Annotated in this window: 49 protein-coding genes and 12 pseudogenes (2 of these 61 only partly in view); 29 read left to right on the top strand and 32 right to left on the bottom strand. The window is 68.3% G+C overall.

Annotated features, from left to right (window positions below; all coding sequences use genetic code 11):
• Positions 1 to 103: pseudogene (locus tag AC5DRG_RS50650) on the bottom strand (transposase) (its annotated part extends 149 nt beyond the left edge of the window); the annotation flags it as partial.
• A 138-nt stretch (positions 104 to 241) separates the two neighbouring features.
• Here AC5DRG_RS50650 and AC5DRG_RS50645 point away from each other — a divergent pair.
• From AC5DRG_RS50645 to AC5DRG_RS50625, 5 genes are all read left to right on the top strand, one after another.
• Positions 242 to 415, top strand: a complete 174-nt coding sequence (locus AC5DRG_RS50645) for a hypothetical protein (RefSeq protein ID WP_491807159.1) — start codon at positions 242 to 244, stop codon at positions 413 to 415.
• Between the two features lie 341 nt (positions 416 to 756).
• Entirely contained in the window at positions 757 to 2,214 is a 1,458-nt protein-coding gene (locus AC5DRG_RS50640) for a hypothetical protein (protein ID WP_491807157.1), read from the top strand.
• Positions 2,215 to 2,562: 348 nt separating this feature from the next.
• Complete coding sequence (locus AC5DRG_RS50635) at positions 2,563 to 3,045, top strand: MarR family winged helix-turn-helix transcriptional regulator (protein WP_491807155.1); 483 nt, start codon at positions 2,563 to 2,565, stop codon at positions 3,043 to 3,045.
• Positions 3,042 to 3,815 (top strand): SDR family oxidoreductase, encoded by a 774-nt coding sequence (locus AC5DRG_RS50630; RefSeq protein ID WP_491807153.1) that lies wholly within the window; start codon positions 3,042 to 3,044, stop codon positions 3,813 to 3,815. Before AC5DRG_RS50635 ends, AC5DRG_RS50630 begins: the two co-directional genes overlap by 4 nt.
• Before the next feature lie 9 nt (positions 3,816 to 3,824).
• The gene (locus AC5DRG_RS50625) at positions 3,825 to 5,084 is read left to right on the top strand and encodes an FAD-binding oxidoreductase (protein WP_491807152.1); all 1,260 of its coding nucleotides are present in this window, start codon (positions 3,825 to 3,827) and stop codon (positions 5,082 to 5,084) included.
• Positions 5,085 to 5,315: 231 nt separating this feature from the next.
• Here the strand turns inward: AC5DRG_RS50625 and AC5DRG_RS50620 are convergent.
• From AC5DRG_RS50620 to AC5DRG_RS50600, 5 genes and pseudogenes are all read right to left on the bottom strand, one after another.
• Positions 5,316 to 5,515, bottom strand: a pseudogene (locus AC5DRG_RS50620) (IS5/IS1182 family transposase); the annotation flags it as partial.
• A gap of 107 nt (positions 5,516 to 5,622) precedes the next feature.
• Positions 5,623 to 6,624, bottom strand: a complete 1,002-nt coding sequence (locus AC5DRG_RS50615) for a helix-turn-helix transcriptional regulator (RefSeq protein WP_491807150.1) — start codon at positions 6,622 to 6,624, stop codon at positions 5,623 to 5,625.
• A 58-nt stretch (positions 6,625 to 6,682) separates the two neighbouring features.
• Positions 6,683 to 10,351, bottom strand: coding sequence for a S8 family peptidase (locus AC5DRG_RS50610; protein ID WP_491807148.1), 3,669 nt, complete (start codon positions 10,349 to 10,351; stop codon positions 6,683 to 6,685).
• A gap of 731 nt (positions 10,352 to 11,082) precedes the next feature.
• Positions 11,083 to 12,032 (bottom strand): annotated as a pseudogene (locus AC5DRG_RS50605) (IS481 family transposase).
• A 282-nt stretch (positions 12,033 to 12,314) separates the two neighbouring features.
• Positions 12,315 to 13,040: an SDR family oxidoreductase gene (locus tag AC5DRG_RS50600; RefSeq protein WP_491807146.1), complete on the bottom strand. Its 726-nt coding sequence runs from the start codon at positions 13,038 to 13,040 to the stop codon at positions 12,315 to 12,317.
• An 87-nt stretch (positions 13,041 to 13,127) separates the two neighbouring features.
• On the opposite strand from AC5DRG_RS50600, the gene AC5DRG_RS50595 reads away from it, so the two are divergent.
• The gene (locus AC5DRG_RS50595; protein WP_491807144.1) at positions 13,128 to 14,006 is read left to right on the top strand and encodes a LysR family transcriptional regulator; all 879 of its coding nucleotides are present in this window, start codon (positions 13,128 to 13,130) and stop codon (positions 14,004 to 14,006) included.
• A gap of 273 nt (positions 14,007 to 14,279) precedes the next feature.
• Positions 14,280 to 14,978: pseudogene (locus AC5DRG_RS50590) on the top strand (UDP-N-acetylglucosamine--N-acetylmuramyl-(pentapeptide) pyrophosphoryl-undecaprenol N-acetylglucosamine transferase); the annotation flags it as partial.
• 4 nt (positions 14,979 to 14,982) lie between these two features.
• Here the strand turns inward: AC5DRG_RS50590 and AC5DRG_RS50585 are convergent.
• The 6 genes and pseudogenes from AC5DRG_RS50585 to AC5DRG_RS50560 form a co-directional block, all read right to left on the bottom strand.
• Positions 14,983 to 15,261: pseudogene (locus tag AC5DRG_RS50585) on the bottom strand (arsenate reductase/protein-tyrosine-phosphatase family protein); the annotation flags it as partial.
• A 20-nt stretch (positions 15,262 to 15,281) separates the two neighbouring features.
• Positions 15,282 to 16,400 carry a DegT/DnrJ/EryC1/StrS family aminotransferase gene (locus AC5DRG_RS50580; protein ID WP_491807142.1) on the bottom strand — a complete coding sequence of 373 codons (1,119 nt, stop codon included), beginning with the start codon at positions 16,398 to 16,400 and terminating at the stop codon, positions 15,282 to 15,284.
• Positions 16,397 to 17,356: an ATP-grasp domain-containing protein gene (locus AC5DRG_RS50575; protein ID WP_491807140.1), complete on the bottom strand. Its 960-nt coding sequence runs from the start codon at positions 17,354 to 17,356 to the stop codon at positions 16,397 to 16,399. The genes AC5DRG_RS50580 and AC5DRG_RS50575 overlap by 4 nt, the downstream gene beginning before the upstream one ends.
• Before the next feature lie 5 nt (positions 17,357 to 17,361).
• On the bottom strand, positions 17,362 to 18,375 hold the full coding sequence (gene rfbB / locus AC5DRG_RS50570) for a dTDP-glucose 4,6-dehydratase (protein ID WP_491807138.1): 1,014 nt from the start codon (positions 18,373 to 18,375) through the stop codon (positions 17,362 to 17,364).
• A 220-nt stretch (positions 18,376 to 18,595) separates the two neighbouring features.
• Positions 18,596 to 19,039, bottom strand: a complete 444-nt coding sequence (locus tag AC5DRG_RS50565) for a DUF6415 family natural product biosynthesis protein (RefSeq protein WP_491807136.1) — start codon at positions 19,037 to 19,039, stop codon at positions 18,596 to 18,598.
• Positions 19,036 to 19,329, bottom strand: a complete 294-nt coding sequence (locus AC5DRG_RS50560) for a hypothetical protein (RefSeq protein WP_491807134.1) — start codon at positions 19,327 to 19,329, stop codon at positions 19,036 to 19,038. The genes AC5DRG_RS50565 and AC5DRG_RS50560 overlap by 4 nt, the downstream gene beginning before the upstream one ends.
• Before the next feature lie 495 nt (positions 19,330 to 19,824).
• On the opposite strand from AC5DRG_RS50560, the gene AC5DRG_RS50555 reads away from it, so the two are divergent.
• The 8 genes from AC5DRG_RS50555 to AC5DRG_RS50520 all read left to right on the top strand — a co-directional run bounded on the left by AC5DRG_RS50555 (position 19,825) and on the right by AC5DRG_RS50520 (position 25,172).
• Positions 19,825 to 20,808, top strand: a complete 984-nt coding sequence (locus AC5DRG_RS50555) for an NsdA family TPR-like regulatory protein (RefSeq protein WP_491807133.1) — start codon at positions 19,825 to 19,827, stop codon at positions 20,806 to 20,808.
• Positions 20,809 to 20,853: 45 nt separating this feature from the next.
• Positions 20,854 to 21,330: a hypothetical protein gene (locus AC5DRG_RS50550; RefSeq protein ID WP_491807131.1), complete on the top strand. Its 477-nt coding sequence runs from the start codon at positions 20,854 to 20,856 to the stop codon at positions 21,328 to 21,330.
• Between the two features lie 379 nt (positions 21,331 to 21,709).
• Positions 21,710 to 22,135 carry a glycosyltransferase family protein gene (locus tag AC5DRG_RS50545; protein ID WP_491807129.1) on the top strand — a complete coding sequence of 142 codons (426 nt, stop codon included), beginning with the start codon at positions 21,710 to 21,712 and terminating at the stop codon, positions 22,133 to 22,135.
• 30 nt (positions 22,136 to 22,165) lie between these two features.
• Positions 22,166 to 22,675 (top strand): P-loop NTPase family protein, encoded by a 510-nt coding sequence (locus AC5DRG_RS50540; protein ID WP_491807127.1) that lies wholly within the window; start codon positions 22,166 to 22,168, stop codon positions 22,673 to 22,675.
• Positions 22,676 to 22,814: 139 nt separating this feature from the next.
• A complete protein-coding gene (locus AC5DRG_RS50535; protein ID WP_491807125.1) occupies positions 22,815 to 23,537 on the top strand; it encodes a phosphotransferase in 723 nt (240 codons plus the stop codon).
• Positions 23,489 to 24,091, top strand: coding sequence for an NAD-dependent epimerase/dehydratase family protein (locus tag AC5DRG_RS50530; RefSeq protein ID WP_491807123.1), 603 nt, complete (start codon positions 23,489 to 23,491; stop codon positions 24,089 to 24,091). The genes AC5DRG_RS50535 and AC5DRG_RS50530 overlap by 49 nt, the downstream gene beginning before the upstream one ends.
• On the top strand, positions 24,085 to 24,447 hold the full coding sequence (locus AC5DRG_RS50525) for a GDP-mannose 4,6-dehydratase (RefSeq protein ID WP_491807121.1): 363 nt from the start codon (positions 24,085 to 24,087) through the stop codon (positions 24,445 to 24,447). Before AC5DRG_RS50530 ends, AC5DRG_RS50525 begins: the two co-directional genes overlap by 7 nt.
• Complete coding sequence (locus tag AC5DRG_RS50520; protein ID WP_491807119.1) at positions 24,447 to 25,172, top strand: 3-deoxy-manno-octulosonate cytidylyltransferase; 726 nt, start codon at positions 24,447 to 24,449, stop codon at positions 25,170 to 25,172. The genes AC5DRG_RS50525 and AC5DRG_RS50520 overlap by 1 nt, the downstream gene beginning before the upstream one ends.
• A gap of 617 nt (positions 25,173 to 25,789) precedes the next feature.
• Here AC5DRG_RS50520 and AC5DRG_RS50515 read toward each other — a convergent pair.
• Together AC5DRG_RS50515 and AC5DRG_RS50510 are read right to left on the bottom strand one after the other, a co-directional pair.
• Positions 25,790 to 26,170, bottom strand: a complete 381-nt coding sequence (locus tag AC5DRG_RS50515) for a toxin Doc (protein WP_491807117.1) — start codon at positions 26,168 to 26,170, stop codon at positions 25,790 to 25,792.
• A 2-nt stretch (positions 26,171 to 26,172) separates the two neighbouring features.
• Positions 26,173 to 26,415 (bottom strand): antitoxin MazE7, encoded by a 243-nt coding sequence (locus AC5DRG_RS50510; RefSeq protein WP_491807115.1) that lies wholly within the window; start codon positions 26,413 to 26,415, stop codon positions 26,173 to 26,175.
• A gap of 136 nt (positions 26,416 to 26,551) precedes the next feature.
• On the opposite strand from AC5DRG_RS50510, the pseudogene AC5DRG_RS50505 reads away from it, so the two are divergent.
• Positions 26,552 to 27,335: pseudogene (locus tag AC5DRG_RS50505) on the top strand (IS5 family transposase).
• A gap of 94 nt (positions 27,336 to 27,429) precedes the next feature.
• Here AC5DRG_RS50505 and AC5DRG_RS50500 read toward each other — a convergent pair.
• Positions 27,430 to 28,281 (bottom strand): SDR family oxidoreductase, encoded by an 852-nt coding sequence (locus tag AC5DRG_RS50500; protein WP_491807113.1) that lies wholly within the window; start codon positions 28,279 to 28,281, stop codon positions 27,430 to 27,432.
• 101 nt (positions 28,282 to 28,382) lie between these two features.
• On the opposite strand from AC5DRG_RS50500, the gene AC5DRG_RS50495 reads away from it, so the two are divergent.
• The gene (locus AC5DRG_RS50495) at positions 28,383 to 28,958 is read left to right on the top strand and encodes a TetR/AcrR family transcriptional regulator (RefSeq protein ID WP_491807111.1); all 576 of its coding nucleotides are present in this window, start codon (positions 28,383 to 28,385) and stop codon (positions 28,956 to 28,958) included.
• 402 nt (positions 28,959 to 29,360) lie between these two features.
• Here AC5DRG_RS50495 and AC5DRG_RS50490 read toward each other — a convergent pair whose 3' ends face one another.
• From AC5DRG_RS50490 to AC5DRG_RS50470, 5 genes are all read right to left on the bottom strand, one after another.
• On the bottom strand, positions 29,361 to 29,972 hold the full coding sequence (locus AC5DRG_RS50490; protein ID WP_491807109.1) for a TetR/AcrR family transcriptional regulator: 612 nt from the start codon (positions 29,970 to 29,972) through the stop codon (positions 29,361 to 29,363).
• Positions 29,972 to 30,190: a hypothetical protein gene (locus AC5DRG_RS50485; protein WP_491807107.1), complete on the bottom strand. Its 219-nt coding sequence runs from the start codon at positions 30,188 to 30,190 to the stop codon at positions 29,972 to 29,974. Before AC5DRG_RS50485 ends, AC5DRG_RS50490 begins: the two co-directional genes overlap by 1 nt.
• A gap of 162 nt (positions 30,191 to 30,352) precedes the next feature.
• A complete protein-coding gene (locus AC5DRG_RS50480) occupies positions 30,353 to 31,192 on the bottom strand; it encodes a helix-turn-helix transcriptional regulator (RefSeq protein WP_491807105.1) in 840 nt (279 codons plus the stop codon).
• Positions 31,193 to 31,901: 709 nt separating this feature from the next.
• On the bottom strand, positions 31,902 to 32,276 hold the full coding sequence (locus AC5DRG_RS50475) for a nuclear transport factor 2 family protein (protein WP_491807103.1): 375 nt from the start codon (positions 32,274 to 32,276) through the stop codon (positions 31,902 to 31,904).
• Positions 32,277 to 32,817: 541 nt separating this feature from the next.
• A complete protein-coding gene (locus tag AC5DRG_RS50470; RefSeq protein ID WP_491807101.1) occupies positions 32,818 to 33,786 on the bottom strand; it encodes an AraC-like ligand-binding domain-containing protein in 969 nt (322 codons plus the stop codon).
• 861 nt (positions 33,787 to 34,647) lie between these two features.
• On the opposite strand from AC5DRG_RS50470, the gene AC5DRG_RS50465 reads away from it, so the two are divergent.
• Genes AC5DRG_RS50465 through AC5DRG_RS50455 form a run of 3 tightly spaced genes read left to right on the top strand, consistent with a single transcriptional unit; the run spans position 34,648 to position 38,219 of the window.
• Positions 34,648 to 36,852, top strand: a complete 2,205-nt coding sequence (locus AC5DRG_RS50465; RefSeq protein WP_491807099.1) for a glycoside hydrolase domain-containing protein — start codon at positions 34,648 to 34,650, stop codon at positions 36,850 to 36,852.
• 36 nt (positions 36,853 to 36,888) lie between these two features.
• Entirely contained in the window at positions 36,889 to 37,617 is a 729-nt protein-coding gene (locus tag AC5DRG_RS50460; RefSeq protein ID WP_491807097.1) for a hypothetical protein, read from the top strand.
• Between the two features lie 35 nt (positions 37,618 to 37,652).
• The gene (locus AC5DRG_RS50455; RefSeq protein ID WP_491807095.1) at positions 37,653 to 38,219 is read left to right on the top strand and encodes a peptidoglycan-binding domain-containing protein; all 567 of its coding nucleotides are present in this window, start codon (positions 37,653 to 37,655) and stop codon (positions 38,217 to 38,219) included.
• Positions 38,220 to 38,343: 124 nt separating this feature from the next.
• On the opposite strand, the gene AC5DRG_RS50450 is transcribed toward AC5DRG_RS50455, so the two are convergent.
• The 4 genes and pseudogenes from AC5DRG_RS50450 to AC5DRG_RS50435 all read right to left on the bottom strand — a co-directional run bounded on the left by AC5DRG_RS50450 (position 38,344) and on the right by AC5DRG_RS50435 (position 41,353).
• Positions 38,344 to 38,772, bottom strand: a complete 429-nt coding sequence (locus AC5DRG_RS50450; protein ID WP_491807093.1) for a hypothetical protein — start codon at positions 38,770 to 38,772, stop codon at positions 38,344 to 38,346.
• Positions 38,773 to 39,012: 240 nt separating this feature from the next.
• Positions 39,013 to 39,852, bottom strand: a pseudogene (locus tag AC5DRG_RS50445) (transposase family protein).
• 52 nt (positions 39,853 to 39,904) lie between these two features.
• Positions 39,905 to 40,351 carry a hypothetical protein gene (locus tag AC5DRG_RS50440; protein ID WP_491807091.1) on the bottom strand — a complete coding sequence of 149 codons (447 nt, stop codon included), beginning with the start codon at positions 40,349 to 40,351 and terminating at the stop codon, positions 39,905 to 39,907.
• Between the two features lie 252 nt (positions 40,352 to 40,603).
• On the bottom strand, positions 40,604 to 41,353 hold the full coding sequence (locus AC5DRG_RS50435) for an SDR family oxidoreductase (RefSeq protein ID WP_491807089.1): 750 nt from the start codon (positions 41,351 to 41,353) through the stop codon (positions 40,604 to 40,606).
• A 250-nt stretch (positions 41,354 to 41,603) separates the two neighbouring features.
• Between AC5DRG_RS50435 and AC5DRG_RS50430 the strand changes: the two are divergent.
• Together AC5DRG_RS50430 and AC5DRG_RS50425 are read left to right on the top strand one after the other, a co-directional pair.
• Positions 41,604 to 42,000 (top strand): annotated as a pseudogene (locus AC5DRG_RS50430) (NAD(P)/FAD-dependent oxidoreductase); the annotation flags it as partial.
• 276 nt (positions 42,001 to 42,276) lie between these two features.
• A pseudogene (locus AC5DRG_RS50425) lies at positions 42,277 to 42,624 on the top strand (AlbA family DNA-binding domain-containing protein); the annotation flags it as partial.
• Positions 42,625 to 42,681: 57 nt separating this feature from the next.
• Here AC5DRG_RS50425 and AC5DRG_RS50420 read toward each other — a convergent pair.
• Positions 42,682 to 43,122: a VOC family protein gene (locus tag AC5DRG_RS50420; RefSeq protein ID WP_097287586.1), complete on the bottom strand. Its 441-nt coding sequence runs from the start codon at positions 43,120 to 43,122 to the stop codon at positions 42,682 to 42,684.
• A gap of 92 nt (positions 43,123 to 43,214) precedes the next feature.
• Between AC5DRG_RS50420 and AC5DRG_RS50415 the strand changes: the two are divergent.
• A pseudogene (locus AC5DRG_RS50415) lies at positions 43,215 to 43,849 on the top strand (transposase).
• A gap of 79 nt (positions 43,850 to 43,928) precedes the next feature.
• On the opposite strand, the gene AC5DRG_RS50410 reads toward AC5DRG_RS50415, so the two are convergent.
• The 5 genes from AC5DRG_RS50410 to AC5DRG_RS50390 form a co-directional block, all read right to left on the bottom strand.
• Positions 43,929 to 44,891 carry a serine/threonine dehydratase gene (locus tag AC5DRG_RS50410; protein WP_491807087.1) on the bottom strand — a complete coding sequence of 321 codons (963 nt, stop codon included), beginning with the start codon at positions 44,889 to 44,891 and terminating at the stop codon, positions 43,929 to 43,931.
• Positions 44,892 to 44,968: 77 nt separating this feature from the next.
• Complete coding sequence (locus AC5DRG_RS50405; RefSeq protein ID WP_491807085.1) at positions 44,969 to 45,994, bottom strand: carbon-nitrogen hydrolase family protein; 1,026 nt, start codon at positions 45,992 to 45,994, stop codon at positions 44,969 to 44,971.
• A gap of 175 nt (positions 45,995 to 46,169) precedes the next feature.
• Positions 46,170 to 46,925: an SDR family oxidoreductase gene (locus tag AC5DRG_RS50400; protein ID WP_491807083.1), complete on the bottom strand. Its 756-nt coding sequence runs from the start codon at positions 46,923 to 46,925 to the stop codon at positions 46,170 to 46,172.
• 201 nt (positions 46,926 to 47,126) lie between these two features.
• Positions 47,127 to 47,303, bottom strand: a complete 177-nt coding sequence (locus AC5DRG_RS50395) for an alpha/beta hydrolase fold domain-containing protein (RefSeq protein WP_491807081.1) — start codon at positions 47,301 to 47,303, stop codon at positions 47,127 to 47,129.
• Positions 47,304 to 47,513: 210 nt separating this feature from the next.
• Entirely contained in the window at positions 47,514 to 48,305 is a 792-nt protein-coding gene (locus AC5DRG_RS50390; protein ID WP_491807079.1) for an SDR family NAD(P)-dependent oxidoreductase, read from the bottom strand.
• An 87-nt stretch (positions 48,306 to 48,392) separates the two neighbouring features.
• Here AC5DRG_RS50390 and AC5DRG_RS50385 point away from each other — a divergent pair, with 87 nt between their 5' ends.
• Together AC5DRG_RS50385 and AC5DRG_RS50380 are read left to right on the top strand one after the other, a co-directional pair.
• Positions 48,393 to 49,244, top strand: coding sequence for a helix-turn-helix transcriptional regulator (locus AC5DRG_RS50385; protein WP_491807078.1), 852 nt, complete (start codon positions 48,393 to 48,395; stop codon positions 49,242 to 49,244).
• 350 nt (positions 49,245 to 49,594) lie between these two features.
• Positions 49,595 to 50,434 (top strand): annotated as a pseudogene (locus AC5DRG_RS50380) (IS5 family transposase).
• Positions 50,435 to 50,485: 51 nt separating this feature from the next.
• Here AC5DRG_RS50380 and AC5DRG_RS50375 read toward each other — a convergent pair.
• The gene (locus tag AC5DRG_RS50375; protein ID WP_491807077.1) at positions 50,486 to 51,331 is read right to left on the bottom strand and encodes a DUF6544 family protein; all 846 of its coding nucleotides are present in this window, start codon (positions 51,329 to 51,331) and stop codon (positions 50,486 to 50,488) included.
• Between the two features lie 736 nt (positions 51,332 to 52,067).
• Here AC5DRG_RS50375 and AC5DRG_RS50370 point away from each other — a divergent pair.
• On the top strand, positions 52,068 to 52,421 hold the full coding sequence (locus AC5DRG_RS50370; RefSeq protein ID WP_491807076.1) for a hypothetical protein: 354 nt from the start codon (positions 52,068 to 52,070) through the stop codon (positions 52,419 to 52,421).
• Between the two features lie 67 nt (positions 52,422 to 52,488).
• Here AC5DRG_RS50370 and AC5DRG_RS50365 read toward each other — a convergent pair whose 3' ends face one another.
• Positions 52,489 to 53,040 carry an RICIN domain-containing protein gene (locus AC5DRG_RS50365; RefSeq protein ID WP_491807075.1) on the bottom strand — a complete coding sequence of 184 codons (552 nt, stop codon included), beginning with the start codon at positions 53,038 to 53,040 and terminating at the stop codon, positions 52,489 to 52,491.
• A 252-nt stretch (positions 53,041 to 53,292) separates the two neighbouring features.
• Here AC5DRG_RS50365 and AC5DRG_RS50360 point away from each other — a divergent pair, with 252 nt between their 5' ends.
• The 3 genes and pseudogenes from AC5DRG_RS50360 to AC5DRG_RS50350 form a co-directional block, all read left to right on the top strand.
• Positions 53,293 to 53,757, top strand: coding sequence for a CHAP domain-containing protein (locus AC5DRG_RS50360; protein ID WP_491807074.1), 465 nt, complete (start codon positions 53,293 to 53,295; stop codon positions 53,755 to 53,757).
• Positions 53,754 to 54,383, top strand: a complete 630-nt coding sequence (locus tag AC5DRG_RS50355) for a transposase (RefSeq protein WP_491807073.1) — start codon at positions 53,754 to 53,756, stop codon at positions 54,381 to 54,383. Before AC5DRG_RS50360 ends, AC5DRG_RS50355 begins: the two co-directional genes overlap by 4 nt.
• 291 nt (positions 54,384 to 54,674) lie before the next feature.
• Positions 54,675 to 55,218 (top strand): annotated as a pseudogene (locus tag AC5DRG_RS50350) (reverse transcriptase/maturase family protein); it runs 1,269 nt beyond the window's last position.

The following is a 55,218-nucleotide window of genomic DNA, read 5'->3' as shown; positions in this document are numbered from 1 at the left end:
GGCGGCGGCGGAGCATCAGCCAGCCGTACGTCCGCTCGACTGCCCAGCGTTTCGGGATCGGGGTGAACCGCCTGGTCCCGGAGGTGCGGGTGGTGATTTCCATTCGGGGGGTATGTGCCGGGGTGGCAGAACGGCACTCGCGTGCTGCACCGAGGCCATCAGCATCGCGCTGCGGCACACCCCTGTCGGGAAGGTGAACGGTCCACTGCTGGAGAGGGTGCGAGCCGTACACCGAGCGTCGATGGCCGACTATCTCGTCGCCCACCATCGCGAACTCGTCGCCTCTGCAGACGAGTTGGCCGATCCCTTCCGCGAGCACACTCTCCAGGAGCAGTTCGACCAGGTGGGCCGACAGCTACTGCTCACTCTCGGCCTTGAGCTGACCCACCACCGCACAGATCGGCGCCCGGGATGATCCTGGGCCACGCTGAGAGGCGTGCGAGGTGAACGCTTTCGCGATCGCCACGCCGAGCGGGACTCTGGAGATCACAGGCGCGATCCTGCCAGCACCCTGACACCCCACCAGCAGCGAAAACACCCTGGCCTGACATGCCGTCACTGACACCAATCCACTGGCACCAAACCGGCACATCGCACCGGTCTGTTAAGAGGGGAACCTATGACCGCGCGTGGCCGCGCACCACATCTGCAACACAGAATTTCGCATTGCACAACACAGCCGTTCCCGGGGCGAGGAGGACGGATCCGGCAGGGGCCGAGCGGCCGGCCACCGGTGGCCGCTGCCATAGTGCCCGCATGCTTCGACGGTCATGGCTCACCCGACGTCCCGCCGCCGTGACGGGGGCTCTCGCCGCCGTCCTCGCCACGTCCTCGGCGCCCGCGACAGCCGACGGCTCCGGGCAGGTCGCGTTGCGGTTCGAAACCCCGGCGGCCTTCCGCATGTACAACGCCGACGAGGGCAGTTCGGCAGCGAACAGCGACTTCGTCGTGCCTGTCGCCGTCGTGCGCGGCGACGGCGGTGATGCCCGCGACGTCAAGGTCGTGGTGGACACCTCGGGCCTGGCGGGCGTCGCCCGGGCGGGGAAGGGCGGCTACGGCAACTGCACCGGTGCGGGACCGGTGTTCACCTGCGAGTACGGCGATGTGCAAAACGGCGACGGGGAGGCCAACGCGCCCTTCACCTTCCACGGCGTGGACGGCGTGGACCCCGGCGACAGCGGGACGGTGACGTACACGGCCACCGCCGACAACGCGGCCCCGGTCACCGGCACCACCCGTATGACCGTGGGCGGTCCCACGCTGCACACGCCGGAGGAGGAGGGGTCGGTCAAGGATGTGGAGCCGGGGAAGTCCGTGCCGCTGACCCCCAGGTTCGCCAACCACAGCCGGTTCACCGCCGAGCGGGGCGTCGCCCTGCACATCACTTCCCGGGACGGACTGGTGGTGACCTCGCGCCCTCGCAACTGCTCCTTCGACACCGCCTACACCTCGGCGTGGTGCGTGTTCCCCACCAGGGCCGCGCCGGGCACCGCATACCGCACCGGTTCGCCGATCCAGTACACGGCCGGCGCCGGGAAGCTGACGGGCACGCTGTCCTACAGCTGGTCCTCCGAGCCCGAGCGGCCCGACGGCCTCACCGTCCGCGGCACGGGCGCCCCGCTGGCGCTGACCAGGACGGCTGGCCGCGGACTCACGAACGGCAGCACCGACATCCACGTCCGGACGACCGTGCAGGCCGACTACACGCCGGTCACGGCGACCGTTCGGGGCCGGGTCGGCGACACCGTGAAGGTACGGCTCGGGGTGCGCGACCACGGGCCGGGCCGGCCGCTCGACTCCGAGACGCTGGGCGGCTTCGAGGTGGTGATGCCGGAGGGGACCACGGTCACGTCCATCCCCTACACCTTCGAGGACTCGGGCGGAGAGTGGGCGTGCGAGCGGCCGAAGAAGCCAGGCGGGGCGTTGGTGTGCGACATCGGTTACGACGGCTTCTCCGAGGTGCGGCACGAGGGGGGTACGACGGTCATCGACTTCCACGTCCGCATCGACCGGCGGATCCCCGGTGCGCGAGGCACCATCCGCACGCACAACCCGTACGACCGCACGCCCGGGAACGACACCGCCGTCATCCTGCTCGACGCCTCGCCGGCCCTGCCCTACCGGCCGTACCGGGACCCCGTCGTGTGGTTCGCGGTGGCGGTGGCAAGCGTGGTCGGGGTGGCTCTGTACCGGCGCAGGCGGCGCGTGTCCTGACGTGCGGGCGCCTGGAGTGCTCGGCCGGTCGGCGGCTACCTCGCCGTCAGTGCTGTGACCAGATCGTCCAGTACGTCGAAGAGGTCGCGGCCAGGGCCTGTTGGGAACGCGCTGGTCACAGCCACTCATTGAGGACTGCGATCAGCACTGTCGCCTCGTAGCGGACGGCGAGCTTGATGCCCCTGTGAAGTTTCCCCGTGATCTTGGACACTCGATCGTCATGCCGCGAGGGCGTGTTGATACCGCTGCCCGGTCTCGGTCGGGGTGCCTTCCGCCGGCTGGGGGGGGCGAGTCTGGTCGGTCACACCACCTTGCTGACACGTCAGCAATCCGTCTAAGGTTGCTGACATGTCAGATAGGACGACCGCCCAGCAGCGGCGGGTATGGCAGAACTTCCTCGTGCTGAACGAGTCGGTCCGCCGTGAGACGGCGCGCGACCTGTGGGAGACCTCCCAGCTCTCCGAGGCGGACTTCACCGTGCTCGCCCGACTCGCGGCCGCCCCGGACGCCTTGATGCGGTCCACCGAACTGGCCCGGGCGCTCGACTGGGAGACCAGCCGCATGTCGCACCATGTGCGCCGCATGGAGCAGCGAGGTCTGGTCCAACGCTGTCGCGGCACCGACGCGGACGGCCGCGCCGCATTGGTCTCCTTGACCGACGACGGCCTCGCGGCCTACCGGCGCTCGCTCGGTCCGCACTGGCGATCGGTCAAGCGCTGGTTCCTCGACGGCGTCGAGCCCGAGCAGCTCGGCCAGATCGACACGATCCTCCAAACGCTTCTGAACCACCTGCAGCACACACAGGACAACGCCGCGAAGGAGACATCATGACCAGCACGCTTGAGCTCCCGAGCTGGGCACAGCCGGCCACCGACCTGACCGGCAAGACCGTGCTCGTCATCGGCGGGGCGGGCGGCGTCGGTGAGGGGGTCACACACGCCATGCTCCGCGCGGGCGCGACCGTGATCGCCACGGCCCGCACCGAGTCGAAACTCGAGGACCTGGCCACCCGCACGGCACACGCGAACCTCACCACGCACAAGCTCGACCTGACCGGGCACGATCCGGCCCAGACGGTCGCTGCCATCGTGGAGCGGCACGGCCGCCTCGACGGGATCGTCATCTCCACCGCGGACTGGAGCCGTGGCGGCGGCAAGCGGATCATCGACCTCACCGATGCCGAATGGGAGGCGGTGATCGAGCAGAACCAGACCTCCCTCTTCCGTGCCTACCGGCTGCTGGTTCCGGCTCTCACGCCGAGCGGAACGATCATCCACATCAACGGCTTCAGCGCGGAAATCCCGTATCCGCCCCACGGAGTCGGCGCTCTGACCGCGGCGGCCAGCAAGTCGATGACCCGCACCGTCGCCGAGGAGCTGCGCAGGGAGGGACTGCGGGTGTACGAGCTCATCCTCGGCGTCATCCGCACGCGGCCGCGCCAGCTCGCCGGCATCGACAACGAGGGCTGGATCCCGGCCGCCGACGTCGGTACGCACACGGCCGAGCTGGTCGCAGGCAACAGCCCCCTCGCCGACTCGGCGCTGCAGTACTTCGTCACGCGCGATGCGGGTCCGAGCCGCACCGTGCCCGACATGGCGTGAGAGGGCGACATGCTCGACATCATCCGGCCCGACGATCCGCGTTATCCCGACGTCAGACACGTCTACACCGCGACCGGCTCGCCCGCGGCAGTGATCAGACCGCGCTCGGCCGCCGAAGTGGCCGAAGCGCTGCACTGGGCCCGGGAGGCTGGCAGTGCGCTCTCGATCCGCAGCGGCGGGCACGGCATCAGCAGCGCCTCCACCAACGATGGCGGCACTGTCATCGATCTGGGTGAGCTCAGTTCGATCGACCGGATCGCCCCCGGAGGTGACCTGGTCCGCATAGGACCGGGCGCCCGCTGGGGCGATGTGGCCCGGGCACTGCATCCTTGGGGTCTGTCCATCAGCTCAGGCGATTCTGGAGACGTGGGCGTCGGCGGGCTGGCGACGGCCGCCGGCATCGGGCTCATGGGCCGCGCGCACGGCTTGACGATCGACCGCCTCGTCGCGGTCCGGATCGTCACCGCCGACGGCACGATCCGGACCGTGAACGCCGAAGAGGACCCCGACCTGTTCTGGGCAGTGCGCGGTGCCGGCGCGAACATGGGCATCGTCACCTCGATGGACTTCCGCGCCGCGCCGGTACCGGTGGTCGCACACGCCACTGTCCAATACCACGTCAACCACATCGCATCGTTCTTGCGGTCCTGGGGCGAGACCGTCTTGACCGCGCCCCGTGAGATCGGCGCGTTCCTGTACCTGTCCGGCAGGGGTGGCGCCCTGGCGACCGTCGTCTTCGCCGGGGATGACACACAGGCGGCCGAGCGGGCGCTCACCCCCTTCTTTCGGGTCGGCTCCGTCCTCGGCCAGCGGGCGGTGCTGGAGCCCTATGCGGCCGTGGTGGCCCGGACCGGTGCACCACACCGTGGCCAGCAGGGCGCCTACCTCCGCAACGGTTTCGCCGTCCATCTGGACGGCCCGCTCAGTGACCGGCTCGAGGCACTGCTCGGTTCGGTGTTCGGGACGATGGTGCAGATCCGGTCGGTCGGCGGCGCGGTCAACGACGTTCCCGCCGAGGCCACCGCCTTCGCGCACCGGCATCAGAATTTCTCCATCGCCGCGGTTGCCCCTGGCCCCTCCGCGGCCTTCGACACCGCGTGGGAAGCCGTTCGCCCGTCACTGGACGGTCTCTATCTCAGCTTCGAGACAGCGTTCTCGCCGCAGCTGCTGACCGACGCGTTCCCACCGCAGACGCTGCACCGCCTGCGCGAGATCAAACGCAAGGCCGACCCGGACAACCTGTTCAACCAAAACTTCCCGGTCGCGTGAAAGGCAGGAGCCCGCGTGAACACCTCATAGCTCTCCGCACGGGAGCCGGCCCTGCCTGACCTCGGCAACACCAGGCGAAGCAGCAGCACTTGCGTGGCCGCGCTCCCGATACCCCTCCCCCGTGGATGAGCATGCGTGGCGCCACACCCGCCGCGGGGACAAGGGGGCCTCCCCGAGCACTCCGAAGCAATGCTCACCCTCGCGGCAATCACGCTCATGTAAGACCGTGTCCTATGTGGTGAGGTGGACGAGGCGCTTGTAGCAGCAGATAGCCGCGGCTGTCGGCGAGCCCGAGAAATTAGGTAGTTGCGGGGATGACGTTCGTAGCGGGGGATGAGTCTGCGGTAGCCGGACAGCCACGACATCGTCTTCTCAATCACTCACCTGCGACGGCCCAATCGTTCACTGGACTCGATGCCTTTGCGGGGGATTCCTGTGGCCGGGGCGTGCCAATGCACCCTTCGGCCACGCAGTTCATGGAGTGGGGGCCGCGCTCCCGGCCAGGGCGCGGCCCGTCGCCTCAAAGGGTCCGCAACGGCTACACCCAGCCGCGTTGAGAAGCCCGCATCCCCAGCTGGAACCGGCTCGCCGCCCCCAGCCGCTCCTGCAGCTCGCTCACTCGCCGCCGCAGGGTCCGCAGACTCACCCCCAGATGGCGAGCCACCGCCTCGTCCTTCATTCCGGCCGCCAGCAGCCGGGTCAACGTCCTCTCGCTCTCGGAGAGTTCACTGTCGTCCGCCGCCTGGCCCAGCGGAGTCGCCTGCTGCCAGGCCATCTCGAAGAGCTTCTGCAGGGCCTCGGTCACCGCCGAGTGCCAGATCACGACGGCGCAGTAGCCGCCGGCCACGGAGGCGGTCAGCGGCAGCAGCGCCCGGCATCCGTCGACCACCAGCAGCTTGAGCGGCACGGAAGGCAATACCCGGGCCTGCTCGCCGAGTTCGACCATCCTCAAGGCGCGGGACAGGACCTTCGGATCCTCCAGGCCGGTCGACGCGTAGATCCCACGAGAGACGATCCCGCGGTTGAGCAGATCGGCCTGGAGATCCACCTGCGGACCGGCCGGGGCGAGATACGGCGGTGTGTCGAAAAGGCACACCTCGTGCTCTGCGCGCGCGTACATCTCCTCCAGGCGTGCCGCGATGGCGCCCTCGCCGGACGCCACCTCGATCAGCCGGGTCGGCTCCTCGCGCAGCAGCCCCGCCTCGTACGCGGTCGCCATCTCCTCGGCGGTGGCGGCCAGCAGTTCGGACTCCGTCTCGCGCCGCCGGATCAGCGCGCGGATCGCCACCCGGGGGTCGACCGCCCGTAATCCGCCCATGGAGTCCGGTGGTTGCAGGAGCCCGAGCGTGAGAAGCCGGTTGCAGGCCTCGCGGACCCGGGCCGGGGAGGCACCGGTCAGCAGCGCCCAGCCGGCCGCGCCGGCGTCGGGCTGGTTGAGGATGGCCTGGTACAACAGCTCGTCGAACGCGGAGACCCCCACCGCGGCCCAGGGGCTCGCGGCAGGGGTCTCCCTTGCCGTGTCGTATGCCGTGTTCACCATGGCCCGGCACGGTAGACGATCTTTGTTAAGAATTTTCGCAATGTTTGACGGAGGTCGTCTACTTCAGGCCGAACGCCCGTACGACCGTCTGGTCGACCGTGTTGCCGTCCCGGTCGGCGGCCCGTACGCGCAGCGACACGAACCCGGCGCCCTTCTTCGGGTGCTTGAGCTCCGCCTTGCCGTTCTTGACCTTCACTTCCTTCCAGGAGGTGCCGTCGTCGTACGAGACCCAGGCCTTCAGGGAACTGGCGGTGACGCCGCCCGACTGGTTCCGGACGGAGAGGCCGAGCTTCGACGTGTGCCTGGCCTCAGCGCTGTTGAGGAGGTTGAGCCCGGCCACGTCGTAGTCGACCGAGAGCAGCCCGAGTGCCGTCTGCTGGTCCGTGTGCGCCGAGGCGAAGGACCATTCGGTGTGGGTGCCGGTGGAGTACGCCGCCCAGTCGGCCGTGCGCTGTGTGTCGACCACGAGGCGGTACGAGGACTTCGCCGCCGGGACGGTGAAGGCGCCGTAGCCGCCGAGCGCGGTGTCGCCGACCAGCTGGCCGTCCGCGTACAGCTTGCCCTTCGCGGTGTCCAGGACGTTGTCCACCAATCCGTAGTGGCCCGGTGAGGAATCGCTCAACTCCGGGATCCGGAAGGAGAGTTTGTCGCCGGTGCGCTGGGAGAGGCCGTACTGCTGGGCGGTCGCCGGGCGGACGACCTGGCCCAGCCAGTCCTCGTCGGGCTGCTTGCCCGCCTTGTCGAAGGTTCGCACGAGACCCCACTGAGGCTGGGTCGCCTTCCAGTTGGGATAGACGGCGTGCCAGATCCGGGTGTCGGAGACGTTGTAGTACTCGGTGCGCTCCGTGCCGAGCTGTACGTTGGTGCTGGTCGCGATGTCGGCCCCCTGCCAGGGGCGGAACCGGTACACGGCGTCCTTGCCGACATCACCTGCCCGGGCCCCGAGGTAGCGAACCGTCTGCTTCACCGTGGTGGAGCTGTTGAGGTTGTACGTCTGGTTGGCCGAGACGGCCCCCACCTGCGGGAACATCACGTTGTACACGTACGGACTGACCGGAGTGCCGGTCAGCTTCAGCTTGACCTTCTTCCCGCTCTTCAGCAGGGCGCCGAGCTTCGCTCCGTCCTCGCCGGTGGCGAGCATCAGCGGGATGGTCATGCTCTGCACGGAGCCGAGCCAGTACCCGGGCGTCTCCTGGTAGGCGAGGACGTAACCGGCCCCGGCCGCGGTCGCGTTGGTCAGTGCCTCGTCCGCCCTCTTGCCGGCGCCCACGCGGACGACCGCCACCTTGCCCTTGACGTCGAGTCCCTCGAAGTCGGCCGCGGTTCCGGCGCCCGCGTCCACCGCCCGCACCGTGTGATCACCGCTGACCTTCACGGGGAGGCCGCTGTACGTCTGCGCGTAGTCGAGAGGCAGCGCGTACTTCTCCGGGCCGGTGACGCTCGCCGTCAGCTCCTTGGCGTACAGACGGAACTTCGAGGAGAACTCGAACACGCCCTGGGTGACCTTCTCGGTGGGCGCCACATAGACGTGGTCGGTCCACCAGCCCTGGCTGTAGGCCACCCCCAGGCCAGTGCCCGGGCCTTCCCGGTGCCAGGTGGTGGTGAAGCCCCGGAACTCGGAGTCCTCCTTGGTCTTCGGCTTAATCTCGACCGCCTTGCGGGCGTCGAGGACGACCTCGGTGTCCTTGTCGACCTCGATCTCCGGATCACCGACGATCGAGGTGTCGACCTCCAGTCCGGCCGCGTCCCGCGTGGAGATCCAGGACGCCATGGAATACGTACCGGCCGGCACCTTGAAGGTGTAGCCCTTACCGATGAACCCGTAGGTGTCCGCGTACGCGCCGTTCAGCTCCTGCAGCATGAAGAGCGACGCGGACGTGGACGGCTCGCCGTCGCGGCCCAGCAGCGACACCGTCAGGTCGTAGGTCTTCGGCAGCTTCTCGAAGCCGACGGCGGTGGTGACGAGAACGCCGTCGGCACTCGCGGTGATGTGGCCCGTGTACCGGCCCGTCGCCTCCTTGGCCGGGTCGACCGTGACCGCGACGGTGGCGGTGCCCTTCGCCGGGACGGTGACCGTGTCCGCGTTCAGTGCGGCGTCGTGAAGTGACGAGGACACCTTCAACTCCACCGCTTTGTCCGTGGTGTTGGTGTACGTGATGTCCTTGGTGGCGACCTCGGTGTCGGCCTCCTCGTACTTGCCGAAGCTCAGTGCGGGGGTCGCGAAGACGCCCTGGTTCACTGCCCGTACGGCGTCGACGCGGCCGTCGCCCTGCTGGAAGACGTCGGCGTCCGGCATGGTCTTCGCCGTGGTCGCCAGCGCCTGCTTGATCTGCTGGCCCGTCCAGTCGGGGTGGGCCTGGGCGACCAGCGCCGCGGCGCCCGCGACATGCGGGGTGGCCATCGACGTACCGCTGGCCGTCGAGTAGTAGTCGTCGACCGGAGTACTGCCGGCCATGGTGGTGCCGGCGGCGCGGGCCGCGGTGATGGCCACACCCGGCGCGGTGATCTCCGGCTTGACCGCGGAGTCGCCGAGGCGCGGACCGCGGCTGGAGAACGAGGCCAGTTTGTCGGACTTGTCGACGGCGCCGACCGTCAGCGCCGAATCGGCGATGCCCGGGGTGCCCACGGTCTGCTCGGCCGGACCGGAGTTGCCCGCCGCGATCACGAAGAGGGTGCCGGTGGACGCGGACAGCTCGTCGACGGTCTCGCTCAGGATGTCGGAGGGGCCGGTCGCCGTACCGCCCAACGACATGGAGACGATCTTCGCCCCGGAGTGGGCCGCCCAGTCCATGCCCGCGATGATCCACGAGGTCTGGCCGTTGCCGGTGTTGTCGAGCACCTTGCCGACGAACAGATCAGCGCCCGGCGCGACGCCCTTGCGCTTGCCGTCCGAGGCCGCGCCGGAGCCGACGATCGTGGACGCCACATGGGTGCCGTGACCGTGACCGTCCTGCACCGTCTCACCCGGCACGAAGCTCTGCGTCTCGGCGAGCTTCCCCGCCAGATCCGGGTGCCCGGTGTCCACGCCGGTGTCCAGGACCGCGACGTCGACGCCCTTGCCGTCGTAGCCCGACTTCCATACCTCGGGCGCGCCGATCTGCGGCACGCTGACGTCGAGGGACGCCTTCACCTTGCCGTCGAGCCAGATCTTGTCGATGCCCTCGCCGAGCTGCTTCGCGGCCTTCGTGGTGGGTGCGGTGCCGAGCGCGGGAGCGATGTCGGCCCAGAACGAGGTCGACTTCTTCGCGCTCAGCGCTGCCCCGTCGATCGCGGGCAGCTTGAGCCTCCGGCGTGCGCCCTCGGGGGTCGCGCTGCCGCTCTTGTACGTCGCGATCACCGGCGTGGTGCCGGTCTTCGAGTCCGCGTACCCCTGCTTCACCAGCTGGGTGACGTTGAACAGGGCCGGGTCGAGACGGCCCGCCTTCACCAGCGGGATCGCGTCCGTCGGCAGGACACTGACCTCGCCGTCGCGCTCGCTGGACAGGAAGGTGGCCGCCTCACGGCCCTTGCCGCGCTCGACCTCGACGGCGGATTTGCCGTCGGGCCCGGTGGTGACCGAAACCGTGTCGCCGGTGATGAGGGTGACGGTCTGGGTGTCGGTGTGTGGTGCCTGCGTGTTGCCCGGTTGGATGGTCGGGGACACGGGACCTGCCGTCGCGGGCGTGACCGCCCCGGCGAGCAGACCGGCCGCTCCTGCCACGGCCCAAAGGGCGTGGATTCTTCGCATGTGTGGACGTCCTCCCCTGAACGCTGAAACGCCTCCGCCCTCGTGGAGCGGAAGCCAGTGCTCAGAGTGCGTGCAGCGCGCAAAGCGACTCAAGGGATTGCTGTGGCCAGGGAGTGCCAATGCCTTTCTCGGCCAGGAGGGTTGACGGGCGGATAGGGCGTCGGCGGGGCTCGTCCTGTGACGGTGACGGGGTGCGTCGCCGCATCCTCAGTCGCAGCCGGATCACGGCGCGTTGATGGGGCCCGTGGGGCAGATTGGGCGCGGGGGCTGCCGACAACGATTCTTGCTTCCACAGTGCTGGTATGGGCAAAGACGGGGTGCCCGACTGAAGCTGGCCATGCCCGCGGAGTGCGACACCGGGCCGCGGTCGTGCCTCAGGGTGCGGTGGTCCGCTGATGCCGGTGGCAAAGTCGACGGCGATGTTCTGCTCGTCGGTATGCCGTTCGCGGCACTGGCGGCAGCTGCGGCGAGCGAGGGCGAGGACCGAGGCGGTCCAAGCGGCCCGGACGGCTGATTGCCCGGAGTGCGGGGCGAGTTGGACGGTCGGCTTGGACCGCCCTGCCTCGGCTCGGTACTGCTCTCCCCACTGCCGCAAACGGTCCTGGCACCGCCAGCACACGGGACAACGCGAGGGGGGAGACCGCACGTTCCGCCTCGGCAGGGTGAGCGTGTGGTGTGTTGGTGCGAACACTTCCTGTCGTCAGAGGGCGTCAGTTGTCGAGTGGTCCCGCCTAGATGTATTGCCCTGTGAGGTTGGGGACGCGGCTGGCGGGTGGGAGCCCTTTGAGGGCGGTGTGTCTCCGGTGATGGTTGTAGGTATGGAGCCACATAGGGAACGCGTCGCGGCGTTCCTGCTCGCTGAGGTAGGGCTTGGCGTAGGCCCATTCGTCGAGGAGGGTGCGGTTGAAGCGTTCGACCTTCCCGTTGGTCTGTGGGCGGTAGGGGCGGGTGCGTTTGTGGGTGATCCCTGCGTCAGCCAGTTGGCCCAGGTATGCGAGCGGTAGCAAGAGCCGTTGTCGGTCAGGACGCGCTGGACGGTGATCCCGGCCTGGCTGAAGAAGTTCTGCGCCCGGGTCCAGAACGCGGCGGCGGTCTCCTTCTCCTCGTCCGCGAGGATCTCGCTGTAGGCCAGGCGGGAATGATCGTCGACAGCGTTGTGGAGGTAGCTGTAGCCCCCGCCGATCCGGTTCTTGCGACCGGCCTGGCGGCCCAGCACGTGATGGCCGCCCCCGTTGGGGATGTTGCCGAGCTTCTTGATGTCGACATGTATCAAGTCGCCTGGTGCGGCGTGCTCATAGCGTCGGATGACGCGGCCCGTGGCGCGGTCCAGATGCGCGAGCCGGGCGATGCGGTATCGGCTGAGTACGCGGTGCACGGTGGCGGGATTGAGGCCGAGCAGGTACGCGATGCGGGCGGGGCCCCAGCGGCGCAGGACGCGGACTTTGATGATGCGCCGCTCGGTGCGCGTCGGTGTCTGACGCGGGCTGAGGTGCGGGCGGCTGGAGCGATCCGTCATCCCAGCAGGTCCCTGCTCGCGGTACCGGTCGGCCCACCGTTTCGCTGTGGTGGGCGAGACTTGGAAGCGTTCTGCCGCGCGGCGCAGGGGCCATTGATCGTCGACGACGCACTGTGCCAGGCACAGGCGGCCGGTTTCGGTCAGGGGTGCGTTGCGGTGGACCATGCGGGTCTTTCTGGCTCAGGGGATGACGATGGCCGGGTGCACGAGTGATATCTCGTGCACCCGGCCGTTGGATGGGCGCCGTCAAGTGGTGAGGTTCGGCGGCGGGTTGTGAAAACGTGGGTGGGCTCGCGCGCAACGCGTGCGCTATTCGCGGGTCGCCAGCTCTCTCAGGCGGGGCTCACCGATCATGCTGAGCATGTCGGTGTCGTGTGGGGTCCACCCCAGTTCCTGGCGGGTGCGTGGCGCGCCTGTTGCCACCTCGGCGCTCTCGCACGCGCAGAGTCACCAGGCGACGGCTCCCTTGTCGTCGAAGAAGCCGCCTCGGGGGCCGTCGGCGGGCAGGGTGGCGAGGCGAAGGGCGATCGCGGCGCCCTGCTCGGGTGTTCGTTCCCCGGCGAATCCGGTGAAGTCGGTTGCGACGTACCCGGGGCATGCCACGTTCACGATGATGTTCGTGTCAGCGAATCGGCGGGCGTACTGTGCTGTGACGCTGTTGAGCATCGACTTGGAGGGTGCGTAGGCGGCCATGACCGGGCCGGTGTGCAGCGTCAACGAGCCCATGTTGCTGGACATGTTGACGATCCGGGGCGAGGCGGCACGGCTGAGCAGCGGGAGCATCGCGTTCGTCACCCGTACAACCCCGAACACGTTCGTTTCCAGGACCGTACGCAGGACGTCGAGGTCGAGGGTCGTGGGGTCCTGCGCCCCGTCCTCGAACCGGCCGGAGATTCCTGCATTGTTGACGAGGACGTCGAGTCGCCCGGCCTCCTTCTCGATACTCACCGCCGCTGCGGCGACACTGTCGTCGGAGGTGACATCGAGGGCGACTCCGAACGTATCTATGCCTGCGGCACGCAACCGCTCCACGGCCTCCTCGCGTCGGGCGTCGTCACGCGCCCCCACGGCGACGGTGAAGCCAAGGGATCCGAGACCCTGAGCGATGGTGAAGCCGATTCCCTTGTTCGCGCCGGTGACCAGCGCTGTCTTGGTGTTGTTCACGCTGCCCATGCTCAGCGCGCGGCGTCCGTTTCGTCCAATATCGATCAAGTACGCTGTGATACTCGGCGGGTATCACAAGGTGGATAGGGTATGTGCATGGACGACCTGGAGACCCGTGAGCTGCGGTACTTCGTTGCGGTCGCCGAGGAGCTGCACTTCGGGCGCGCGGCCCAGCGGCTCGGGATCGCGCAGCCACCGCTGTCGCGCGCCATCCGGCAGCTGGAACGTCGGCTCGGCGTCCAGCTTCTGGACCGGGACCGACGCGGGGTGGCCCTCACCGGCGCCGGCGGTGTGTTGCTGCGCGAAGCCCGGGTGTCCCTCGATGCGATCGCGGCTGCCGCGCGCCGGACCCGGCGGGCAGCGGATCTCCAGCAGCCCCTGGTACTGGTGACGAAAGCCGGCGCATCACACGAGCTGCTGCAACGGCTCCTCGCCTCGTCGGCAGCCGACACCGATACGGCGCCGGTCGAAGTCGTCCTGTGCGAGGTCGGTGAGCAGGCACGGTTCCTGCGTAGCGGGCGCGCGGATGTGGCCCTCATGCACCGGCCGGTCGACGACCTGGCCGGGTTCGATACCGAAGACCTCTGCACCGAAGGCCAAGTCGCCCTCCTCCCGTCGGGACACCCGCTCGCCGCACGTCCCCAGCTCACCCTCGCGGACGTCGGCAACGTGCCGGACCTTCCCATCGCCCGATGGCCCCGGCTCGACGGCTCCTACCCCGACGGCCCCGGGCCAGAGGTGCACACCCAGTCACAGCTCGCTCAGCTCGTCGCGCTCGGCAAGACCCTGCTCGTCATCCCTGCCTCCAGCCGCGCCTGGCAGTGGCCCGACCATGTGGCGGTGCCCGTCGTCGACGCCCCGGACATCACGACCGTGCTCGCATGGCCAGCCGGCCACCACTCATCGGCGCTCGCCGCACTGGGCCGAGCCGCGGCCGGGCTTCGCAACACGCCACCAGCTGCGCCCACGCGCTGAACGCCGACCCGCTCGCCTGATGCGACTGTTCGCCATCGCCGAGAAGCTGTCATGCGGACGGCACCCCCGCCCTCGCTCAGGATGTCAACGGGGGCCCAACCAGAGCTATATCGTCACCAACCTCTGTGGACAGAACACCTAGGGCAATGAACAGGCCGGGGTGCCGCCTAGGGGTCCAGCCATAGCGGCTCCCACGACCCGGGCCAGGACGGCGAGCGCCTGTTGTTGCTGTCCGAACGGCGATGCCGCAGGCGGTCGCGCTAGTCTCCTCGGGTGGTCGACTTCCTCCCTGGCAGCGCCGGCAACCCCTCGGCACCCTTCCGCCTGATCGTCACAGGCGGTGGGACTGGCGGACATACGTATCCGGCCCTCACAGCGGTGCGGACTCTGCAGGTACGTCTGGCCACTACGGGCAGCGGACTTGAGGTGCTCTGGGTGGGCACAGCAAGCGGTCTGGAAGCCCGAGTCGCCGCCGCTGAGGGCATCCCGTTCGCCGAGGTGGCCACAGGCAAGATCCGTCGTTCGAAGAATCCGCTGAAGCTGGTCTCGCCAGCCAACGTGAGGGACATGACGAACGTGCCGCGCGGTGTCGGCCAGGCACGGAAGATCGTCGCTGATTTCCGGCCGGACGTGGTGCTCGCCACGGGCGGATATGTGGCTGTGCCGGTCGGGCTGGCGGCGAAGATGTGCCGGCGCCCCCTGGTCGTGCACGAGCAGACCGTGCGTCTCGGCCTGGCCAACAAGGCCCTCGCGCGAGCGGCGGCCGTCTTCGCCGTGTCCTCGGAGTCCACGCTCCCGCTGTTGCCTGAGGCGGCTCGGGCCAGCGCCGTGGTGACCGGTAACCCGGTGCGGCCTGAGGTGCTCGCGGGGCAGGCCGACAAGGCGGTCCACGCCCTGTCGTTGACGGACTTCGACCGCTCGTTGCCGACGGGTCGGGTACGTCGCGGTCGCCCAGGTAGAGCGCGAGTCGACCGGCCGCGTCCTTGTCGGACAGCTCGTGCAGGGCCGCCAGGTTCGAGGCGTCCATGGCCAGGATGGTGTCGGCCCAGTGCATCAGGTCGTGGTCGACATGGCGGGCGCGGTGCCTGCTGAGGTCGTAGCCGTGCTGGGCGGCGGCCTCGACCATGGTGAGGTGGGCGGGTTTGCCGGTCCACTTGTCCCGGATGCCTGCGGACCGTACCTCGACTGTTTCGCCGCCGAGTTGAGTGAGTACGGCGGCGGCGATCGGGGATCGGCAGATGTTGCCGTAGCACACGGTCAGGATGCGGCGGCGGTTCACCGCACCCGCTCCAGGACCTGGTCCAGCAGTGACACCACAGCACCTGCGTCCGTAGGGGTCAGGGCCGGGTGGAAGGGCAGGCTCAGGATCTCCTGGCCGAGTTGCTCGGTGACGGGCAGGTCTCGCCGCCAGCGGGCGAACGCGGGTTGGAGGTGGTTGGGCGGGTAATGCACGCCGACTCCGATACCTCGGCCGGTCAGGATGGCGTGCACCTTGTCGCGCTGCGGTACGCGGACGACGCAGTTGAACGGGACGCTGCGGTCGATGTCGACGTCGACCAGGTCCACGCCGATGTCCGCCAGGCTGGCCGCGTAGGCCCGCCACAGTTCCTGGCGCCGCCGGGCGACGGTCGGGAACTGCTGGAGTTGGGCGATCCCGATGGCTGCGTGCACCGCCGACATGGTGGCGCGAAGTCCGTAGCGGGCAACGTCGTAGGTCGTGGTGCGGATGCGCTCGGTCTGCGGTTGGCTGATGCCGAGGGTGCGCAGTTCCCGGAGGGTGTCGGCTTCGTCGGGCCTACGTGGCACGATGGCGCCGCCCTCAATACAGGTCAGATTCTTGATCGGGCCGAAGCTGAAGCAGGTCAGATCGCCGGTGGCACCGACGTGCACGGTGCCGGCGTGGGAGCCGAAGGCATGTGCCGCGTCCTCGATGACGGCGATATTCCCCTCTTGGAGTACGGGGCGGATGCCGGACAAGTCGACGGCCTGACCGCCGTAGAGGACGGGTAGGACCGCACGTGTCGCCGGGGTCAGGGCGTCCCCCACGACAATGCTGTTGATGCACAGGGTGTGGGGGCTGACCTCGACGAAGCGTGGGGCGGCGCCGACGGACACGATCGCCTGGATGGTCGCGCAGAACGTCTGTGACGGCACGATGACCTCGTCGCCCGGCCCGACACCGGCGGCCAGCAGGGAGAGTTGGAGGGCGGCGGTGCAGGAGGCGACCGCCACCACGTCCGGGACGCCGAGGTATTGCGCGAGCTCGGCCTCGAACCGTTCGGTGATCTCGGAGTGTCCGTACTGGCCGATGCGCATGGCCTCGGCGGCTGCCCCGAATTCCGGGCCATGCAGGAACGGACGTGCGTTGCGGGTGACTTCGGCGGACAGCGTCATCGGGTGGTTTCCCTGTCTCGTAGGCTCAACGTCTCGAAGCACTTGGTGAGGAAGACGCCGGGTTTGTAGGTGAGCCGGTCGTGGTCGACCGGGCGGCCGAAGAGGCCGTTGACGGTTTGCTCGACGAGCGCGGCACCGGCCGCTTCGGTGCACGGGAAGGCGCCTGCGATACGGGCGTTGATCTCGGTGAGAGTGACCTGGTCGCCGGAGACAAAGCCCTGCACGCAGCACACGCCCACCATGTCGACGGCTTCCAGGGCGTGCGTCACCTGGTCGGTCACCGTCTGGTCGTGGAAGGTGGCCGACACCATCGACAGGCCGGCCTTCACCAGCAGCCGCCATCGCGGGATGACCGAGATGCGGCCCGAGCGGTCGATGAGGCAGTCCGCAGTGAACTCCCTGCCGGTGATGTGCTCTTGAACGATCGGGTCCGGTACCAGTTCACACAGGACGCGGGCCTGCTGCCGGGTGTGGCAGACGTGGACGTGCTTCGCGCCCTGACCCCGCCGAGGCTTGACGACCAGCAGCCCGTCCCGCAGGTCGTCGATCGCCTCGGGACCGACGCTCCGCGGCGTGAGAATGCCGTGCCGGGTCATGGCCTCGTGGAAGCGGGCCTTGTCCCCGCACACCTGCACCGCGCTCAAGCTGGGCAGCCAGGTGCGTACGCCCAGGGCTCCGAGGGGTGCTTGCAGGGTGGTCAGCGTCGGCAGTTCGGCCTCGACTGTGGACAGCAGCCCGTGGGGTCGCAGTGTGCGGCACACGTGCAGCAACCGGGCCGCGTAGTCGGGATGTCCGGCAGGCGGGAGGGTGCGGGCGGTGATGCCGTCCAGGGCGAGTCCGTACGCGAGAGGGTCGCTGTCGGCGCCGATGACCTTGTAGCCGAGCCGGACCAGGCTGCGGGCGAGGTCGAAGCCGGGCGCGCCACCGATGCCGGTGACGAGGATGCGCTGGGCCACTTGTCTCACGCGCCTTCCGGGGCGGGAACGCGGACCTGCTCCACCGGAACCTGCGGGTTACGCAGCAGAGGTGCCCAGCGTCCGGGGTTGAACCGGTACCAGTCAGCGGTCGCTTGGAGGCCCGACTCCAGGGGGCGGGTCGGCTGGTAGCCGAGTTCGTGCGTGATCTTCGACCAGTCCATGGCATAGCGCAGGTCGTTGGCCCGGCGGTCGGGCACGTACGTCACCGCGCTCCAGTCGGCGCCGCACACCCGCAGGATGTGGTCGGTGAGCTCCTTGTTGGTGAGGTCCGTGCCGCCGCCGATGTTGTAGACCTGGCCGGGGGTGCCGGAGCGCAGGACAAGTTCGATGCCGGCGCAGTTGTCCTCGACGTGGAGCCAGTTGCGTACGTGCTGGCCGCGGCCGTGGAGCGTGACCGGCTCGCCCTTCAGTAGCCGTGTCACGAACAGGGGGATGATCTTCTCCGGGTGCTGGCAGGGGCCGTAATTGTTGGAGGACCTCGTGATGCACACCGGCACCTCGTAGGTCTGGAAGTAAGACAGGGCCACCAGGTCACCGGCCGCCTTCGATGCCGCGTAGGGCACGCTCGGCCGCAGCGGCGCCGGCTCGTCGGCCGCGCCCGTCAGGAGCGGGCCGTACACCTCGTCGGTGGAGACGTGTACGAACTTGTCCACGCCCAGGCGGGAGGCGGCATCCAGGAGCGTGCGTGTGCCGAGGACGTTCGTGGTCAGGAAGTTGCCCGCCTCGTAGAAGGAGCGGTCGACGTGGGACTCCGCGGCGAAGTGGACGATGTGGCTGCTCCGGCGTACGAGGTCGTCCACCAACTCGGCGTCCAGGATGTTCCCTTCGACGAAGTCCAGCTTCGGGTCGAGGAAGGCTTCGCCGAGGTCCTCGATGTGGCCGGCGTAGGTGAGTGCGTCGAGGACGGTGACCGTGGCCACGTCCTCGGACCGCAGGAGACGCTTGACGAAGTGGGAGCCGATGAAGCCCGCACCGCCTGTGACGAGCACTGTGCGCATAGTGCCTCTCCCAACGTGACGATCGATGGGTGTGCCTCCTCTGCCGACCGGCAGGGGGATACTGTCGGCAGAGGGGACGGGGCTGGCTCGGGGGCGTACACCGGCCATGGCGAACAGCCGATGGACACGCCCCCTGCCAGGCGCCGAAAACCGCTCTTCGGGCGCGAGCCCGGGGAGAGGGCTCAGGTGGCGCTGGTGCGCCAGGTCCCGCAGCGGCAGATCACGCCGCCTCCTTCAGGCAGTGCGATGCGACCAGCCGCTCCAGCAACTCGTTGGCGGCCCAGCCCATCCGACGGAGGTGGCCCACGGCCTGCCGGTGGTCGCCGGGCATGTCCTGCGAGCGAACCGTGCGCGCCCGGTCGATGAGCTGGGCTGCCTGCTCGTCACGCCGGTCCGCTTCTGCGACGACGGCGATGTCCACGAGCCGCATGAGGTGTCCGCGGAGCCGCTGACCGAGTTCCTCCAGGTCCTCCTCCTGCGGCATGAGGCCGTCGAACACGTCCGCGATGTCGTCCAGCAGGGCGCCACCGTCGAACGGCTGCCATGTGCGCGCCTTCTCCAGAACGAGCGCGAGGGCTTTGTGATCGAGCGGGGGCTCCCACGCCTCTACAGGACCGCACCAACTCGACCCGGAGGCTCCTTGGTTGGTGCACGACCCGCTCACCGGCCCGGCTCCTCGCCCACGGTCTCCATCACAGCCGCAGCCTGAAGCGCGGAGGCGAGGCTGCCGATCGCGGTGTGGCCCGGCGCGCTGGTCGGCTCGACCACCCAGCGAAGCAGTCCGTCCCATCCCGGAGGCGCCAGGACGACCCAGGATCCGGGTCCGAGCGCACGGGTGCCGTCCTGCCTCCAATCAAGGGCAGTACCCGGCGGGACCAGAAAGTACGTCCTGTTGCTGCACTGGTCGTGCAGCACGGGCCCCACCGAAATCCCGGAGGCTTCCAGGTACCGCACCGCACGCACCCCCACGTCGGCGTCGACGCAAATGGCATCCCAGTCCACACCGGACGCAAGTAGCCTCGGTTGGTGGAGACTTCGCACCCAGGCGGGCGCGGTGGGGGTTGTCTGCTGGGTCCGCATCGAAGTCGTTCCCTCCTTGGACGAACACCGGCTGGCGGCCGGTGCGTGAAGCCGTGTCCTGAGGGAAACGCTGCTGGCAGGAGAGCGGCCAGCGTTGACGCATGGCGATCATGCGCGTATGCGCAGGACGCATGTCCGGGTTCACAAACCGGTGGCCCGATCCTTACCGTGAGGAGCAGGCAGACATGAACTGGTCGGAAGGCGCCGCCCGGGAGGCATCCAGGGCCGGCGACTACGGACGGGTCATCGAGCTGGCCCGAACGGCTGCCCGAATGGCCCAGCGGCAGCTCGGTGATGCCTGCGTCCTGTCACAGTCCGCGATCTCCCGGATGGAGAAGCGGGGCGTCGGCGACTACAACATGACCTCCAGTGCAACGGCGTCAGTTCCTCGCCGGGGCCCTCGCGACCGCGACGACCCCGGCCCTGCAAGGCTCATCGCCTCGACTCCCCAATTGGGGAGTCGAGCAGGCCGACGTGCTGCGCGTCGCCACCACCGCGTACCGGCGCATGGATGCCACCGTCCCGGCCCGTCAGCTCCTGGACACGGTGCAGGGCCACATGCGCCTGGTGCGTACAGTCGCCGCGCAGGCGCCGGATCAAGCCAGCCGGGCCCGGCTGGCGGCGGCGGGAAGCGAAGTGGCCAGCCTGGCAGGCTGGTTGAGCTGGGACCTGGCGGACGCGGGCTCAGCTCGCACTTGGTACGGCTCGGCGATCAATGCCGCCCGACGCTCCGGCGACCGGCTGCTGATCGCCTACCAGCAGGGCAGCCTCGCCCAGTTCGAGGTCGAAGCCGGCAACGTCGCCCAGGGCCTGAGCCTGATCCAGAGCGCCCGTCGCCAACTCGGCAGTGAATGCCCCGCGATCGCCGCCGCCTGGCTGTCCGCCCTGGAAGCGGTCGCCCACGCCACCGCAGGCGACGAGCGCGCCGCGGATCGATCCCTCCTGGCCAGCGCGGCCGAGGCCGAGCAGATACCCGGCGAGGATGCACCGCCCTGGCCCTGGGTATTCGCCTTCGACCAGCGCAAGGTCGCCGCCGCACGTGTCACCTGCGGTGCCCGCCTCGCCCGGCCCCGCTGGGTCCTCACCTCCCTGGACGACGCCACCGCGGCCCTGTCCTCCAGCCACGAGAAGCAACGCGCCCTGCTCGGCCTGGACGTGGCCAGCGGCCACATGGCCTCCGGCCACCTCGACACCGCCTTCGCACTGGCCACCCACGCCCTCGACACCGGCCTACGGCTGCGCTCCGGACGAGTAGTCGAACGCGCCCGCGCCTTCCGCCGCAGCTACTCCTCGCCGACCCCACCGACCGTCGTCCGCGACTTCGACGCGCGCTTGCACGACGCCTACCTGTAGACCTGTAATCGCTGTCCCCAGACGAGAAGTTGGAGCCCTTCACCCATGAGAGTCGGGATCACCGGACACCGCGGCCTGTCCCCCGAGGTCGAACAGCAGGTTCGCCTCGCCCTCACCGAGGCCGTCAAGGAGTACGACGCGACCGGCCTGGTCGGTCTCAGCTACATCGCCGACGGCCCGGACTCCTGGTTCGCCCAGGCCGTACTCGACCACGGCGGCGACATCGAGGTCGTCCTCCCCGCCGAGCAGTACCGCGCGGACCTCCCCGACTGGCACCACCCGACCTACGACGAATTCCTCGCCCGCGCAACCCAGATCCACCGCACCGGGCTCGACTCCTCCGGCTCCGACGCCCACATGGCCGGCAGCGAACTCCTCGTCGACCAGGCCGACGAACTCCTCGCCATCTGGGACGGCCAACCCGCCCGCGGCTACGGCGGCACCGCCGACGTCGTGACCTACGCCCGGGAGAAGGGCGTGCCCGTACGGATCATCTGGCCCGAGGGGGCAACAAGGGACTGACCGCCTCTCCGCCGCCAGCCGTTGACCTGCCCGGTCACGCCACCCGTGCGGTCGTGATCAGCGCCGCCGTGCTTGCGTCAGGTGCGGGGCCGTATCGACGGCTGCTTTGTGGGCCGGAGTGTCGAGGCGCTGTGCTGCGCCAGCCGCTCCGCTCACGCATCGCTCACGCAAGCCGTTCCGACGGCGTTCCCGTCATGCAACGCGTACTGCCCGAGCAACACAAAAGGCCAGGTCACGGGCTATATGACCTGGCCTTCACCGGAGCCCCCTGGCAGGCACGAACCGACCCCCCGCGCTCACCTACATCGGCAACCAGTACGACCGGGACGAAGCCTTCGACCGCTACTTCGCCCCCGGCGCGCGGCACGTCTCGCACGCCGTGGCGGGCAAGTGGCAGGACACCGCCCGCTGGCCCCAGGTCACCTTCCTCGGCCACCACGGCTTCCACGACTCCATGACGCTGTACGAGAGGGCACTGGCCACAGTCCTGCTGCTGCCCCAGCGTTACGCCCGAGCCGGACAGATGACCCAACGCATCTTCGAAGCCGTCCTGTCCGGCTGCCTGCCACTCTGCCCTGCGGAGATCCACCACGCCGAACACTTCGTCCCGGACCCGCTCCTCGTACGGAACGGCTCGGACGTCGTACGCACGCTGCGCCGACTCCGCACTGATGCCGGCACCGAGACGCACGCCCGGCTGCTCGCGGACTGTGTATCGCGTCTCGAACCGTTCCGGCTCAGTCGGCAGATCAAGGTGCTCCACGGCCTCCTGGACACCCTCGCCCCTGCCGGAGCCGTCCGATGAACCCACTCCGTCCCCCTACCCTGGAGCACCATGAAGAGGGTCGCGATCGTCGGCTGCGGAGGCAGCGGCAAGTCATACGTCGCCCGGGAGCTCGGCCGCCTGCTCGGCGCCCCGGTGACGCACCTGGACGCGGTCTACTACGACGACGACTGGAACGAACTGCCCAAGGACAAGTTCGCGGACCTGCAGCGCGACCTGGTCGCCGTCCCGAGCTGGGTGATCGACGGCAACTACAACTCAAGCCTCCAGATCCGACTGGAAGCCTGCGACACCGTAGCGTTCATGGACCTGCCCACGCTGACCTGCCTCCGGGGCGTCCTGTCCCGACAGCTCCGCCACGGCCATGGCCAGAACAAAGGCAACGGGATCTACAACCGCATCCACATGGGCGTGATCCGCTACGTCCTCTCGTACCGCCGCAAGATGCGCCCGCGCGTGCTCGCGAAGATCGACGAGTACGCACGGGGCCACGCGCAGGTCGTCATCCTCACGAGCCGACACGGCGTCCGGCGCTGGCTCAGCGAGACGGCGGCCGGGTAGCGGGCACCGCGGACGTCACTGCTGCACGCCCGGGCCACCTCTCAAGACCGGGCGGACCTTCACCAAGGCATACGCCACCGAGGCGCGGCGCGTGACGGCCCTGCGCAACCACGCATGGCTCAGCCGCCATGCCGGCCCCATGACACTGCCCCCGATCACCGGGACACGACTGAGGGAGCTGACGTTCGCATGGGCCGACGGCCGACACGCGAAGTCCCGCGACCTCGAACGAATCGCCGGCCACCTGGGCTCATGCCACGAAGCGGCATGGCGCAGCAGCCTGCACAAAGCCCGGCTCACGACGGCGTATGTGTCGGACGGCCACGTCCTCGCGGGCTTCGTAGGCCCACGCACCACGACCCTCTGCCAACGCTTCCGTGATGGCTACATCGCCTCGCCCCAAGCCCTGGACGCCACCCTCACCCTCCTGCACCGGACGGCGGACAGCCCAGCCGCCTTCTACAAGGACACCAACCCCCGCAACATCCTGATAACCCCTGCCGGTTCACCGGTCACCGTCGACACCGATGACCTCACCCTGGCCCCATTCGGCTACGACCTGGCGAAGCTCGTCGTCACCCTGTCCATGACGTACGGCCCTCTCCCGCTCGCCCTGATCGACCAGGCCCTCACCGCGTACAACGCGGCCGCCGCCACCCACCACCCCCAACTGGGCGAGACCACCATCACCCAGCTCATGGAGTACGCCGAACTCCACGCCATCCTCACCGCGCCCTACCTGGGCCGCGGGGGCTACCGCTGGCCCTGGACACGCGTACGCCCGACACCGACACCGACGCCCCGGAGCCGTACATGCACCTGCCCCACCCCACCCCACAGCATCTCCGTCGGGTCGTCGTGACGGGCGCGGCCGGTTTCATCGGCTCGCACTTGAGCCGAGCGCTCCTGGAAGCGGGCACTACCGTGATCGGCGTAGACCGCCGGGACCGGCAGCTGGACGCTCTGGCGGCCGCGAACCTCACCGAGCTCGTCGCGTTCCCGCACTTCGTCCCGCTCACAGCGGACCTGCTGACCTGCCCCCTGGACCCGGTGCTGCTCGACGCCGACGCCGTCTTCCATCTCGCCGCACTCCCCGGCGTACGCCCCTCTTGGGGACCCAAGTTCGACGCCTACGTCGCCGCGAACATCCAGAGCACACAGAGGATCACGGCCGCAGCGTCCCGCCTCCGCATCCGGCGCGTGGTCCTCGCCTCCTCATCCAGCGTGTACGGCGCGACCGACGGCTCCCCGAGCAGAGAGACCGACCGCCCCGCCCCGCTCTCGCCCTACGCGGTCACGAAGCTCGCAGCCGAGCAACTGTGCCTCGCCCACACGGCCCGCCCCGACACGTCGACCACCGTCATCGCCTCCGCTACTTCACCGTCTACGGCCCGCGCCAACGCCCCGACATGCTGATCCACCGAGCCCTCACGGCAGCGCTCCACCTTTTTGGCGACGGCCTTCAGCAACGGGACTTCACATACGTTGACGACGTCGTACGCGCCACGATCGCGGCATCCCTTGCGGGCACGGCCAACACCGTGGTCAACGTGGGTGCCGGATGCAGCACTTCCATATCCGACGTACTCGACGTCGCCCACCGGCTCACCGGCCGCCCGGTCCCCGTGGTGCGGGCAGCCGCCCGAGCCGGAGACGTCCCGGCCACCCTCGCGGACATAACTCAGGCCCGCGACGTACTCGGCTGGAAGCCGGAGGCGCCACTGACAGACGGCATGGAACAGCAACTCCGCCACCTGAAGGAGTCCAGCTGATGCCCCGTGTCGTCGCCGTGATCCCCTGCCGCTACGGCTCCACCCGCTTCCCTGGGAAGCCCCTCGCCGAGCTGGCCGGCATGCCGCTGATGTGGCACGTCCACCAGCGGTGCCTCAAGGCCCGGCACGTCGACGAGACCGTCATTGCCACCGACGACGAACGGATAGCCGACGCCTGCGCACAGCTCGACATCCCGCACCGGATGACCGGCGAACACCCCACCGGCACGGACCGCGTGGCCGAGTGCGCCGAATCCCTGGAAGCCGACGTCATCGTCAACGTCCAAGGGGACGAGCCCTTCATCTCACCGACTGCCATCGACGCCGTCATCACGGTTCTCCTGGCACCCACGACTCCGCCTCCCGCAGTTGCGAACGCCTACACCGAAATCGACTGCCCGGCCGCCGTGATCGACCACAACGTGGTCAAGGTGGCGCTCCGCGACGACGGCACAGCGCTCGCCTTCTCTCGCCAACCTATCCCGTACCCGAAGGGCCATCGCCCCACCTACCTGCGTCAACTCGGCATCTACGCCTTCACACCAGAAGTTCTGCGCGCTGTCACGCGTCTCCGACCCGGTCCGGTCGAGTTTGCCGAGGGCATCGAGATGCTCCGCTTCTTGGAGCATTCGCATCCGGTGACCATGGTTCGCGTGGAGCACGAGGGCATCGCGGTTGACACCCCGGAAGATCTGGAGCGTGCACAGGCGTTGCTGCGAGCATGAACGTTCGGCTCGCTCATCGCCGCCGACACCGGGCAGAGTCCTTGCCGACGTCGAACTGCGCCGGAACACCCCCACGTCGGCGGGAAGCACCTGCTGGTCCGCACGTTCGGCCTCAAGGTCGTCGGAACACCCCCGCGGACGCGGGGGTGTTCCGCGCTCCAGTACGGTGCGCTGCCCGGGGCCGGGGTCCTTCCCGCCGACGCGGGGGTGTTCCGCTGGGCGACGACCGGTCACTGAGCAGCGTGCATCGTGAAATCGCGGGTCACGGGCCTGGTGTGAGTGGCGATTTGGGTACTCGTGCAGGTCGGCGGCTGATGACTATGCCGTAGATCATCGGGCAGGTCCGGTTCCGATGTGGGGGGCGCGGGCGGCGGACGAGCCGTCGCGGACCACCTCGCCTGTGAGGTTGCCGTTGGCTCCTGAGCCGAGGAACAGGACGAGCTTGGCGACGTCGTCCGCGTCGGACAGGCGGCGGGTGGGCGTGCCGGCGGCCAGCTTGTCGGTGATGAACTTGGGGATGGGCGCTGGAGTGGGGCGGCGCGTACCAGGCGACCACAGCCGGGCTTCCGGCGGGGCGTGCCGGTTTCAACGGTGCCGATGGCCTGGGCGCGGCCGGCCTACTCGCTCCTGCGCCAGGAGCGGAGCCGGTCGGCGATGTCGTAGACGGTCAGTCGCAGCGCGCGAATGTCGGTGATCAGGTCGCGCCACTGCTCGTACGGCGCGTCGACCGTCTCCCCGGAGGCCTCGATGTACGCCACGGCCACGCCGTAGCCGAAGAACTCGTTGCGTGCCGGCAGCGGCCGCAGCAGGACGATCTGCTCCATCAGCGCTGCGGCCCGCCAGTAGGCATCCGGTGAACCCTCCTCCAGCTGCGGGGTGTTCACGCGGTGCCGGGCTACCGCGGCCACAAGAGCCGAGTAGTCGATGACGGTGAGGTCCTTGCCGAGGAGTTCCTCCTGGCGGTCGAGGAGCCACCGGACGTCGACGTGCAGGTCCACTCTCAGGCCGCCCGGTGGTGCGTGGAGACGGGCAGGCCGCCGAAGTCATGGTCGAAGGCCTCGGCGAACCCGGGCCGGCGGACGGCCGCACGGAAGGCGTCGGTCGCCCGGCCCAGGTTGGCCTGGTTCTCCTCAGCGACGGCCAGCTCGGCCAGGTAGGCACGCACACTCATGCCGCGTGCCGCGGCGAGGGCCGCGAACCGGTCCCGGGTTTCCATGTCGATCTTGACGGTGGTGTCAGCCATGCCCTCAGTATGCATCCAGGAATACCTCGGTGAATATGTATCGCCGAAACAAGGTGGGACAGCTTCTCAGAACTCCTAACGAAATGATCTTCGAGCTGGTTGGATCACTCCGGGACTGACGACCTGGGGGTGTGCGGTGGCGCGGCCGAAGCCGTGGGAAGTCGAAGACGAGCTGTGGGCGGTGATCGAACCGCTGCCGCCCAAGGTGGAGTGTCGGACGCGGCATCCGGGACGCAAACGGCATCCTGACCGGTTGGTCTTCCAGGGCGTCCTGTTCGTGCTGTGCACCGGGATCGCCTGGGAACATCTGCCGCAGGAACTCGGCTTCGGGTCGGGAATGACCTGCTGGCGCCGCCTGGCCGAGTGGACCGAGGCAGGTGTATGGCCCCAGCTGCACGGGGTCCTCCTCGCCGAACTCTGCAGCGCGAATGCCCTCGATTTCTCCCGTGCAGCCGTCGACGGCTCCCACATCCGGGCGTTGAAGGGAGGCGCCAAGACTGGACGAAGCCCGGTGGACCGCGGGAGGACAGGCAGCAAACACCACCTGATCACCGACGCCACCGGCATCCCGCTCGCCGCCACCCTGACTGGGGGCAACCGCAACGATGTCACCCAGCTGATCCCGCTCCTCCAAGCCGTGCCGCCCGTGCGCGGCAAGCGCGGCCGGCCCCGACGCCGCCCCGACGTGGTGGTGGCCGACCGCGGCTACGACCACGACAAATACCGCCGACTGGTCTGGGTCCTCGGGGTGAAGCCGCTGATTGCCCGCCGTGGCACCGAGCACGGCTCCGGACTGGGCACCCAACGCTGGGTCGTGGAGCGCGCGTTCGCCCATTTGCATTGGTTCCGCCGCTTGCACTCTTGGATGCGCACTCATCTGCTGGAGACGCCTGATGCGTTCGCGTAGGTGTGCTGGGTGAGACGACGTGCCGGACTTCCGGACGTCCCAGTTGCGGAGATGCGTAAGGCCGTAGTGGCGGCGAGATTTTCTGACGGTCGTGCCGGTGGGGCGGATCAGTGGGTGAAGGCGACAGATTCAGCGAGACCCTTCTGAGTCTCGAGCGCGGTGAGACGTTCGGTGAGTGCCGCGTGGATTGCGCTATAGGTGTCGGAGCCGAGAGTCAGGCGCAGCGGCGGGCTCGGGTGGCGGGTGGTGTCGTAGATGGCGGCGGCGAGCTTGGCCGGGTCGCCGGTGAAGACGCTCTCGTCTGCGGTTTCCAGGTAGCGCCGGGTCTGGCCGACGGCATTGTCGCGGTAGACGGTCGTTTCGGTGGTGTATTGCAGGGCCGAAGCGAAGCCGGTGCGGGTGGCGCCGGGCTCGACCAGAGTGAGGTGAATGTTGAAGTCGCAGACCTCGCGGCTGACGCTCTCGGTGAAGCCCTCCAGCCCCCACTTGCCCGCGTGATAGGAGCTGTGAGTGGGGATACCGACCTGGCCGCCCACGCTGGAGATCTGGATGATCCGGCCACCGCCCTGCTCACGCATCGGCTGCAGGAAGGCACGGGTGATCACCATCGGCGCGAGCAGGAGGACCTCGATCTGGTCGCGAATCTGCCCGACGGTCATTTCCTCGGCGGCGCCCACAACCGCGTACCCGGCATTGTTGACCACAATGTCGACCGGCCCGGACCGGAGAGTCCTGCCGACCACCTTGTCCACGTCGGCCGGCCGCGTGAGATCGAGGATCTCGACAGTCAGCCGGTCGCCGTACGTCTCGCGCAGGTCTTCCAGAGGTGCCGGGCGGCGGACCGTCGCCGTAACGCGGTCGCCGTTTCGGAGGGCGTGCTCGATGAGATGGCGGCCCAGCCCACCGGAGGCTCCGGTGACGAACCAGTGACGTGAGGCCTTGTCGGAGGGGGCGGGCATGGGAGTCTCCTGAAGTAGAGTGATACCGGAACCTATTCCGCTTAAAGTTAAGCGGAACGGATTCCGGAAAGCAACTGGAATCCGACACCGAAGGAACCCGCATGCCCGCCACGCCCCGCCGCACCAGGAGTGACGCGCTGCAGAACCGGGAGCGCCTGCTGGAGGTCGCCGCGCAGGCCTTCGCCGAGCAGGGGCTGGACACCGCGCCTGCCGCCATCGCCAAGCAGGCGGGCGTCGGTGTCGGCACGCTCTACCGCCACTTCCCGACTCGGGAAGTCCTCATCGACGCCGCCTACCGGCGCCAACTCACCCAGGTGTGCGAGAAGGTGAACGACCTTCTCACCCAGCACCCGGCCGCCGAGGCCACCCGGATGTGGATGGAACACTTCATCCACTACGCCACGGCAAAGAGCGGAATGTCCGAAGCCCTGAACGCGGTCATCGCCTCCGGCATCGATCCATACTCCGACAGCCGCGCACTCCTTACCAACGCCGTCGCCACCCTCCTCACGGCCGGCGCCCGAGACGGAAGCCTGCGAACGGACGTCGCCCCAGACAATGTCCTACTCCTCATGGGTGGCATCGCCTATTCCGTCCAGCACGGCACCAAGGAGCAAGCCCGTCCGCTCGTCGACCTCTTCATGGACGCGCTGACCAAGGACTCGACCGCGAGCTGAGCCCAAGCTCCCGGACCGGCACGCCAACGCGAGCGCAGCCACGGTCAATTCATCTAGTGGCTCCGTCGGCACTCACGAGGTTCTGGACACATGCCGCGCAGCGAGTTCCGAGCGCATTCCGTTAGGAGTTCTTAGCGGGCCGAGGCCATCCACTCCGAGGTCTGCAGCTTCCTTGGTGGTGAACTGCACGGGCAGACCGCTGGCGCTCAGCTAGCCGACAGCGACCGCCGCGCCGAAGAACTGGTTGCTGTGCTCCAGAGCCGGGAGGCGGACGAGCGACTAGAAAAGAGCTGCGGCTCGGTGATGAGGGCGGGGATATACGGGCTCCCCCATGACGCGGAATGCGTGCCGGGCCCGTGCCGGTTAAGGGAGCTGATATTCCGTGGGCGGGTTCTCGACGATTCAGATCTTCAGGATCCTGCCGTCGGCTCGGATGATCCGCCGCACCAGATCCACCCACGTGGCTTGGAGGCGCCCGAGGGGAAACCCGCACCCGGCGTGCAGGTAGTCCGTCGTCTCGAAGTCCGCGAACGCGAGCAGGGCGTGGGCGAGCGTGTCGAGGTCCCCGTCAACTCCGGTCTCTCGCAGGAGAATTGAGGCGTGCTGGTGGAACGCGCGGCCGGTGCCGGAGGCGTGGCGGCGTTCGTGGAGCACCTGGCGTCCCAGCGCGGCGCCCAGGTCCGCGTCGGCGGCGATGCGCTCGATCAGCGCACAGCCGAACGCTTCCAGCCGGTCCCTCGGGGGCGCGCCCGGGCCCAGCGGCGGGGGGCCTTCGGTGTACGCCTGGTGGAACTCGGCCTCTGCCTCACCGAGGAGGGCGAGCAGGAGCCCGTCGCGGTCGCCGAACCGGCGAAAGAGCGTGCCCTTCCCTACCCCAGCCGCCTCCGCGACCTCATGCATCGTCACGTGCTCGGCCCCACGCTTGGCCACCAGGCGGGCGGCCGCCTCCAGCAGCCGGGCACGATTGCGGGCGGCGTCGGCCCGCTCGGCGGCGGTGTCGTCCGGTGCGTCCATCAGGGTGTCCCTGTCACTTGTGCGTACACGCTGACACGCTTCTGTCCTCGACCCGCACCGGGTACACGGGACGGGTCGCCGGCGGGGTAAGGGGGTGGCCGGACCTGCGCCTCGGCCAGGACCAGCGAAACGGGCACGCCCTCCACCTCGAAGCGCCGCGGGGCGCCCTCCTCCAACAGGTCGAACCTGCAGACGTAGGTGTATCCGTTGCTGGGCATCGCTCTCCTCGGGTGCATCGATGGCGCCGGCGGTGTGCCATCCGGTTCACAGGGGTGCATCGGGCGGGCGACGGCGTCCGGCCCGGAGCTGCACGTGTGAGCGTGGCCGATCGCCGAGGCTGACGACTCGGGCCGAGCCGAGACCCAACCCGCTTCAGGAGGTCAGGGCGTGAGCTGCTGGTGCCCTATGACCGAGAGCAGTTCCAGCTTGCTGTGGCTTTCCGTGCCGGGGCGGGTGGTGAGTACCACCAGGGTCTGGGCCCGGTTCTCGGTGAACAGGACCTGGCCGTCGACGTCGATGCGGCCGAGTTCGGGATGGAGGATGGTCTTGCCCTCGTCGTAGCGTTGGGCGACCTCCTGGAGTTCCCACAGGGGGACGAACTCGGGGCTGTGTTCCTGGAGTTCGGCGAGGATCCGGGCGGCTCGGGGGATGTCGCTGCCGGAGGTCAGCGCGACCCGCAGGCGCGCTGCCTGGGCGCGGCCGTGGCGTTCGTGGTCTTCCTCGGGGTACACCAGGCGCTCGGCGGGGTCCATGAACCAGCGGTAGTAGGCGCTGCGGGCCAGGCCGGTATGGCGCGTCTGGTCGCCGAGCAGGGCGATGGCCAGCGGGTTCATCGCGAGGGTGTCGGCCATGTCGGTCAGCACCAGTGCCGGGGAGTCGTCCAGGCGGTCCAGGACCCGCATCAGTGTCGGGCTGACGTGCTCGGAGCGGTGGAAACGGGCCGGGGCGTTGTGGCCGATGAGGCCGAAGAGATGGTCGCGCTCGTCCAGGGTCAGCCGCAGCGCCCGGGCGAGGGCAGTGGTGATCTGGACGGAGGGCTGGGGAGCGCGCTGCTGTTCCAGGCGGGCGTAGTAGTCGGTGGACATGCCGGCGAGCTGGGCGACCTCCTCGCGGCGCAGCCCCTGGGTACGCCTGCGCGCCCCCTCGACCAGCCCGACGTCACGGGGGCGCAGCGTCTCACGCCGCCGACGCAGGAATTCCGCCAGTTCCTTCTTGTCCATGTCCACCATCCTCACCGCTTGCCGCCCGGCTATCCAGAGACCGCCAATCCATGGCTGCGCGCCTGGCCCAGCGTGGCCTCCGGACTGCCCAAGGTCGCAGGCAGGGACCGTCGATCCATGGATGAACCGTCCTCTCCCAGCCGCGCGAAGATGCTCATACAGTCGACGCCGAGGGCGTTCACAGCGAGACGGGCCACATCACGCCGCTGCTGACCAGCCTCTCCCCGACCGAACGGCTGGGAAGACACCGCTCCCATCGACGTGGACTTCCCCGAGGGTTCCTGCGCCTGGCTCTTTGGCCGGTAGCTCCTGCCATCGGATTCCGGATGGGCAGAAGCGGTACCCGCGGCGGCGAGTGCGGCCGCGGCAGACGCGCCGAGAGTCGCGGCGACGGCGGACCGGCGAGAAATAGGGTTCTTCATGGTCATCTCCCGAGGCAAGGGGGACAAAATTGATTCGTGCGAGGCGCCATCAAGGGCCCCCTGAGGCGATCAAGAACTGGTATGGGCTGAGGCAGATGCCGCCTCACCGGGCCTGCGTGACCGGCCGGACAGGTGGGGCGGCATCTGCCGGCGGCCAGTAAAAGGCCGCAAGGACGCACTCGGACGACGTTGCTGAGCGCGACCAGGCCGTCGTCATACGTGCCGTTGGCCTCCGCGAAGAAGGAGTCAGGGTCTCGGATCGGGGCCGTAGCAGATGGCCCTGATGGTCACTTGACCTGTATGACCCGCTTGGAAATGCGCCAGCCGTCGGCCGTGCGGCGCAGCTCGTCGGCGTAGACGGCGCTGACGACGGTGCCGTCGGCGAGGCCCAATGCCTTGGACCGGACCCGAGCCTCGTCGCCCGGCCCCTCCGACACGACGATGTTCGTCGTGTGATGCGCGCTCGCGTGCCCGTCGGCGCTCAGGATGGAAGTGATCGCCTCCAGCCCGACGACCGGGGCGAAGCCGAAGACGCTTCCGTCCCATTCCGCGTCTTCGGTGCGGACCTCGCCGAGGCGGTCCAGCTCGCGGTCGTCCATGAGGTGGCCCCACAGGGCCAGCACCCGTGCTATTTCGACGATGTCTTCATTGGTGGGTTGCATGCCGGATCTTCCTGTCTCCATTGAGCACTGTGCATCGTGAAGTTGCAGTTCACGGGGCTGGTGTGCGCGGGGTTCGGGATGCTCGGGCTGGTCGCGGGCGGATGACTTCGGTGAAGATCGTCGGTCAGCGGGAGACTTCGCGGATCGTCAGGACCAGCAGTCCATGCGGACTACCAGAGGTCCCGCCCCCTTGACAGAGCGCACACGGCCCTAACGCACCGGCGTTTGGCGCCGAGTGGTGTAGCAGCGATCTCCGCATGGCTCCTGGTCATGGAGCGGCCATCGCGCAACTTTCCGAGTAGCGAGCCCGTTGAAGCGAGAGGTGACGCGATAGCCTGGTCTCAGCACTCCACGCCGTGAGGGCAGGGGGTTCGCCCTACGCCGCGAGCGCGTCAGCCGTTCAGCGTGGGCTCAACCGCGCGCGTGACGGCGCCAGGACCACGGAGCTCACGAAACCGGAGAACTGGCACTGGTCGCCTGATCGCAGCCCCAGACCGGGCGTCCAAGGTCGGTCACGCGAAACGCGGCCGCGCGGAGGCCATCACGCCAAGGAGCGGGGGTGGTTCTGGTCGCGCCAGGCCCGAGGCGAGATTCCGTATGCCTGTTTGAACACCTTGCTGAAGTGGGTCGCGTCCATGAAGCCCCAACTCCGTCCTATCGCCGCGATGGTCCGCAGCCGCCCGTTAGGGCCGGCCAGCTCTCGCCTGCATTCGGCCAGGCGGCGTGTGCGGATCCAGTCTCCGAGGCTGATGCCCGACCGGGACAGCACAGCGTAGAGGTGACGCACGGAGATGCCGTGTGCGGCGGCGATCCGTGCCGCCGACAGATCGGCGTCAGCCAGGTGCTCCCGGAGGTATTGAGTGATCCGCAGGCTGAGTGTCGCCTCCAACGGCCCCTTGGCCAGGCTGGAGTTGCCGTGCTGGGACGTCAGGACGGCCCGGAGGAGTTCGACGCTGGGTTCCACGACGGCGTCGGCGTGCACACCCTGGTGCAATTCGTCGCTGACGGCCAGTTGGGAGAAGTAGGTGAAGGCGAGGCGCGCAATGGGGTTGCCGGATCCCAGGGGGACCGCGGTGATGTCTCGTAGCAGCCGGTCGGGGAGCGCGAGTGCCGCGCGGGGGAAACGGATGAAGCGGTGGTCGACTCCCTCGTCGAAGAGAAGTGTGTAGGGAGCGATCGATTCGAAGACGGCGCAGTCTCCCGGCCTCAGCAGGCACTCGCGACCGTTCTGCACCACCACGCTGCTGCCCGTCATCTGCACACCCAGAGTGACGGCCGGCTCCTCGTCCTTCCGGGCGAGCCGCTCCGTGCGACGGAGAGTGACCGCGGTCGCCCGCGCCGCACAGATCCTGATGGGCCCCACGGTGCCGAGCCCTATGCGAACGGAGATGTCCTCAGCCGGCGGACCGTGATCGATGTCGACCGCCACCATGGATTCCCACACCGCGTTGCGGACCACTTCCTCCCGGTCCCGCGGCGGTATGCACGTGGTGTCCAGGACCGGGCTCATGAGGCAGACCCTCGTCTGCATCGGTCATAAAGCCAGCCTGCCAATACCTCGGCCCGTTCCCCCACAAGTCCCCCTCGACACGGACGGTTCGGACATCATTTTGGCTGAATTCGATCTTGCTGTGCAACGGATTCGACGGGCGTACACAGGATCCTCACCTGATGCAGCGTCAACTTGAGGCGGTGCACGACTGACAAAGTTCCCTGCACGGATGACAAAGTCCGAAGCCCACGATGACTCTAAGGTTCAGCAATGTCACGTGTTCGCGTGACATGCCTCCCTCCAGTCCGTCACGCAATTTTCGATACGCGCCGCCCGAGGGCGAATCACGGGCGCTGTTCCAAGTTCTGCGTTCTGCAGAAATGAAGGAGCTGTTTCCACCCAGAACCGACAGGAGGCAGTCGTGCCCGTCTCTGCGGAAACTGACCCCAAGGTGGTCGTCAGCGGCGAGGGCTCGCGCTCGATTTGGCCGACCAACAGGGAGAACCCACCGGGCTGACCCGACGAGGCAACCCGGCCTGCCAAGACCGCACGCCTCGACGACACCGACAGGCTCCTGCCCAACGAACCGAGTCGGGCGGCGACCGCGGACGCGGAGGCATGGTGATCGACCGTGCGCAGGCCCCGCTCCACCAACTGGCCCCGCGCAGCCGGGCGGACGCCCGGAGGCTCCACACCCGGTCCAGTTCGGCAGAGACATTCTGCCCCACCGTTCCGATCCCGGGACTCCTCGCCCAGGCCCCTGACACAGCACGGTGACGCTCGGGCGGGCAGCGGCCCCGCCAAGTCTTTCAACTCCACAGTTCGAGGATGCCCCTCTTTGCCCGGAGTAGGGGACTTGAAGCCGGAAGGTAGACCGTCATGGATGAACTGGTGCTGCGCGCACAGCAGTTCGTGAACAACACATACAGCGACCTGATTGGCACGACGCTTGAGGAGGACGGGCAGACTGGCTGGGGCACGATGTACGCGCTCACCCGCGCGCTCCAGTACGAACTCGGTATCACCAGCCTGTCCGACAGCTTCGGCCCCACCACCCTGAGCACCCTGAGAGCGGCGTACCCGTCGCTCACCGCGGCGACCGTACCGTCGGAGAACTTCGCGAAGATCGTGCAGTCGGCGCTCTACTGCAAGGGGTACGACGGCGGCGAGATCGACGGTGTCTGGGGGCCGCGCGTCACCGCGTCCGTGACACAGCTCAAGCAGGACATGGGCGTCGGCGACGTCGAAGGAGCCGGCCTCACCCCGAAGGTGTTCAAGGGCCTGCTGAACATGGACCCGTACGTGCTGGTGACCTACGGCGACCGGGCCGGCAGCTCGGCCGTGCAGGCTGTCCAGCGCTGGCTCAACGGCCGCTACATCGGCCGCGCCGACTTCTTCGTCATCCCCTGTGACGGTCACCACTCCCGCAGTGTTGCCAAGTCGATGCTGTACGCGATCCAGTACGAGCTGGGCATGGCGGACGGCACCGCCAATGGCGCTTTCGGCCCCGGCACCCAGTCCGGCCTGCGCAGCCACCCCCTGGCTTCCGGTAACAGCGGTGTCTGGGTGTCCCTGCTCACCGCTGCCTTGGTCCTCAACGACCGCCCGGTGGGGTTCACTTACTCCTACGACGCACAGGTCGCGGAGGCAGTCGCGCTGTTCCAGACGTACGTCGCCCTGCCGCAGACCGGCACCGTCGACTTCTCCACGTGGGCGTCGCTGCTGGTCTCCTACGGCGACCAGTCCCGCCCCGGCACCGCCTGCGACTGCATCACCACCGTCACCCCGGCCCGCGCCCAGGCCCTCCACGACGCCGGATACCGGCACGTCGGCCGGTACCTGAGCAACGTGGCCGGCTCCACCCTCAACAAGATGATCAAGCCCGGTGAGCTCGACACCATCGCCGCGGCCGGTCTGAGCTGCTTCCCGATCTACCAGACCTGGGGCGGCAGCGCCGACTACTTCTCCTACAACCAGGGCCTGCACGACGCCCACGACGCCATCGTCTGGGCACGACGACACGGCTTCCAGGACGGCGCCCGCATCTACTTCGCCGTCGACTTCGACGCCCTCGATGGCGAGGTCACCGCCTCCGTCCTGCCGCACTTCCGTGGCGTCCACCACGTGATCACGACCTACTCCCGTTACCGAATCGGCGTATACGGCGCCCGCAACGTGTGTCGCCGCGTCTCGGACGCTGGCTACGCCGACGCCAGCTTCGTCTCCGACATGTCCAGCGGCTTCTCCGGAAACCTCGGCTACGCCTTGCCCGCCAACTGGGCATTCGACCAGATCGCCACCCGCACCGTCGGCTCCGGCGAGGGCGCCATAGAGATCGACAAGAACATCGCCTCGGGCCGCGACGACGGCGAGCGGACCTTCAACCCCGCCTCTTACACCGAGGCCCTCGACGTCGACATCGTCGCCGCCGACCACGAGGCGATGAAGGCCGAGATCCGCACCTACCTCGAGAGTATCGGGGTCCCCGAGACCGGAGGCGACGGCTGGACCGACGACGACTGGATCACCCTCGGCGGCATATCCAACTCCCAGGCCATCGACGCAGTCATCTCCATGGACTGGCTCTTCACCCGTCTGGCCCGCAACCTCCGGCTGCGCAAGGCCCTGGTGCAGGCACCGGTGCTGTGGGAACTGCGGCAGTTCAACCCGCTGGACCCCATAGCCGACGAAGCCTTCAAGGCCGGCCTGAAGGACGACTCCAGCACCGGCTGGGGCCAGATCTTCGGCTGGGTCGCCATCGAGGCCCGCAACTACTGCGTGGAGCAGGGCCTCCTCAATGAGCCGTTGCTGACGCTCGAGGACGACCGCTCCACCGTGTGGACCAGACTCCACGAAGACCCCGAGTACAACATCGAGACCGCGGCCTACCTGACGGTCTACAACGCCTTCCAGATCGGTCTGCCCCGCCCCGGCCTGGACACCTCGGACACCGACAGCGAACGGATCATCGCCCGTTACAACGGCACCGAGGAAGTCATCACCGAACAGTACGGCCGGGACGTCGGCGGCGTGTACCGCGTCATGGAGAGCTACTACGCCCGCCACCGCGCCGCGGCGAACTGACCCCTGCCCACAGCACATCAAGGAAGGAGGCACGACATGACGTACATCAGCAGGCGCACGATGGTGCAGGGCACGGCGGTCCTGGGGCTGGGACTCGCCTCCGGCACCCTCCTCACCGCCCCCACGGCTTCCGCCGCCGACGTGGCAGCCTCCGCAAGCTCCGCAGGAGCCGTGGGCGCCGCGGCGAAGGAACGCCACGTTTCACTCAACGGCTGGGTGATGGAGGAGCAGGCCGACGACGTCTCCACCGTCTGGACCCGCCCCGTCCCTGGCACCGGCCTCACCGTCGCCACCCGCATCGGCAACGTGGAGACCGTTCTGGTCCATCTGCTGCGCCGCCACCACTACGAGATCGACGAGTTGCGCCCCGGCGACGTCACCGGCTGGCAGCACCCGTCAGGCTTCGACCCGGCGACCCCCACCTCCAACCTGGCCTCCGGCACCGCCCTGCGGATCCGCCCCGGCCATTACCCGGCCGGCACCGCCGGAGGCTGGTTCCCGGACCAGCTGACCGTGCTCCGCGACATCCTCGCCGAACTCGACGGCGTGGTCCGCTGGGGCGGGGACAACAAGCAGCCCGACGAGTCCCTGTTCAGCATCGACGTCACCCCCGGCAGCCCCCGCCTGCCCCGCCTCGCCGCCGAACTGCGCGGCTTGAGCGAACACCCGGGGCGTGGAGCCGGCGTCCCCGCCGACCCACTGGCCACCGACCGCCGCGAGGCCGCCGAAGCCCTCGCCCGCCAGCAGCGAGCAACCGCCCGCTGAACCACCTCAACCAGCCCTGAAAGGGTTAAACCAGCATGTCGAGAATCAGTCGCACCATCATCGCCAGCGCCGCCGCTCTGGCATTCAGCATCACCCTCAACACCAGTCCCGCCGCCGCCAGTGTGGGCAACGGGTACATCGACGAAAACGCTGGCGCCCAGAACGACTTCTCCGACGAGGCCACGCTCTGGTCGGGCAGCTCCTACTGGAACAGCAACTCCGTGGGAGTGATCCAGGCAATCCTCTACGCGGAATTCATCATTGATGCCCCGGATGTGGACTGCGCCTATGGTTCGACCACGACGTGGGGTGTCAAGCAGCTGCAGGAGAGGCTGGGGTTTACAGGCAATGATGTCGACGGCGTCGTAGGCCCGCAGACCTGGCGCAAGCTGGACGACCGCCTCATCGAAGGCAGCAACTACAGCGACAGCATGCAGCGCATCCAATACCGCAGCACAATGGGTCTAACCACCAACCTGTTCCTGCGGGCAAGGCACAGCGGCGGCACGTACATGTTCATGTACTACGGCGGCTACTTCGGCGGCAGCACAGGCTGGAAGCAAGCCCTGTACCGATCGCTGTCCGGTCGCGAGTGCAGCTGACCATTTCGCCCCGCCCCTGACTCGCATTCCGCCCGTTCAAGCCTCCGCCGGGGACCATCCACAAGCCAGTGAGGGGGGATGGTTCCCGGCCGCCAGGGCCAACCCGTGTGTGACCTACGACCTGCTACCGAAGAACATCGAAGGCACCCGCGCAAAGCTGAAACGCCTGGTCAAACTCCTCGCTGAAGTCGATGCCGACGCCTTCGCCAAGAGGTAGCAGCCGACGAACGCCCTGGCCAGCAGCCGTGCCCCAGAGAAGAGACCAGCGCGGCGTTTCCGCGCCGCCTACCTGCCGGACCCGCTCCGGCACCTCGGCGTGGAGTGCGGCCAGGCCGCCCGGCGGCAGGGGCACGGGACTGCCGGTCAGTGTGTACCACTCGTCGGCATCCGTGTACCGGATCATGATGCTCGCGCAGCCGTCGGACACGAGACCGGTGGCAACGGTCAAGTCGCCGGGGATGACGCCGACCTCGTCGGTCATCGCCCCGCCTGACCCCGCTTTCACCTCGTCAACCAGCCGCTGCGGCCCGGCCGTATCGCCGTGTCCACTCATGACGCGCAAGTGTCCAGCATTTCGGTGAGTGTGTTCTTCTCCGCTTCGGTCACCGCCAGCTCATAGGTCGCTTTCACCGAGGTCCAGGCCTGCACGTACACGCACCAGTGGGTCTTGGACGGCGGCTGCCACTCGTCTGGGCAGTGCACGTCGTGAAGTTGCTGGTCACGGGTCTGCTGTGCGTGGGATGCTGACTGCTCGCGCTGGTCGCGGGGGGATGACCTCGGTGAAGGTCATCGGTCACCGAGTGACTTCACGGTTCGTCAGGACCAGCAGGGCCCTCACCAGCGCGGTCGCCCACTTCGGGTCGGTGCGTACCTTGCCGAGCACGCGCCAGTTCTTGAGGTGGGCGAAGCCGTGCTCGACCGGCGCCCGGACGGCCGCCAGTGCCGTGTTGGACAGCTTCTGACCTCACGTCAGGGGCCGGTTCCGGGCGGCCTTGTAGCCGGTGATCACCGCCGGGTCGGCGTCGGGGCCTCCGTGGTCGAGGCCGACGAATCCCAGGTCGGCGATGGCTCCGAGCCCGACTTCCCGCAGTTTCCGGGTGAGCTTGTCGTGCCGGCAGGCGGTGATCTCCGAGGTGCGCCCGGGGCGGGCCGCCGAGATCCACAGCAGTCGGCCCCGGTCGTCGGTGAGGGCGATCACGAGCAGGCCGTGGCATTTGTTCTTGCCGGAGTAGTTCTTCCGGTTTTCCTTCCCGGTTCTGCGCCGGGTACGGATCACCGATCCGTCCAGCAGTACGATGCCGCCGCCCATTCGGGCGATCTTCTTCAGGGCCCGGTCCAGCCGTGGGGCGCGGGCGGCGAGCAGGCCGACGACCTCCCGGACCCATCGGGTCACGGTGGTGCGGTGCACTCCGTTGCCGTCGGCCAGGTCGCCGGGCCGCTGGTCACAGCGCAGCACTGCCAGCACGATGGTGGCGATCTTCCCTGCGGGCAGGGCGCGCCACCGCGAGCCGATCTATTTGAGGTGGCCACGTATCAGGTCGGCGAGCCAGTTCAGGGTGGCACTCGACAGCGGCAGGCGGGCGGTGTAGACAAGGCCGTCAGGGCCCTCGACGGAACTGTTGTTTTTCGTCACACAAACTCAACTGCCGTCGGGGACCCGTCAGTTATGGGCGCGCCCCGCGCGACTACGGACGTGCCGTGAACCGCCCGTCGCCCCGCTTGTGCAGCCGGCCGCGGTCAGCGAGCTTGGTCATCTTCGCCCGCAAAGGTTCCAGCTTGCCGCGCACCGAGGCGTCCAGGCCCAGCCGCTCGCCGACCGCCCTGACCTGCACCGGGCCGTCGGCCTCCCGCACGATCGCCAGGATCTTGCGGTAGTCGCCGGGTAGCGCGCCCTCGTCGGCCGCGTCGCTGCGGTGCGGGATGAGCAGGACTGCCCGCCCGGCCACCTGCGCCGATACCGGAGCGACAGCCCCGGCGTCGGCCCGGGCCTGCTCGGCCAGGCGGTTCAACACCCGCTCCGCGAACGCCAGTTCATCCCGCTCGGCCTGGACCTCCTGGAGTTGCTTGGCCAACTCCTCGGCGAGGGCGTCCGGTTCGCTCCGGCGGGCGGTGATCCGCTGCCGCTCCTGCATCACGCGCGCCCTCCCGCGTTCTCACGGCGTGCCGACCTGCTGACGGATCGTAGGCGGGGGGCCGGTCGTGGGCGCAGCCGAACCCGGCATCCCGCCGGAGCCGGACCTGCCCGATGATCTACGCCATAGTCATCGGCCGCCGACCGGCACGAGGACCCAACTCGCCATTCACACCAGACCCGTGACCTGCGACTTCACGATGCACACCGCTCATTGCGCAGGGAGGAAACGAGTGGCTGGGGGCGACGTCGCTCAGACGCCGCTGAGCATGGCGAGGACGTTGTCGTACTGGCCGTTGGCCTCCGCGTCGCGCACGAACCTGGCACGCTCCACGACAAGCTCCTTCGCGTCGGGCTTCTCGCGCAGCAGGTCGAGGGTCTCGGTGAGGAAGTCGTCCAGCGGCATGGAGCTCTCGTCGTCCTGCTGGCCCAGCAGGGTCGTGCGCACCCCCGGCGGGGCCACCTCGATCACCTGGACGCCGGCGTCGGCCTGCGCGAGCTGCACGCGCAGGCTCTCGGAGAAGGAGTGCAGCGCGGCCTTGGTCGCGTTGTAGGTCGGGGTGATCGGCAGCGGTACGAACGCCAGCGCGGAGGTGACGTTCACGACGGCCGCGTCGTCCTTGCCCACCAGCAGCGGCAGGAAGGCGTACGTCACCCGGATCGTGCCGAGCAGGTTGACCGTGACGTGGTCCTCGGCGACCGGGAGCGAGGCCGGGTCGAGGAGGTTCTCCCGCAGCATGATGCCGGCGTTGTTGACCAGGATGTTCAGCTCCGGGTAGCTCGCCGCCACCGTTTCACGGGCCTGGGCGATCGAGTCGGGGTCCGCGACGTCGAGGACGAGCGCGTCGATGCCCGCGTGCTCGGCCGTGATCTCGTCGAGCAGCTCCTTGCGCCGACCGGCAACGATCACCTTGTTGCCGGCCTCGTGCAGGCGCAGGGCCAGGCCGAGCCCGATGCCCGAGGTGCCGCCGGTGATCAGGATCGTGTTGCCGGTCATCTTCATGGGGATCTCTCTCCTTCGCTACGGCGGGCCGGTAAGCGCCCGCATCCTCGACCGTAGGAGCGCCCGCGCAGGGTCGGGAGAGGAAGGTTTATCCATGGATCGGCGGTCTCTGTCTGGTGCAGGCCGGGTGGCCGGCTGTCGCGCCGGCCCAATAGACGAGCGCACCGGTCACACCCAGCGGAAACGGCATCGCTTCGGCATCGCGGCATTCGGGACGGTCCTGGACGCGCCCACGCTGCGCGGTCAACGAGTCCACCGCCGCTCCACCCTGTGTGCCTCCCAGGTCAGGCAGAACCGCGCCTTCGCCGACTACAAGATCTCCTTCGCTTCGACAGCGAGATCGCGGAAATAAAGGAGCAGGACGGCGAACTCGCCGGCGTCAGGCCGCGCGATGTCTTCAGCGGCACGACGCGAGACCTCGACGTGACGGGTCTGTTCATCGCGACCGGCCACGACCCACGGACCGAACTGTTCAAGGACCAGCTGGACCTGGACGAGCAGGGGTGCCTGGCGGTCGGCGCTCCCTCGACGCGTACGAAACTTCTCCGGCGTCTTCGCCGCAAGCGACGTCGTCGACCACATCTACCGCCGGGCCATCACGGCCGCCGCTAGCGGCAGCCCTGGACGCCGAACGCCACCTCGCCGCGCCGGAAGCAGTTCGACACCATCAACGGTGTCTGCGAGTCCATGGTCGTAGAGACGGCCTCGTTGATGAGCCGTCAAAAGCCGCTGTTGGCTACGTCCGTTCGCGCGCAGCCTCGCCTTTGAGATGCTGGGTGGTGGTGCGCAGCGGTTGCCGGAGGTCGCTCGGGGCGGACGGGCCGGGCTACGGTGCCTGCGCCTGGCTGAGGTCGGGCAATGCGCGGGCGGAGCCGGGATAATTCCACGGTGTCGACAATGGCCTCGAAGCCGTCCGGTCTGCGCTGCGCGCGCAGCAGCCTGCCCTGCTGCTGGAGCAGTCCGAGGCTCAGTGGCTGGACGCCAAGAGCATGCCGTACGAGCTGCGTAACCCAAGCGCCGTGGACGAACTCGCCGAGGACGTCTGTGTCTTCGCCAACGGTGGCGGCGGTGTCCTTGTCATGGGGATCGCCACGCGACGGGAGGGCGACGCCGAGATCCTCGACCGGATCATCGCGGTCGAGCGCACCAGCGTCGACCGCGACCAGATACGCAAGCTGCTCCGCGAGCACATCACCCCCCTCCCCCGCGGGGTCGGCGTGGAGTGGTCCGACGACCGGCAGGGCTCCCGGGTGCTGTACATCGACATCCCCCCTCAGGAGAAGGACTGCCTGTTCGTCGTAGCGGCGGGTGTCGTGCCGAGCCCGGTGCTACCTGGCTGGCCCGGCGTGGTTCCTTCGTCCGAGCCGGTCGGCGACGAACGCGGCGAGCGTCTCTTGGGACGGGTGCCCCCAGCCGATGCAGAACGGGTGTCCGGCCGGGTCGGCGTACACCTGATGGCCTTCGTCGCTGTCCAGGTCAGGAGCCGGCTGGAGCAGGCGGGCGCCGAGGGAGATTGCCTCTTCGTGCGCGGCTCGGGGGTCATCGACGTGGAGGTCGAGATGCACTTGTTGAGGGACGCCGTGTGGCCACTCGGGAGGAACGTGGTTCGGCGCCAGCTGTACGCCGATCCGCCACTCCCCATCGGCATCGACAACGCTGTGCCATGCCTCATCCTCAAAGACGTAGCCGCCGAAGATCCCAGCCCAGAACGAGCTTTCGGCAGTCAGGTCGGCTGCGTCGAACACGATCACGTTACGCACCAGCTTCATGACGCCGAGGCTACGAAATGCCGCCGACCGGGTGCCCGGACATCGACCAATTCCGTGCGATAGCCGCTGTTCACGGATGAGATGATCTTGGTGTGGCTGGTGTGATCGCGGCGTCGGAACCGTCTTGGACAGCCCCGTTCACCGGGCTGAGCGCGCGCGCCTTCACGAAGCTGGTGACGCAGCTGCGGCGTGAGGGTGTCGACGCCCCGGGCAAAGGGCGACCGTGGAAGCTCGCCCTCCTGCCGCGCAAGCGGTTCGCGCAGGACGCGGTGCTGATCGTGGATGGCACCCTGGTGCCCACCCGCGACCACAACTGGCCGAGCAGTCCAAAAACTACCGGTACTCCACCAACCACCAGGTGGTCATCGACGCCGACACCCGCCTGGTGGTCGTGGTCGGCCGACCGCTGCCGGGCGACCGCAATGACTGCCGGGCCTGGAGTGAGTCCGGCGCCAAAGCCGCGGTTGGCAAGACCACGACGATCGCCGACGGCGGCTATCCGGGCACCGGGCTGGTGATGCCGCACCGCCGCCGCACCGGCGAGGAATTGTCCGACTGGCAACAGGCCCACAACAAATCCCATAAGCAGGTCCGCGCCCGCGTCGAGCACGTCTTCGCCCGCATGAAGACCTACAAGATCCTGCGCGACTGCCGGCTCCGCGGCGACGGCGCGCACCATGCGATGCGCGGCATCGCCCGCCTCCACAACCTCACCCTCGCCGGATAGGCGAGCCCGCCCGGGGTCGAGCACGTCCCGGCCAGCCGAAAGGTCATTTACGGGACAGCCCTCAGCCAGATTCGGTCGCTCAGCTGTCAACGCTCGGTGGGAGGTCTGTGTTGGCTCCTGAGATGACGACGGTGGCACCGTCCGGGAAGTGTTCTGGGTGGGCGAGCAGTGCGGCGAGAGCGGTGGCTCCGCCGGGTTCGGCCACGATGCGTAGCCGCTGCCACAGGAGTGCGCGGGCGGCGGCGATGTCCTCGTCTGCGACGGTGAGGGTCTTCATGCCGAGGGAGAGGCCGACGGCGGTGGCGATGCGGCCCGCCCGGCGGGCACCCAGGCTGTCCACGGCGATCCCGCCGACTTCGACGTCCACCGGTTCTCCTGCCTCCAGCGCCGCTGTGAGCGAGGGCGCGGAGGACGGTTCGGCTGCGATCACGCGGTTGCGTCCATCCAGCGCCAGGGCGATTCCTGCGTACAGTCCTCCTCCACCGCACCCGACCAGGACGGGCTGTCCCTCCGGTACCTGCTCGGCGAGCTCCAGGCCGAGCGTGCCCTGCCCTGCCACCGTCTGCGGGGCGTCGAAGGCGTCGATGTGGAAGGCGCCCTCGTGCCGGGCATGGTCCTGGCTGGCCGCGAGTGCATCGGCGTAGAAGCCGTCGATGCGGCGCAGGCGTGCGCCGAGCGATTCGATGATGTCGGTCTTGGCCTTGGGTGAAAAGTCGGGCACGAACACGGTGGCGGGCAGGCCCGCTTCGCGCGCCGCCCAGGCCACGGCGGCCCCGTGGTTGCCGCCCGACGCGCAGCAGACGCCAGCAGCCGGTGCGCCGCCTTCCGCGGCGCGCAGGAGGGCGAGGGTGTTGGATGCGCCGCGGACTTTGAAGGAGCCGGTGTGCTGGAGGAATTCCAGCTTCAGGGTCACGGGGACGGGCACGTCCAACTCCCCGGCCGCCACCTGTAGCACGGGTGTGCGGCGCACTACGGTGCGGATCCGTCTGGCCGCACCCGCGATGTCGTTCAGGGAGGGGATGGTGACGGGCTGTGCGTTCATGGGCGGTGTCCAAGCGGGCCGGAAGGCTTCGGAGAGGGGATGGAAGTGTCGGTCGTGTCCTCAGGCGCGGCACGTGATCAGGTGGACTCGCTGGGCAGATCGTCCGAGAGGCATACGCTGGGGCCGTCGCTGGTCTGTACGGCGCGGCGGCTTGTGGTGTCCACGTGGAGGCGGAAGATGTCGGGGCGCGCGTAGTGGCCGACCGGGTCGAAGTCGTAGCGAGCGCGTGGGATCTGCCCCATGTCAAGGTCCGCGGTCAGGAGAACCTCCTGATCCAGGACCGGCCCGGCCAGCACGTCGCCCAGCGGGCCGATGATGCTGCTGCCACCCCGGGAGATGAGGTGCTCCGGGTCGTCGCCGTACGGCGTAGGGTGGTCCAAGGGGAAGTCCTTCGTGCGCAGGCACTGGTTCGCCGCCAGCACGAAGCATCTGCCTTCCATGGCGATATGGCGCATGGTCGCGTGGTGGCTTTCCCTGCTGTCCGCCGTCGGCGCACAGTACAGTTCAATGCCTTGCGCATACATGGCCATCCGCGTCGCGGGCATGAGGTTTTCCCAGCAGATCACGGCCCCGAGTCGGCCGATCTTCGTAGGGTGCACCTCAAGGGTGGAGCCGTCGCCGAACCCCCAGATCATCCGCTCGGCGCCGGTAGGCATGAGCTTGCGCCGCGTCCCGAGGAAGGCTCCGGTGTCGGAGAAGAACAGGACCGTGCAGTAGAGCGTGCCGTATTCCCGTTCGACGACGCCGATGACCAGGTGTGTGCGGGCATCGGCCGCCAGTTCGCCCAGGCGGTCCGTGACAGGGCCGGGCACCTCCACGGCGCCGTTCCAATACCGGGCGAACTCGTCTCGTCCGGCAGTGGTCCGGTCGCCCACCACTCCCCCGAACGCTGATCCCTTGGGGTACCCGCCGATGAATGCCTCAGGGAACACCACGAGATCCAGGTTCCGTTCGGCTGCCTCGGACAGCCACCGTTGCACCACACGCAACGTGGCCACCGGATCGAACGGAACCGGGGCGGCCTGCACTACGCCTGCCCGAACGACTCTCGCCTGGCCGGGACCTGCGCCCGGGCTGTTGTAAGTGCTGTCGTCACTGGTCATGCCACATGCCCCCTTGGCTATGAGAATGCCGATAATGATGCGGGTAGGGAAGCCGCGACCCATTCATTGCGGTCACGGAGGTATGCGCCGAAGGCTGCAGCCCCGGCACGTCGACGCGCGCCCCATGATCAATCTCGCCGATACTCACGGTTCTATTGGTCCTCGACGGCGGTATTCAGCTGAGTGCGCCGCCGCTGACGAGCAGTTGCTGTCCGCTGATCCAGCGGGACAGCTTGCCGGTGAAGAATTCGACGGCGTCGGCGACGTCGTCGACCGTTCCCATGCGTGAGCCGAGGGGGCTGGCGTTCTGTACGAGCTGGCGGAGCGGGTCGTCGGGCTTGCTTTCGGTGAAGTAGCCCGCGCCGTCCGTCGCAGTCGGGATGACCGCATTGACGGTGACGCCGCGTTCGCCGATTTCCTGGGCGAGCACTGAGACGAGGATGGTCGGGGGCAGCTTGCTCGACGTGTAGAGACCGAAGCCGGCCGTCGGGCGGAGCGTGGAGCTGGAGCCGATGTAGACGATCGAGCCGCCACTGTCGACCATGCCTCCTGCCTTCTGCAGCGTGAAGAACGCGCCTTTGGCGTTGACGTTGAACATGCGGTCGTAGTCAGCTTCCGTGACGTCCAGAACAGGGCCGCCCGTCTCGTCGATGCCCGCATTGGCCACGACGATGTCAAGGCCGCCGAACCGGCTGCGCGCCGTGTCGAGGAGCGCCTCGATCTCGTCCGGCTTCGACACGTCGGCGCGGACGGCGACGGCGCGGGAGCCCGCGGTCTCGATCTCGGCCACCGTTGCGGCGGCCCCCGACGCGTCCCGCGAGTAGTTGACCACGACGCTCGCGCCGAGCCGTCCCAGTCGAACGGCGACGGCTCGGCCGATCCCACGGCTGGCGCCGGTGACGACCGCTACCTTTCCCGACAGGTCAGTCATCTCTGAGCTCCTTCTCGGTGTACTGCGACTGTTGGTGGATGAGGCTGGCACCGGGCATGTCGCCGGTGGCCGGCATGCGATGCCGTCCGCCGGGAGGCTTTGCCGTGTCCCGGCGGGTGATCAGCCCTGGAGGGCTTGGCGCAGCGCTGCGGTGCGTTCGCGCTTCCTCACGCTCGACGGCGCCTGGGGGGCCACGGCGTCTCAGCCGTGGCAGGCGCCCGGATAGACATGAAGCTCGGTCGGCACACCGGCTCGCAGCAGGCGTGTCGCATAGGCGATGTCCTCGTCGCGGAAGACGTCGAATTCACCGACCTGGACCAGGGTCGGCGGAAGACCGGCGAGGTCGCCGGCGCGGGCGGGCGCGGCGTACGGCTCCACGTCCGGGGCTGTTCATGGTCGGGTGTGCCGCCTTTCTTGAAGGTGGCGGTGTGGGGGCCGTAAGGGCCGCCCCGCAGTACCCGGACCGGGGGCCGGGTACTGCGGGGTCTGCGCGTCGCGGATCCCGCTGGGGTTGCTGGACGGCCCTTACGGGAGTGACGGCTCGGCGCCGAGAGTGTGGGCGCCGACAGGGGTGCTGAGCTGCCCTGGTCAGGCGCCGGCGCCGCCGTCAACCGGGACGATCGCGCCGGTCACGTACGAGGCGCGGTCGCTGAGCAGCCAGGCGGCTGCCTCGGCGATCTCCCGGGGCTCGCCCATCCGGCCCATCGGGATCTTTGCGCTCATCCCTTCGATGAGGCCGGGAGTGGCCGCTTCCCACTCGTCGATCATTTCGGTGGCGGTGCCGCCGGGGGTAATGCCGTTGACCCGGATGTTGGCGGGGGCCAGGTCGACCGCGGCGGTCTCGGTGAGGCTGTTGAGCGCGCGCTTCATGGCCCCGTAGGCGGGCAGGCCGGGGTTGGAGCGGCGGCTGCCGATGCTGGAGGTGTTGACAATGGCCCCGCCGCCGGTGCGGCGCATGAGGGCGATCTCGGCGTTCATGGCGGTCCAGTGAGCGCGGAAGTTCACGGTGAACTGCTCGTCGATGTCCTTGTCGCTGGTGGCGTCGACCGGGCCGGGCTGCTGGATGACCGCGCCGTTGTTGAAGGCGCCGTCAAGACGTCCGTGCAGCTCCTCGACGCGGTCCACCGCGGCGCGGATGCTCGCGCTGTCGGCGAGGTCCAGGGTGACGGCGTCGGCGGTGCCGCCCTCGGCGCGGATCTCCTTCACGAGACTCTCCAGGGCGCCGGTGCTGCGGGCGGCGAGCACGACGGCGGCGCCCTCGGAGGCGAAGAGCCGGGCCGCCGCCGCCCCGATGCCGCGGCTGGCGCCGGTGATGAAGACGACCTTGCCGGTGAGCAGGCCGACGGGTGCACTGTGGGTGGTGTTCGTGTGGTTCGTCATGCCAAACAGCGTCAGGCCGCACCCGGACCGGATACAGGCACAGGCTGTACCAGGATCCGCCGCCGCTGTCGCGCGCACACTGGGCGTATGGACAAACAGGAACTCGGCGCGTTCCTCCGCAGCCGCCGCGAGCGGCTCCGCCCGCAGGACGTCGGCCTCCCCACCGGACCGCGCCGGCGCACACCAGGCCTGCGCCGTGAGGAAGTGGCGGTCCTCGCGCACATCTCCACCGAGTACTACATCCGCCTTGAGCAGGGCAGGGCGCCACGCCCCTCAGGCGACGTCCTGGCCGCGATCACCGGCGCGCTGCGGCTCACCGACGCCGAGTCCGACCACCTCCACACCCTCGCGGGCACCGCGCCCAACCGGACCGGACTGCACCGGCGCGACGTCCGCCCCAGCGTCCTCGCGCTCCTTCAGCGGCTGCCGCAGACAGCCGGCTTCGTGATGTCCGCCGCCTGCGAGGTCCTCGCCTGGAACGACCTCGCGGCCGCGCTCATGGAGGACTTCGCCCCGCTCGCCCCCGAGGACCGCAACCTCGCCCGCCGGGCCTTCCCCGGGCCGCAGCCCGCCGATGCGACGCTGTACGGGATCTCCGACGCCGCCGACTTCCGCCTGAGCGTCGTGATGCAGCTCCACGCCACCCTCGCCCGCTACCCCACCGATCCCGCGGTGACCGGCCTCGTCGACGAACTCCGCGACACCAGCCCCGACTTCGCCCGGCTGTGGGAACGCCACGACGTCCAGGCCGCGCCGATGCTCACCAAGACCTTCCGCCACCCGGCCGTCGGGGAGGTCACCGTCGACTGCGACACGCTCACCCTCACCGACCGCGACCAGTACCTCGTGCTCTTCACCGCACCGCCGGGATCCCCCGGCGCCGAGGCCCTCGCCCTGCTGAACGTCCTGGGAGCACAGGCCAGTCACTACCTGCCGTAGCACCACAGCCAGCCACCACGAGCAGACCCAGTGTCTGGGTGAGGACCTCGCGCGAGATGCCGCCGATGAGGTCGACGAGAGTCCAGTTGTCCGGCTGACGTGACCGCTTCAGGAACAGGCACTCGGAGGGCGTTTTCCTGCGATTACTAGAGTAATGTGGCGAATTCTGTTGAGTGTCTGGGGCGTTGGGTGCGGTACGCGCGTCGCATGTGACGGGTGGAGCGAGATCCTGACCGTTGCGCTCCCTCTGCTCCCGTTTCGTCGCGAAGTGCGCTGCTTGGCTCCGGATGCCCCGGCCGTCGGGCCCTCGCGCCCTGACCGGCGGGCCGGGCCGGGGCTATGCCGGAAACATGAGCGCACGCCGCCGCTACCCCAGCGACCTCTCCGAAGCCCGGTGGGCGCTGGTCGAGTAGCTGTTGACGAACTGGCGTGAGGAAATCATCCGCCGCGGTCTCAACATCGGCCACCCGCCCCGCCACGACCTTCGCGACCTCCTGGACGCGGTGCTCTATGTGGCCCGCACCGGCATCCCGTGGCGCTACCTGCCGCACGACTACCCGCACTGGAACACGGTCTACCACTACTTCGGCCGCTGGGAGAGGGACGGCATCTTCGAGCAACTCAAGGCCCTGCTGCCGCGCCGGGTGCGCGAGGACGAGGGCCGCACCCCGGAGCCGACCGCGATGGTGATCGACGCGCAGAGCATCAAGACCTCCACCAACGTCCCCGTTGTCGGCCAGGGCGTCGATGCCGCCAAGAAGATCGTGGGCCGCAAGCGCAACGTCGTGATCGACACGACCGGACTGCTGCTGACCGTGCTGGTCACCGCCGCGAGCGTTCAGGACTCTACGGCCGGCGAGACCCTCCTCGACCGGATCGCCGCGACCCACCCCACCATCCGTAAGGGCCGGGCGGACCGCGGCCATCGCGAGTACCTCGTCGACCACGCCGCCCGCCTCGGCATCGATCTTGAAATCGTGCGCCGCGAACCGGGCGCCCGCGGCTTCACGGTTCTCCCGCGCAGATGGGCAGTGGAAAGAACGCTCGGCTGGCTCATGCACCACCGCCGCCTGGCCCGCGACTACGAGACCCTCCCGGCCCGCTCCACCGCCATGATCTACCTTGCGATGATCGCCCTGATGGCGCGCCGCCTCACCAGAGAATCCACTCCAACCTGGCGAGGGCTCTGACACCTCGTCAAAACGGCATCTCGGGACGAAACAGTGGGAGAAAACGCCCTCTCAGCCGAGTGCGAGGTTGTAGGCCACAGTGCCGGGCACGAACCGGCCCTCGATGTAGGGGAATTGCCCGTCGGGCAGGTCGTAGACGGCCTTGGCCGGGCCGGGCAGTGGCCGCTGCGACAGGGCGGTGTCCCAGGTCGTGACCGGGGTCCTCCAGCGAGCCAAGGTCAGGCCGCTCGGCAGCGTGGCGTAGCGGTCGGCGTGGAAGTCGACGGGAGCGCCGCGCTTGTCGAGGAACACCCGTGCTGTCACGGACCGCGCCGCATCGGTGAGTGTCACGTCGAACGCGCGGTCGTCGACCGCTGCCCAGGATGCGGCAGGGCTGAGGAGCATCGACGGTGCAAGCAGGACGGCGTCGTTGAGGTAGGTGATCAGCTCGCTGTGGTCGAACTCCTCGCCCTTGCCGTCGGCTACGGGGACGAGGTTCATCAGCTTGACGAGCATCCGCCCGTGTCCCTGGACGTATGTGTCCCGGCCGACGACCGGTACCAGGTGGGCGAGGCGGATCCGCAGGACGAAGACGCGGGCGATCTCGACGGCGGAGTTGTACTGCCATGCCTCCGCTGCTGCCCAGCCGGCGTCGGGCCGCATGCGGAAACGGCCGACGAAGCGGGCTCGGAACGACCAGTCGCGGGGCCTGCCCACGACGCCCATGAACCGCATGTAGCGTTGCACGGCGTCCGGCAGCCCGGCCAGGTCGGCATCGGTCACCACACCTTCAAAGTGACCGGACCGCAGGCCGGCGGCGGCGACGTTCTCCACCAGCCGGTCGTAGAGGCGGTCCTTCGGCCGGAGCGGGTTCTCGCCCCGATTGCCCCGGCCCGCTCCTGCGCGGGTGTTGATCATCGGCCCCGGCTCTCTGGCGCGATGCCGCCGTGCGCGGCACCACCTCCATGCGACGCCTTGACAGACCCGGCGGACCAATGCCGTGTGTCCCCGCCTCTGGGGACCGGTGGTCCCTACGTGCCGCCTGCCCGCCACACGGGGCGATGGGCTGGTGCAGTTGAGGGCGTTGGCTTCCCAACGGGTGTGTGATCCCATTGGCGGCCGGGAACTTCATCTACATTGCGTCTGCGGACCTGATCCCCGAATTGGCTCGCGTGCGACCCTCACGGCCCGGTTGCAGCCGAGACGGCTTGCTCAGAAGAGATCCTCGCCGGGTAGGTCGGCGGCCTGGCGGATCCAGCTCGCAATGAGCTCCTCGTCGAGCTTCTCAGCCTCATGGATGTCGAGGTAGCGCACGCGCTCATGCTTGGAGTCGCCCGGGGGGGAGTGGATCCAATGATGAGCCGTTAGAAGCCGTATCTCAACCGAACGTGATCCCGTGATTTCTGCTGGTCAGGCATGGATTCGCCCGAGTTGAGGGAGTCATGCCGACGTCTTGTGTCCGCTTCATGGTCGAGGGGTGCGCGGTGGCGTCGGTGCTGGGAATGCTGGAGGAGCGGGAGGCGGCTGCCCGCGGACGGGTGGAGGATCTGCCACGGTCGGCGAGCGGCTCGACTCCCACCTCGTTGCCGTCGACCCCCATGGGGACAGGGCGTACGCGGACGGGGCATTCATCAAGACGGCCGATGCCGGGTGGGTGACCGAGGCGAATGCAGTGATCTCGCGGCAGAAGGGCGTCTATGTTCCGCCTGCCTGGTGCGAGTTCTGGCGACCGAAGCGAGCCAACGCGAAGGCCGGCACCGGCAAGGCGGCAGTCGCCGGTGTGGGCGGCAGCTCGGCCGCGAGCTTCTACGCCAGCAACCTCTTCACGAAGAGCTGGCCGGGTGTCCTCGCGACCAATCTGCAGAGTGTCTTCGGAGATGGCGGAACCGGCTTGGGCTATTGGGCCAATACCGCCTCTCCTGGTGCCGCTGGCAGTGACGCCTACTTCATGTCCGATGCAGGTCACTCTTACGTCGCGGGAGTAATCAAATCGCTCCTCGCGAGTTGACGAGGTACCCCTAAAAATGACTACTGGAGGGGCCGCGGGAAGTGGCCCCTCCCTGGAGCAGGCGGCGTCAGTAGCCCAGTTTCCACAGCTGGTGTCCAGTGCCGTCGCATTGACCACCGGTCACGGTGTAGGGGTTATACCCCTCTATGCATTTGAGCGACCAGAGGTTGACGAACCGAACCTTGTCCCAGCTCGACCCCTCAGCACGGAATTGCTGATACACGCTGGTTGTGCTGCACGGTACGTGCCCTGTACCACCGTTTGCTTCATTGGTTATGCACGTGTTGGCTCCTACGTTCTTCAGCGTGACTATGTCATAGGAACCGTGACCGATGTAGATCGGCTGCCAGATCTGGTAACGATCCCCCGAATTGCAGTCGTCCTGGTGGATCCATCCGTCACTGAGGCTCATGCACTTCCCGGTTTCCCAGTTGCGCAGCGTGTTCTCCCCGACGTAAGCGGACGCGGGGGGCGTGCTCATCAGCGAAAACACCAGGGACAGCGCGGCCACGAGAACCGCCCCCCATCCGCGACGAGCGAAACGCCTGCGGACCGAAGCCCGGGTGGAAGCCTGCGCGTTACCCGCGGCATCCTCCTTCAACTCTTCCGTGTTCACCATGACTGACTCCTCTTCGCCTTTTCCTCGCGGCGGCATGCACTCGCCACCCAGAGACCCTCGATGGCTCAACAACTACCCTTCAGTGCACAGCCACCGCCCTTGTGCTCACTGTCCACCCATAGCTAAGCAGCCACTTCTTGCCGATTTGTTGTCGCGGCGATGTCGGCAAGCTGCCGCCTCATACAACAGAGGGAGAATTGCATCGAATTGTGAGTAACTATGGCAAACCCTCAGATGCCACAGGTTATTGCGGTGGCCAAGTCGCAGGTCGGCTACAACTTCGGCTATGCCGAAGGCGGTTGGACGAACATAACCAAGTACGCCGCCGAAGTGTCCGGTCTCGGCTGGGCACAAGGCCAATCCTGGTGCGCTACGTTCACGAGCTGGGTAGCCATGCGGGCTGGCGTCGCCAACCTCTTCCCGCGAACCGCCGACTGCTCGGCGGCTGTTACCTGGTTCAGCAGCGCCGGCCGCTGGTCCTGGTATCCCGCCGTGGGTGCTCAGGTGATGTACGGCACCAGCGGCCAGGACCACACGGGAATCGTCTACGCTTACGACGCCACTTACATCTGGACCATCGAAGCCAACACGAACGACAACGGGTCGAGCGAGGACGACGGAGTCTATTTCCGTAAGAAGCCGTATCTCAACCGATCTTGGAATGTGTGGATCGAACGGAGTTCCTGGTCGGGTGATCTTCCAGCGGTACGCGCATGAAGGCAGGGCCTCCTGGTAGCTCGGGGGTGAGACCCTATTCCGAGCGGTTCCCGGAGGCCCTGTTGTCGTTGTTGTACGCGCCCGAGCCCGTCGACTTCAACTCGGCTGCTCCATCGTGTGATTGCCTCGCGCACGTGTACGGCAACGCGGCCGATCACCCCGATCGGGTTCGCCGGTATCCGTCGGACATGACGGACCCGGAGTGGGCGGCCGTCCGGCCGTTGTTGCCGGTACCGGCCTGGCTTCAGGGGCGGGGCGGACGGCCCGAGGGTTACTGTCACCGGCAACTGCTGGACGCGGTCCGCTACCTGGTCGCGGGCGGGATCTCCTGGCGGGCGATGCCCGCGGACTTCCCCGGCTGGGGCCGTGTCTATGTCTTCTGTGCGCCGTGCGGCGCTTCGTTGTATCCCCGACTCACTCGGGAGGAACTTGGAGGAATGTTTCTGGGTCGCCTGACTTACCTGGAGGCGAAAGCCGAAGGGGACAATAGCATGTCAGGAAAGCGGTGGCCGTCTGGAGGTATCCAGGGCGGAGCTCCGCAAGACCCGCGCGATATGGCCAAGGCTGGATTGCTTGAAGCCCAATCTCCAGCGGCAAAAATAGAAACTCACCGGAACGATACCTGAAACCGGTGCCCTTTCCTTGCCGGGCTCTGAAGAACGGGTTCGGACGGCAACCTCGAAGGAGAGGGGCGTCGCCCAATGAGGGCGGTCAAGGAGATGAGTGGGCGGCCTACGTCGTGCTCGATACGTACAGCGAAGACGTACCACGGGATCGCCTACGAGGCGCGAGCCCTACGGCGACGGAGTGCCCATAGTAGTCGCCGGAGTTACGACCGGCCGTGAAGTCCGGGAAAGCCGGAGTGAGGGCGAAGGGGCACAGGTGAACTCGACGTCCAGTAAGGGGAGGTATGCGCAATGCAGAGCGCCGAAACGGTGCTGGACGTCATCCGGGAACGCGGCAGGCGAAGCCTGCCGTTGGAAAGGATCTACCGGCAACTGTTCAACCCGCAGCTCTTTCTGATGGCCTACGGGCGGATCTACCGGAATTCCGGTGCGATGACGCCTGGGGTCACCGGGGAGACCGTGGACGGCATGTCACGGGTGAAGATTGACACGATCATCGGCACACTGCGGTCGGAGTCGTATCGATGGACGCCCGTCAAGCGGGTCTATATCGACAAGAAAGGCGGTGCGAAGAAGAAGCGCCCGCTTGGCCTGCCGACGTGGTCGGACAAACTGGTCGCCGAGGTCGTACGTCTGTTATTGGAGGCGTACTACGACGTCCAATTCTCCGATCGCTCTCATGGGTTCCGCCCCAAGAGGGGCTGTCACACCGCGTTGCAGGACGTGGTGAAGTACTGGACCGGAACGCGCTGGTTCATCGAGGGAGACATCTCCGACTGCTTCGGCAGCCTGGACCACGAGGTCATGCTCACGATCATCGGGGAGAAGATCCACG

The organism is Streptomyces sp. JLBG701 (assembly GCF_058544905.1).
Note: the sequence above shows the minus strand (reverse complement) of the source record. Positions and strands in the feature narration are given on the sequence as shown.

Bases quoted from the DNA above. Each gene is read 5' to 3' on its own strand.
- AC5DRG_RS50615 (WP_491807150.1), bottom strand. From the start codon at position 6,624: ATGGTGAACACGGCATACGACACGGCAAGGGAGACCCCTGCCGCGAGC.
- AC5DRG_RS50600 (WP_491807146.1), bottom strand. From the start codon at position 13,040: ATGGGCAGCGTGAACAACACCAAGACAGCGCTGGTCACCGGCGCGAAC.
- AC5DRG_RS50465 (WP_491807099.1), top strand. From the start codon at position 34,648: ATGGATGAACTGGTGCTGCGCGCACAGCAGTTCGTGAACAACACATAC.
- rfbB (WP_491807138.1), bottom strand. From the start codon at position 18,375: ATGCGCACAGTGCTCGTCACAGGCGGTGCGGGCTTCATCGGCTCCCAC.
- AC5DRG_RS50580 (WP_491807142.1), bottom strand. From the start codon at position 16,400: ATGACGCTGTCCGCCGAAGTCACCCGCAACGCACGTCCGTTCCTGCAT.
- AC5DRG_RS50625 (WP_491807152.1), top strand. From the start codon at position 3,825: ATGCTCGACATCATCCGGCCCGACGATCCGCGTTATCCCGACGTCAGA.
- AC5DRG_RS50365 (WP_491807075.1), bottom strand. From the start codon at position 53,040: ATGGTGAACACGGAAGAGTTGAAGGAGGATGCCGCGGGTAACGCGCAG.
- AC5DRG_RS50400 (WP_491807083.1), bottom strand. From the start codon at position 46,925: ATGACTGACCTGTCGGGAAAGGTAGCGGTCGTCACCGGCGCCAGCCGT.
- AC5DRG_RS50435 (WP_491807089.1), bottom strand. From the start codon at position 41,353: ATGAAGATGACCGGCAACACGATCCTGATCACCGGCGGCACCTCGGGC.
- AC5DRG_RS50375 (WP_491807077.1), bottom strand. From the start codon at position 51,331: ATGATCAACACCCGCGCAGGAGCGGGCCGGGGCAATCGGGGCGAGAAC.
- AC5DRG_RS50635 (WP_491807155.1), top strand. From the start codon at position 2,563: ATGTCAGATAGGACGACCGCCCAGCAGCGGCGGGTATGGCAGAACTTC.
- AC5DRG_RS50440 (WP_491807091.1), bottom strand. From the start codon at position 40,351: ATGCAGGAGCGGCAGCGGATCACCGCCCGCCGGAGCGAACCGGACGCC.
- AC5DRG_RS50410 (WP_491807087.1), bottom strand. From the start codon at position 44,891: ATGAACGCACAGCCCGTCACCATCCCCTCCCTGAACGACATCGCGGGT.
- AC5DRG_RS50405 (WP_491807085.1), bottom strand. From the start codon at position 45,994: ATGACCAGTGACGACAGCACTTACAACAGCCCGGGCGCAGGTCCCGGC.
- AC5DRG_RS50550 (WP_491807131.1), top strand. From the start codon at position 20,854: ATGAGAGTCGGGATCACCGGACACCGCGGCCTGTCCCCCGAGGTCGAA.
- AC5DRG_RS50475 (WP_491807103.1), bottom strand. From the start codon at position 32,276: ATGCAACCCACCAATGAAGACATCGTCGAAATAGCACGGGTGCTGGCC.
- AC5DRG_RS50525 (WP_491807121.1), top strand. From the start codon at position 24,085: ATGCTGATCCACCGAGCCCTCACGGCAGCGCTCCACCTTTTTGGCGAC.
- AC5DRG_RS50495 (WP_491807111.1), top strand. From the start codon at position 28,383: ATGCCCGCCACGCCCCGCCGCACCAGGAGTGACGCGCTGCAGAACCGG.
- AC5DRG_RS50530 (WP_491807123.1), top strand. From the start codon at position 23,489: ATGCACCTGCCCCACCCCACCCCACAGCATCTCCGTCGGGTCGTCGTG.
- AC5DRG_RS50630 (WP_491807153.1), top strand. From the start codon at position 3,042: ATGACCAGCACGCTTGAGCTCCCGAGCTGGGCACAGCCGGCCACCGAC.
- AC5DRG_RS50390 (WP_491807079.1), bottom strand. From the start codon at position 48,305: ATGACGAACCACACGAACACCACCCACAGTGCACCCGTCGGCCTGCTC.
- AC5DRG_RS50385 (WP_491807078.1), top strand. From the start codon at position 48,393: ATGGACAAACAGGAACTCGGCGCGTTCCTCCGCAGCCGCCGCGAGCGG.
- AC5DRG_RS50480 (WP_491807105.1), bottom strand. From the start codon at position 31,192: ATGGACAAGAAGGAACTGGCGGAATTCCTGCGTCGGCGGCGTGAGACG.
- AC5DRG_RS50420 (WP_097287586.1), bottom strand. From the start codon at position 43,122: ATGAAGCTGGTGCGTAACGTGATCGTGTTCGACGCAGCCGACCTGACT.
- AC5DRG_RS50450 (WP_491807093.1), bottom strand. From the start codon at position 38,772: ATGAGTGGACACGGCGATACGGCCGGGCCGCAGCGGCTGGTTGACGAG.
- AC5DRG_RS50485 (WP_491807107.1), bottom strand. From the start codon at position 30,190: ATGCCCAGCAACGGATACACCTACGTCTGCAGGTTCGACCTGTTGGAG.
- AC5DRG_RS50455 (WP_491807095.1), top strand. From the start codon at position 37,653: ATGTCGAGAATCAGTCGCACCATCATCGCCAGCGCCGCCGCTCTGGCA.
- AC5DRG_RS50535 (WP_491807125.1), top strand. From the start codon at position 22,815: ATGACACTGCCCCCGATCACCGGGACACGACTGAGGGAGCTGACGTTC.
- AC5DRG_RS50500 (WP_491807113.1), bottom strand. From the start codon at position 28,281: ATGCCCGCCCCCTCCGACAAGGCCTCACGTCACTGGTTCGTCACCGGA.
- AC5DRG_RS50510 (WP_491807115.1), bottom strand. From the start codon at position 26,415: ATGGCTGACACCACCGTCAAGATCGACATGGAAACCCGGGACCGGTTC.
- AC5DRG_RS50520 (WP_491807119.1), top strand. From the start codon at position 24,447: ATGCCCCGTGTCGTCGCCGTGATCCCCTGCCGCTACGGCTCCACCCGC.
- AC5DRG_RS50640 (WP_491807157.1), top strand. From the start codon at position 757: ATGCTTCGACGGTCATGGCTCACCCGACGTCCCGCCGCCGTGACGGGG.
- AC5DRG_RS50610 (WP_491807148.1), bottom strand. From the start codon at position 10,351: ATGCGAAGAATCCACGCCCTTTGGGCCGTGGCAGGAGCGGCCGGTCTG.
- AC5DRG_RS50595 (WP_491807144.1), top strand. From the start codon at position 13,128: ATGGACGACCTGGAGACCCGTGAGCTGCGGTACTTCGTTGCGGTCGCC.
- AC5DRG_RS50460 (WP_491807097.1), top strand. From the start codon at position 36,889: ATGACGTACATCAGCAGGCGCACGATGGTGCAGGGCACGGCGGTCCTG.
- AC5DRG_RS50470 (WP_491807101.1), bottom strand. From the start codon at position 33,786: ATGAGCCCGGTCCTGGACACCACGTGCATACCGCCGCGGGACCGGGAG.
- AC5DRG_RS50490 (WP_491807109.1), bottom strand. From the start codon at position 29,972: ATGGACGCACCGGACGACACCGCCGCCGAGCGGGCCGACGCCGCCCGC.
- AC5DRG_RS50355 (WP_491807073.1), top strand. From the start codon at position 53,754: ATGAAGGCAGGGCCTCCTGGTAGCTCGGGGGTGAGACCCTATTCCGAG.
- AC5DRG_RS50645 (WP_491807159.1), top strand. From the start codon at position 242: ATGGCCGACTATCTCGTCGCCCACCATCGCGAACTCGTCGCCTCTGCA.
- AC5DRG_RS50540 (WP_491807127.1), top strand. From the start codon at position 22,166: ATGAAGAGGGTCGCGATCGTCGGCTGCGGAGGCAGCGGCAAGTCATAC.